This window comes from Bacillota bacterium (assembly GCA_023511835.1).
In the GTDB taxonomy this organism is placed as follows: Bacteria; Bacillota; Sulfobacillia; order JAIMAT01; family JAIMAT01; genus JAIMAT01.
The window spans coordinates 1-55,661 of sequence record JAIMAT010000004.1; the positions used below are offsets into that span (position 1 = coordinate 1).

Genomic DNA, 55,661 nt, shown 5'->3' on the forward strand with positions numbered 1-55,661 from the left:
CTCCGTTGACCGCCACCACCAGCAGGTCGCCCAGCGCGCGCGCCGCCTCCAGGTAGCGGACGTGGCCGGCGTGGAGCAGGTCGAAACAGCCGTTGGTGAAGACCAGCCGCCCTCGGCGCCGCCCCGGCCCCGCCGCCTCCACGAGCCAACGCTCGTCGACTACCCGCCCGATGGGGGCTCACCCCCCCGCGCCGGCGCCTCCCTCCGGGAGGCGCCCTTCGCCCGGAGCGCGGCCGCCACCGCCCGGAAGACCCGCTCCTCGTCCAGGTCACCCAGGCACCGGTTCCGCCCCAGCGGGCACTCCACCGCCCAGCACGGCCAGCAGGAGGGCCGCGTGGCCAGGGCGATGCCCCCCTCGCCCAGCGGCGCCAGGCGCGCCGGATCCGTGGGCCCGTAGAGGCCGACCACCGGCGTGCCCACGGCGCTGGCCAGGTAGAGGACGCCCGTGTCCGGGGCGACCACCAGGTCCGACTCGGCGGCCAGCGCCGCCGTCTCCAGGAGCGACGTCCGCCCGGCCAGGGGGAGGAGGCGGCCCCGCCGATCGTCCTTTTCGGCCTCCCCCTCGGCCAGCCGCCGCAGCAGCTCCGCCTGCATCTCTTCCTCGGCGGCCCCGCCGCTCAGGATCAGTCGGGCCCCCAGCCGCTCCAGGAGGAGGCGCGCCAGCCCCTCCCAGCGCTCGACGGGCCAGCGCTTGGAAGGCCAGTTGGCCCCCAGTTGCAGGAGGACCAGCGGGCCGCGCCCCCGGAGCCCGCCCGCGAGGCGGCGACGCGCCGCCTCGCGCTCCCCGGGCTCCAGCCGCAGGCTCAGCCGCCGCTCGCCGGGGGCGTACTCCGGCTCGGGGGGGAGCTCCTGCCAGCCCGGGGCGCGGCCGACCGTCAGCACCTCGGCCGCCACCTGCGCCGTCCCCGCCAGCAGGTCGACGATGGAGATCTCCTCCCGGTAGGGGACGCGGTGCGTGAGCAGTTCCCCTCCCCGTCCGGTGGAGAAGCCGACGCGCACCGGCGCCCCCGAGGCCCTGGCCAGGAAGTGCGCTTTCAGGTTGCCGTGGAGGTCGACCACCGCCCCGTACCCCTCGGCGCGCAGCTCGCGGACCAGGCGGAGGAGGCCGGCCGCGCCGCGGTGCCTGCCGCGCGGCTCGTAGGTGAGGACCCGGTCGACCCCGGGCAGCCGCCCGGCGACCGGCGCCGTCCAGCTCTGCACCAGGATGTCGAGGCGCGCCCCGGGCAGCCGGCGGCGCAGGAGGCTGAGCGCCGGTCCGGTGAAGAGGACGTCGCCGATGTAGTAGAGGCGGAGGACGAGGAGCCTCACGAGCCTCCCCGCCCCGGGGCGGCCGCCCTCGCGACCGGGGGCGCCACCGGCCGGCCCGGCCTCGCGCCCGGCGCCGGCTCGCCACCCGCCCCTTCCGCCGCCTCCGCCGCGCCCTCACCCGCCGCGGCGCGCAGCGCGCCGGCGGCGCCGGCGACGAGCCAGAAGAGCATGACCACGCGCGGGCTGTACCAGCTGGTGTCGACGAAGCCATGCACCATGTTGCCCAGCACCGCGCCCAGCACGCCCGCCGCCGCGCCGGCGCGCCAGGCGTCGCGGCCGCTCCAGGCCCGGAAGGCGTTCCACGCCACCTGCAGGGTGCGCAGCCCCAGCGCCAGGTAGGCCGCCAGGCCCACCACGCCCAGCTCGGCCAGCATCTCCAGGTACTGGTTGTGGCTGGAGAGGGCGACGACGCCGGTGATCATCCAGTGCGGGTAGACGTACTGGAAGGTGCGCAGCCCCAGCCCGGCGCCGAAGAGCCAGTAGGCGCGGATCATGGCCAGGACGCCCGTCCAGATGTAGAGCCGGAAGGAGTTGGAGGTGTCGGCCAGGGTGAAGGCGGAGAAGAAGCGGTCCCGGAGCGGCGTCACCGCCAGCAGGGCGAGGACGCCCGCGGCCAGGCCGTAGAGGAGCCAGCGCGGCTCCAGCAGGAGGAGCAGCGCGCCGGCCGCCGCGGCGAAGGAGAGCCATCCGCCGCGCGAAAAGCTGAGCACCAGCCCGGCCAGCATGAGGAGCGTCGCGCCGGCCAGGCGCCACCGGGGCGCGCCCCGCCAGACGGCGCCGAGCGGGCGCCAGATCAGGAGCGCCAGCGCCGGCAGGAGGAGGAGGACCAGGTACTGGGCGTAGACGTTGGGGTTCTCCAGCGCCCCGTAGACGCGGGCGCGGATGCCGGGCGAGGTCTCCACGTCGATCCAGGCCTTGGGCGTCCCGTGCAGGGTGAAGTACTGGTAGATCCCGTCCAGCCCGGCCAGCGCCCCGGAGGCGATGGCCGCCAGCCAGAAGGCGCGCACCGCCCGCTCCTCGCCCAGGAGCCGCGAGGCCAGCAGGTAGGCCGCGAAGTAGACCGCATACTGACCCAGCGTATAGAGGCTGCCGCTCCGGTCCACCGAGGTGAGCGCACCCACCGCGGCCACCCAGGCGAAGAGCAGCACCACCGTGTCCAGCGGCGTGCTCCGCAGGCGCAGGCGGCCCCGGGCGGCCTCCATGGCCAGGAGCAACAGGTCGAGGAGGAGGAGGCCCGCGTCCAGGAACTGGGGCGCCCAGGGCAGGAGCGCCACGGTGACCGCCAGGAGGCCGGCCGGGGCATTGCCGCCCGCGCGCGCCAGGAGGGCGAGAAGCCCGCCCCCGATGCGGCTCTCCTCCACCGCCCGGTCCAGCGCCGCCAGGGGGCCGCCCAGGCGCCGCCCCAGGCCGTGGCCGAGCGCCTCCAGGAGCCGCCCGCTGCGGCTCTCGCGCAGGGCGGGACGGCCATCGGCGTCCGTCGCCAGCAGGCGCAGGAGCAGGCTTCCCTGCCACCACGCGGAAGAGGAAGCCCTGCCGCTCATGCCCGCCCGCTTCCCCCAAGCCACCGCACCCGCCCTGCCTCCCCCGGGCCCCGGGCGCTCATCGCACCACCCGCACCGCCACCACGTAGCCGGTGCTCGCCCAATCCCGCGTCTCCATGCTCAGGCTCGAGCCGATGCGGACCTCCTGCCCCGCCAGCAGCATGCGTTGCGGGCTGACCGTACCCGGCCCGCGGATGACCAGGGTGACGTCGCTATAGAGCGGCGAGGGGGCGACCACCAGGCGCCCGTCGGGCAGCGCCACCTGCTGCGGTGTCGGCTGCACGCTCTTCTTCACCACCGTGCCCAGCGCCTGCACGCCCTGGGCGTCGTAGACCACCTGCCCGGTCTTCATGGCCTCCACCGAGGGCGGGCGCAGGTTGCTGACCAGCACCGTCACCTCCAGCGTCCGCGAGGCCACCGGGCGAGCCTGTCCCACGCCCTTCTGCCAGAAGAGGGCGACCAGGCCCGCGACCAGGACCACCACCACCAGCACGTCGAACCAGTTGAACGCGCGTCGCCTCTCCGTCGCCGCTCACTCCCCCCGCCCGAGGCCGTTCCAGGATGGGCCGGCGCCCTCCGGCGCCTTCCCCGGGGCGCCTTACTCCGCGAAGAAGGCCAGCGGGTCCTGCAGGCGGAGCGGGTCCCGCATCGCATACGCCTCGGCGTAGCGGGCGCCGATCATGCGCCCGTACTGCCTCGCCCGCGCCTCCATCGCCTCCAGGAAGCCGCCGTGCCCGAAGAAGCGGCGGTCGATCTCCAGCCCCGCCTCGCCCACCTGCGAGGCGTGCGCCTCGAGCGCCGCCACCTTCTCCTCCCAGACCTCGCCCACGTCGACGCAGAAGCTGGGCCGCTCCATCGCCTCGTTGATGGGGTAGAAGAGCAGCGCCCGCACCACGTGGTAGGGCGCCCCCAGCTCCAGGCGGCGCAGGCCCGCGTAGAGGACGGCCCGCTCCGCCAGCGCGCCGGCCGCGGCGTGGTCGGGATGGCGGTCGGACCGCCACGGCGCCAGCACCACCACGGGCCGCGCCTGCCGGATCCAGAGCGCCAGGCGGCGCGCCGCCTCCGGCTCGTCGCGGACGGCCGTGTCCGGGAGGCCGAGGTTGAGGCGGAAGCGGGCGCCCAGCCGGCGCGCCGCCTCCTCCGCCTCCCGCGCGCGGATCTCCGCGTCCCCCCGGCTCCCCATCTCGCCGCGGCTCAGGTCGACCAGCCCGATGCGATGCCCGCGCCGGCGCTCCAGCGCCAGAAGCCCGGCGCAGCCCAGCTCGATGTCGTCCGGGTGGGGACCGATGGCCAGGATCTCCACCGGTTCCGCCGCGGCCGCCGCACCGCCCGCCATCGTCGCCCTCGCCCCCCGCCGGCTTCCTCGCTCGCCGTCGCCCAGCATAGCGCAGGAAGCGCGCCTGGACCGAGCCCCGGCGCCCTCCTCACCCCAGCTCCAGCACGCGCGCCCCCGGCACCTCCCGCCGGGCGGCCTCGACCACGTGCGGATGGCAGGTGAAGAGGAGCACCTGCTGCCCCTCCGCGAACTCGCCCAGCGCCCGCAGAGCGGCGCCCAGCCGCGCCGGATCGAAGTCGACGAGGGCGTCGTCGATCACTACCGGAAGGCTGCCCCCGCTCCGCCGCACTTCCTCGATGTAGGCCAGGCGCATGGCCAGGTAGAGCTGCTCCTGGGTCGCGCGGCTCAGCTGCCAGGGCTCGAGCGGGGCCGCCCCGGGGGCGGCAGGGTGGAGGCGCGGCAGGCGCTCGCCGAGGCTGAGGCTCACCCCCTGGTAGCGGCCGCCCGTGAAGCGTTCGAAGAGGCGGGAGGCGCTGCGGATGACGCCAGGCTGGCGCTCGCGCTCGAAGCGCTCGCGACCGGCGGCCAGGAGTTCGGCGGCCAGGGTGAGGCGGCGCCAGGCCGCCGCCCGCTCCTCGACGTGCGCGCGCAGGCGGGCCTCCTCGTCCTCCAGCTCGGCCACGCGCCGGCTCCTCTCCAGCTGCTCGGCGCGCAGGCCCAGTTCGCCCAGCCGCCGCTGGGCCTGGGCGAGCCGGAGGCGGAGCGCCTCGGCGCGTCCGGCAGCGGCGGCCTGCCGGCTTTCCAGCTCGTCCCCGCCGGCGGCCAGCCGCTCGCCCAGCTCGGCCAGCGGGTCGCCGGCCGCCGGCCAGAGCTCCAGCGCGCCGGCGCGCAGCTCGCCCTCCAGCGTGGCCAGGCGGGCGGCCTCCTCCCGCCAGCGGGCCGCCCGCGCGGCCACCGCCGGCAGCTCCGCCTCGTCCGATACGCCGCCCCGCTCGAGCAGTGCCCGGACACCCGCCTCCACCTCGGCGGCCTCCGCCTCCAGCTGGCGTCGCTCCGCCTCCAGCCGCCGGAGCTCCGCCGCGGCCCGCTCGCGCCGCTGGAGCTGGCCGCGTGCCGCCTCCAGCCGCTGGCGCAGGGCCGCCGGCTCGGCCGCCGCGCCGACCCGCCCGGCCAGCGCGGCCAGTCGCCGCCGGAAGGCCTCAGCCTCCGCGCGCAACGCCTCCAGCCTCTCGCGCTGCCGCCGCCGGCGCGCCATCTCGTCGCGCGCCTCGCGCGCCTCCATCAGCCAGGCTTCCAGCTCTTCGGCAGGAAGCCCCCGCGGGATCCCGACGCGCCCGCACCACGCGGCGAGGCGCGCACGCGCCTGCTCCTCCTCCCGCACGGCCGCGGCCAGCGCCTCCGCCAGCCGCTCCCGCCGGCTCCGCCAGCGCAACCGCTCCGTCTCCAGCGAGCGGCGGAGCTCCGCCTCGCGCCAGCCGGCGGGCGCCAGGGCCACGGCCAGCGCCGCCGCGAGGGCCAGGAGGCCGAGCCAGCCCGCCCAGGCGGGTCCGCCCAGGAGCCTGGCCGCCAGGGCGACGAGCCCCGCCAGGCCGAGCCCGCCCGCGGCCGCGCGGGCCAGGAGGGCTCCCGTTCCGGCGCCCGCCGGCAGCGCCGCCGCCGCCTCGGCGCCGGCCAGCTCCAGCTGCTGCATCTGCCCGCGCAGCGCCTCCGCGCGCTCGCGCGCCTTGAGCGCCTCGCGCGCGTGGCGGCGACCCTCTTCCTCGTCCGCCTCCGGCCGGCGCTCGACCACTCCTTCCAGCGCCGCCGGATCGAGCCCGAGCCGCGCCGCGCGCTGCTCGAGCCGCCGCTCCGTCTCCGCCAGCTCCGCCTCCAGCTGCGCGGCGCCGGCGAGGCGCCGCTCCTGCTCGGGCCACTCGCCGAGGAGCGCCTCCACCTCGCCCGCCGCCTCCAGGACGGCGGCCGGAAGGGGCTCGGCCAGCACCGCCTCCTCCGCCGCCACCGCCTCCGCCAGCCGCCGGCGCCGTTCTTCCAGCCGCTCGCGCCGCCTGCGCAGCTCCTCGAGCCGCTCCACCGCATCGGCCGGGAGCGCGGCCAGCCCCCGCTCGCGCTCCACCTCCTGGGCTAGCCGCCGCCACTCGCGCCAGCGCGGGCGGAGATCGAGGAGCCGTGCCAGCTGCCGCGCCTCCGCCTCGGCTTCGGCCAGCTCCGGCTCCAGCCGGCGGAGCTCGGCCTCCGTCTCCGCCCGCTCCCGCCGGAGCGGCTCCAGCTGCTCCAGCTCGCCCCGCGCCGCCGCCAGCCGCCGCTCGATGTCGGCCAGCTCCAGGAGGAGGCGGTTCAGCTCCCGCCCCGTGCGGCCCTGCGGGCGCCAGATGGCGTTCCGCTCCTGCTCGAGGCGCTGCTCCACGGCGGGTATCTCGGCGGCGCCGAAGCCGGCGCTGTAGATCCGCCGCCCCACCTCGCCGGCGGCGAGCTGGCGCAAGTCGGCCAGCTCGGCCAACGAGAAGGCGAAGACGGCGGTGTAGTCGCTCCGCTCCATCCGGCCCAGCAGCCTGGCCAGCTCCGCCTCGGCCTCCGCGGCCTCCAGCGTGACGCCGTCGCGCTCCAGCCAGAGGCGCCCGCGCCCCCTCTTCTCGTGGAAGCGGCGGCCGAGGAGGAGCGGCCCCAGCGGGCTCTCCAGCTCCACCTCGCCGCCCCACCCGTCCGCCGGCTCGGGCCGGTAGAGGTTGACCGGCTCGCCCCCCCGGGAGAGCGGCGGCAGGTCGTAGAGCATCCCCACCCAGAAGGCGAGGAGCGTGCTCTTTCCCGCCTCGTTGGGACCCGCGAGGATCGTCAGCCCCGGCCCGAGGGGGCCGAGGCGGAGGTCGCGCAGGGCGCCGAAACGCGCCACGGAGAGCGCGCGCAGGCGGAGGCCCCAGGCGCCCCAGGCGCCCCGGTCCGCCGGGCCGGACCTCCCCTCCCCCGCCTCCGCCCTCACCTGGCCCCACCCCCGGCGCGCCGCGCCCGCTCCTCCTCCAGGAGGTCGAGGAGGAGGGCCAAGGCCTCCTGGAGCTCCTCGCCCGCGAGTCGCTCGTCCGGCGGCGCCAGGTGGCGGGCCAGCCCGCCGCGGGCGTAGAGCGGCTCCAGCGCGCGGCGGAAGCGTTCCGCGACCCCGCCCCCGGCCAGCGCCTCGCGCGTGATCCGCGCCAGCTCGCCCTCGAAGGAAGGCTCCTCGGCCAGCTGCTCCAGCGGCCGCGGCGGGCGCGTCTCCCGCTCCAGGCGACCGATCCAGACCGGCGGCCGGCGCCCGCCCGTCCTGCGCCGCAGCTCCTCCAGCAGCTCCCCGGCCAGGCCGGGCCGGCGCAGGCTGGCGTCCAGCGGGCCGCGGCCGGTCAGGCGCAGGAGGGCGATGAGGCCGCGCCCCTCGCCCGCCAGCTCCGCGGCCGCCTCCTCCACCGCCCAGAGGAGCGCCCGCTGGAGCGCTTCCTCGTCCTCCAGGCCGTCGATGGCCACCTCCAGCCGGCGCCACTCCACGCCGTGGGTGGGCACGAAACGCAGGCGGCTCTCGCGCCCCTCCACCTCCACCAGGTAGCAGCCGCGGGGGCCCAGCTCGCGGGGGTTGCGGCCCTGAGTGTTGCCGGGGTAGACGATCGCCGGCGCCGCCACCCTCAGCTCCAGGCGGTTGTGGACGTGGCCCAGCGCCCAGTAGTCGAAGCCGCCCGCCAGCAGGTCCTCCAGGCCGGCCGGCGCGTAGGCGTCGTGGCCCGGCTGGCCGCCCACGTTGGCGTGGAGCACGGCCACCGCGTAGGGCGTCTCGCGGTCGCGGCGGAGGAGGCGCGCGTAATTCTCGCGCACCTCGCGGCGCGGATAGCCGATGCCCCAGACGCGTGCCAGCTCGCGCCCCTCGCGCAGCACCGGGTAGGAGGCGGGGCTCCCCGGCGGGAAGAAGCGGACCGTCTCCGGCCACTCCAGGCGCGGCCGCCAGCCGCCCTCGTGGTCGTGGTTGCCCGAGGCGACGAAGGCGGGGATGCCGCGGCGGGCCAGCTCCGCCAGGGCGTCGCGCAGGCGGTTGGCCGCCACGAGGCTCCGGTCCGCCTCGTCCCAGACGTCGCCCGCCAGAACCAGGAAGCTCGCCTCCTCCTCGACGCAGAGGCGGACGATGCGCTCCAGCGCGCCCAGCGTCGCCTCGCGCACCGCCCGAGCCATCTCCGGCGCCGCTTCCTCCAGGCCGGTCAGGCCGCTGTCCAGGTGCAGGTCGGCGGCGTGCACGAACTTGAAACGGGACATGCACCTGCTCTTCGCCCCATCGGTCCTCTTCCCTCCGTCCCATGGGAAGCGACGCCCGGACACGCGCGGGGTGGAATTGCACAGATTTTCACTTTGTGCAACAATCGGGGAGGCCGGATCGCACGGGGTGAAAGGACGCCCCGCGACTCTCCGTGGAAGAGGGGATCCCCCATGCCCAGATCGCGCACGCGCCGCCCGGGCTCCAGCCACCGCGAGAGCCCGCACGTCCAGGTGCTGGACCGGGCGCTCACCCTTCTCGAGACGCTGGCCCGCGAGGAGAACGGGCTCGGGCTTGTGGAGGCGGCCAACCGGGCCCAGCTCCACCCCAGCACCACCTACCGCCTGCTGAGCACGCTGGTCAGCCACGGCTTCGTCACCCACGACGACGAGACGGGGCGCTACCGCATCGGCCTCAAGGCCTTCGAGGTGGGAAGCTCCTTCCGCCCGCCCAGCGAGCTCAGGAAGCTGGCACCGGGCGTCCTCCGCGCCCTCATGTCGCTGACCGGCGAGACGGCCAATCTGGCCATCCTGGAGCGGGGCGAGGCCACCTACATCGACCAGGTGGAGTCGCCCAGCCTCCTGGGCATGCACGCGCGCATCGGCCGGCGCGTCCCCGTCCACTGCACCGGGGCGGGCAAGGCCATCCTCAGCCACCTGAGCGAGGAGGAGGTGGACGCCATCCTCGCCGAGCACGGCCTCCCCGCCTTCACGCCCAACACCATCACCGACCGCGACCGGCTGATGGAGGAGCTGCGGAGGACGCGCGAGCGCGGTTACGCCCTGGACAACGAGGAGATCGAGCTGGGCGTCCGCTGTGTGGCCGCGCCCGTCCTGGACCAGAAGGGCCGTCCGGTGGCGGCGCTGAGCGTCACCGGCCCGGTGACGCGCTTCCACGACGACCGCCTGCCCATGCTGGTCAACGCCATCCGCGCCGCCGCGGCCGACCTCTCCTCCAAGCTCGGCTACCGTCCCTCCTGAGGCGAGAGCCGCCCGCACCCCGGGGGAGCGCGCATCCGGCCCCCGGCCGCGCCGGCCGGGGGCTTGACGCACCTGCTACGATACCCACCGGGGTATATTTCCCGGGGGAGGTGGGCTCTTCATGCTGGGACCCCTGTTCCGCCAGGCCGACCTGGTGGTGGTGGGCGGCGGCCCGGCCGGGGCCACGGCGGCGCTCTATGCGGCGCGGGCCGACCTGGACGTCGTCGTCGTGGACAAGGGGCTGACCAGCGGCGCCCTGGGCATGACGGGCCGCGTGGAGAACTATCCCGGCCTGCCCGGAGCCACGGGGGCGGAGATCGTCGAGTCGATCCGCAGGCAGGCGGCCGCCTTCGGGGCCGACTTCGTCCAGGCCCAGGCCATCGGCGTCGACTTCGCCGGCGAGATGAAGACCGTCTACACCTCGCAGGGCGACTACCGCGCGCGGGCGGTCATCCTGGCCACCGGCGCCATGGCGCGGGCGCGCCGGGTGCCCGGCGAAGAGGAGCACGTGGGGCGCGGCGTCTCCTACTGCGCCACCTGCGACGCCGCCTTCTTCCGCGACCGGCGCGTGGCGGTGGTGGGGGGGAGCGACGAGGCGGTGGAGGAGGCGCTCTTCGCCGCCACCTTCGCCTCGGAGCTGCTCCTCCTCGTCCCCGAACGCGAGCCCAAGGCCCGGCCGGAGCTCCTGGGCCGGCTGGAGCAGCTGCCCCACGTCCGGCTGCTTCCGGGCCACCGCCTGCTGGCGGTGGTGGGGGACGGGCGGCAGATGGAAGGGATCCGCGTCCGCACTCCGAGCGGCGAGGAGAAAATGCTGGAGGTGGCGGCCGTCTTCGTCTACCTGCAGGGCAACCGCCCGGAGACCGGCTTCCTGGGCGAGGCGGTCCGGTTGACGCCGGCCGGCTGCGTCGAGGTGGACGAGAACCTGGAGACCAGCGTGGCGGGCGTCTACGCCGCCGGCGACCTGCTCTGCGGCGGCGTCAAGCAGGCGGTGCTGGCCGCCGCCCAGGGCGCCCGCGCCGCCATCGAGGCGGAGCGGCGGCTGCGCGGCCGCGCGCTCGCCCGCGTCGACTGGAAGTAGGAAGCCCCGCCGGCGCTCCGGAGCGGCTGCCCGACGGGCGGGGGGCATACCCTTCCGGGTATGCCCCCCGCCTTTTCCCCGTCTCCGTGACGCGTGCGGGACGGCGAGGCTCTCGCCGTCCCCCGCCGCCTCCCCGCTCAGCGTCCCGTCAGGCTGAAGCCCTCCAGGACCGCCCGCCGCTCCTCCTCCGAGAGCGGCCGGGGCGCGCCGGCGACCACCTCTGGCTTGTACTGCGGCAGCAGCTGGTCATAGGGGACGCGCTCGGGATCCTCGAAGAGGATGCCCTCCACCAGACCGCCGGTCTCGGCGAGCTTGCGCAGGGCGGCCATGCGGTCCAGGCGGGAGTACGCGGCATCGGCGTCGATGTCCACCAGGCGCTGGCGCAGGTAGTCGTAGCCGTACTCCTCGTTGAACGTGACGCAGGGGCTGAAGACGTTGACCAGCGAGAAGCCGCGGTGCTGGATGGCCGCGCGCAGGATGGTTGCCAGGTGGTCGATGTGGCCCGAGAAGCCCTGGGCCACGAAGCTGGCGCCCAGCCCCAGCGCCAGACCCAGCGGCGAGAGCGGGTTGTCCGAGCTCCCGTAGGGAGCGGAGCGCGTCACCCGGCCCAGCGGCGTCGTGGGCGCCGTCTGGCCGACGGTCAGGCCGTAGACGTCGTTGTTCATGACCACGTAGGTGATGTCCACGTTCCTGCGGATGGCGTGGACCAGATGGCCGACGCCGATGCCGTAGCCGTCGCCGTCGCCGCCCACGGCCAGGACGGTCAGTTCCGGGTTGGCCAGTTTGGCCGCCTGGGCGACGGGCAGCGTCCGGCCGTGCAGGCCGTGGAAGCCGTAGGTGCCGATGTAGCTGGAGAGCTTGCCCGAGCAGCCGATGCCGCTGACCACCAGTACCCGGTGGGGCTCGATCTGGAGGTCCACCAGCGCCCGCTGCAGTCCGCGCAGGACGCCGAAGTCGCCGCAGCCGGGGCACCAGGTGGGCGTCTCCGCGCGGTAGTCGTTGAGGGTCACCTTGCGCGTCTCGATCACGCTCATCGTCCGAGCACCTCCCGGGCCGAGGCGAGCACCTCGGCGGTGGTGAAGGGGTTGCCGTCGAACTTCAGGCAGGAGCGGAAGTCGCCGCCTCCCAGCTGGCGCCGAAGCTCGCCGGCCAGCTGGCCGCCGGCGTTCTGCTCCACCACCAGCACCCGCTTCCCCCGCAGCTCGGCGGCCAGCGCCTCGGCGGGGAAGGGGCGCAGGACGCGCAGGTGCACGTGGCGGGCGCGCACCCCTTCCTCCTCCAGCGCACGGCGCGCCTCCTCGATGGGCCCGTAGGTGCCGGCGAAACCGACCAGCACCAGCTCCGCCTCCTCCGGCCCGCTGGTCCAGAGCGCCTCGCCCATCAGCTCGGGGTCGGCCGCCGCGGCCTCCATCTTGCGCAGGCGCTTGGTCATCTGCGCCACGCGCGGTTCGGCGTCTTCGGTGATGTGGCCCTCCACGGTGTGCTCGTCGCCCACCACGGTGGTCGTCTTGCCCGGTACCCCGGGCAGCACCCGCGGCGAGACGCCGCTCTCGGTCAGCTGGAAACGCGGGTAGGTGTGGGGCGCGTAGGCGCCCGGCTCGAGGTCGAGCAGGCCGCGCTCGATGGGGAGGCGCCGGAGCTCCTCCAGGTCGACGTTGCGCACGTCCAGGGCCAGGTTCAGGTCGGAGGCGACGATCACGGGGCACTGGTACTTCTCGGCCGCGTTGAAGGCCGCCTGGATGGCCCAGAAGGCGTCGGCGGTGGTGGCCGGGCTGAGGACGATGCGCGGCTGGTCACCATGCGAGCCGTAGAGGATCTCGTTCAGGTCGCTCTGCTCGGGGCGCGTGGGCAGCCCGGTGGCCGGCCCGCCGCGCTGGGCGTCGACGATGACCAGCGGCGTCTCGGTCATGGCGGCGATGCTGATGCCCTCCTGCATCAGCGAGAGGCCGGGACCGGAGGTGGCCGTCCAGGCCCGCTGACCCGCCAGGCTGGCGCCGACGGCGTAGTTGACCGCGGCCACCTCGTCCTCCGCCTGGACGACCGCGCCGCCCACCTGCGGCAGCCACTTGGCCAGCCACTGCAGGATCTCGCTGGCCGGCGTGATGGGATAGGCGAAGAAGAGCCGGCTACCCGCCTCCAGCGCGCCCCAGCCCATGGCCTCGTCGCCCTGGAGCAGGACGCGCCGACCCGGTGCCGGCTTCTCGGGCATGGCGAGCGGTTCCACGCCCAGCCGGTGGACGGCCTCCCAGCCGAGCCGGTAGGCCTGCCGGTTCTGCTCGACCACTTCCTCGCCCTTGCGGCCGAAGCGCGAGGCGAAGTATTCGTCCAGCGCCTCCTCGCCCCAGCCCAGGAGCGCTCCCGTGGCACCCAGCGCCACCGTGTTGGCCATGATGGCGCCGCCCGCCTGCTTGGCCAGCGCCAGGAAGTCGACCGGAACCAGGCGCGCCGGGCTGCCCTCCGGCAGCTCGGGCTTCTTGGCGGCGTTGGCCAGGACGAGCGAGCCCGCGTGCAGTCTCCCCGCGTCGTGGTCGATGGAGGCCTGGTCGAAGGCGACCAGGATGTCCACCTGGTCGCCGGGCGTCAGGAGCGGTTCCGACCCGACGCGAACCTGGTAGTGGGTGTGCCCGCCCTTGATCAGGCTCATGAAGTGCCGGTGCGAGGCCACGTAGTAGCCCTCTTCGTGCATGATCTGCAGGAAGAGCGCCCCGGCGGACTCGATGCCCTCGCCTTGGGCGCCGCCCACCTGCCAGACCAGATCGCGGCGCTTCACGTCCCATCCCCCCCGCCGGGTCCGCACGCCTCCCGACGGGTGGGACCCGGTTCGCGAAAATTTCACTGCTCACAATCGCGTTTTGCGTACCAGCAAAACACGATCATTTCGAAATCATTGTAGCAAGGCGCCCTGAGCAATGTAAATCCGAATCTGGCAAAAGGCGCTTGCGGGTCGTGGAATTTTCACGTGGCGGGCAAGCTGCGTACCCAGTTGGCCAGCAGCTTCATCCCCTCCGGGGTCAGTACCGACTCCGGGTGGAACTGCACCCCCTCGCAGGGAAACTTCCTGTGGCGGACGCCCATCACCAGGTGACCGCCCCCGGGCGCCTCCGTCACCGCCGTCACCTCCAGCTCCGGCGCGGGCCGGCCGCCCGCGCCCTCCTCCACCACCAGCGAGTGGTAGCGCGTCGCCTCGAAGGGGACGGGGAGCCCCTCGTAGAGGGGCGAACCGGTGCCGGGCAGCGGCCGGACAGGCGACGTCTTGCCGTGGACCGGCTCGGGGGCGCGGACCACGCGCGCCCCGAAGGCGACGGCGACGGCCTGGTGCCCCAGGCAGACGCCCAGGATGGGCAGGCGCGGCGCCAGCGCGCGCACCAGCTCCACCGAGATGCCGGCCTCCTCGGGTCGCCCCGGGCCGGGCGAGAGCAGGAGCCCGCGCGGCCGCATCCGCTCCACCTGCTCGACGCTGGTGGTGTCGTTGCGGACCACCTCCACCGCCTCGCCGGCGGCCGCCACCTCCAGCGCCTGGACCAGGTTGTAGGTGAAGGAGTCGTAGTTGTCGACGACCAGGATCACGCCCGCTCCACCTCCCTGCGGGCCGGGGCGGGGAGGAGGGGCCCGCCGCCCGCCTCCTCGAGGGCGCGGATGAGGGCGGCGGCCTTGTTCCGGCTCTCCTCCCACTCGCGCTCGGCCACCGAGTCGTAGACGATGCCGGCGCCGGCCTGCACCTCCGCCCGGCCCGGCTCGCAGAGAATGGTGCGGATGGCGATGCAGGTGTCCATGTCTCCGTCGAAGCCGAACCAGCCCACCGCGCCCGCGTAGGGTCCGCGCCGCTCTCCCTCCTCCGCCGCCAGCAGCTCGATGGCGCGCACCTTGGGGGCGCCCGAGACCGTGCCCGCGGGGAAGCAGGAGGCGAGCGCGTCGATCGCGTCCAGCCCGGGCCGCAGGCGGCCGCGCACGGAGCTGACCAGGTGCATGACGTGCGAGTAGCGCTCCACCCCCATCAGCTCCTCCACGCGGACGCTGCCCCGCTCGGCCACGCGGCCCACGTCGTTGCGCGCCAGGTCGACCAGCATGACGTGCTCGGCGCGCTCCTTGGGATCGGCCAGCAGCTCGACGGCCAGGCGCTCGTCCTCCTCGCGCGTCGCCCCCCGCGGCCGCGTCCCGGCGATGGGCCGGGTGCTCACCTCGCCCGCCTCGACGCGGACCAGGAGCTCGGGCGAGGAGCCCACCAGCTGGCGCTCGCCGAAGTCGATCAGGAAGAGATAGGGCGAGGGGTTGATGGCGCGCAGGGCGCGGTAGATCTCCAGCGCGCCCGGGGCGCCTTCCAGTACCCAGCGCTGGGAGAGCACCGCCTGGAAGATCTCGCCGGCTGCGATGGCCGCGCGCAACCGTTCCACCCGCTCCAGGAACTCCTCCCGCGAGCTCCCCTGGCGCACCTGCAGCTCCCCCGGCGCGGCGGCCGGGAAGGCCGCCGCCGGAAGCGGCCCGTGGATGGCGGCCAGCACCTCCTCCACCGCCGCCAGCGCGGCGTGGTAGGCGGCCAGCGGCGCCGGGCCGGCCGGCGCCAGGTGGAGGACGCCGATACGGTGGAGCAGGTGGTCGAGAAAGACCACCGTCTCGGCGAACTGGAACTCCGCCTCCGGCCAGCCGGCGGCGGGACTATCCGGCTCGCGCAGGCGGCCCGGCCCCAGCGCCGCCTCCAGGCGGGGCTCCAGGTGGCGGACCGCCTCGTAGGCCAGGTAGCCCACCGCGCCACCGCGGAAGCGGACCTCCGCCGCGACCGGCGCCACCCGCTCGCGGCGGAGCTCGCTGCGCAGCGCCTCCCAGGGGGTGCCCGGCAGCCAGGAGCGCTCCCGGCGCCCGCCCAGCCGCCGCTCCACCTCCGTCCCGCCCGGACGCGAGCGGAGGCGCACGTAGGGGCGCAGGCCGATGAAGGAGTAGCGCCCCACGGCCTGGCCGCCCTCCACGCTCTCGAGCAGGAAGGTGGCGCCCAGGGGGCGCAGCTTTAGAAAGAGACTGATGGGCGTCTCCAGGTCGTTGGCCTCCAGCCTGAGGAGCGGCACGCGGTCGAAACGGGCCGCCTTCTCCAGGAAGTCCGCCTGCTCGCGGTCCAGCAACCGCCTCACCTCCGTCCCACCCGCACCGGCGGCTCCCCGCGAGGCCGGGGGCGCCCGCGCGGGGCGGCCCGGAAACGGACGAGGCCTTCCGCCCCGCATGGGGCGGAAGGCCTCGTCTCCGCTGTGCCACCCATCTTCGGAAGCGGCCGGCCCGCCGGCCGCTTCCCTCTGCCCGGTACGCGGAGCCTCCCGGCCGCGCCGGGCGCTCTTGAATACCGGCCCCCTTCTAACGGTGGGGTTCCGGGTCCGCCTACCCGACCGCCGGCTCGCGGCGCGCTCGAGGCACCGCCGGCGGCCGCTCGGGGACCGGCTCGGGGCTCCATTCGCCGGGCGCCCGGCCGCCGGCTCGCACCTTCCGCCGGCTCTCTGCCTGGGCTGGCCGCCCGGGTACTCTTCCCCTCCTCGCCGTTCGCTGCCGATCCGGATGTTGCTCGCATTCTAGGAGCCGCCGCGCGGCGCCGTCAAGGCGGCCGGGTCTGAATACTTATGCAAACCGGTTCTACGCCGCGAGCATTGCCACCGCTTGGCGAACCCGGCGATACGCCGCGGCGGCTTGCTATGTATAATTACACGGTCGTCCGGCGGCCTCGCGCTCCGGCGGACTTCGGCCTTGCCGACCGGCAGGGCGAGGCCGGGTTCCCGTCGAACTGCGGAGCCGTCAGACGGACGGTTGAACGTCTTACCTTGACAGCAAGGAGCGATGCGCACATGATTCGTAGAACCCGTCGCCTCCGCTCGCTCTCGTTCGCCCTTCTGGCGGGCCTGCTGCTCGCCGCGGCGGGCTGCGGCGGCCAGGCGCCCGCCTCGGGGGGCGCTGCCTCCTCGGGGACGGCTTCCTCCTCCTCGTCCTCCTCCGGCGCCACCGGCAAGAGCTATCTCCAGGTGGGCACCGAGGCCGCCTACGCTCCCTTCGAGTCGGTGGACCCTGCCACCGGGAAGTACGTCGGCTTCGACATGGAGCTGATCGACGCCGTCGCCAAGGCCGCCGGCTTCGCCGGCGCCCAGATCCACAACATCAAGTGGGACGGCCTCATCCCGGCGCTCAATGACCACGAGGTGGACGCGGTCATCTCGGCCATGACCATCACCGACGACCGCGCCAAGAGCGTCACCTTCTCCGACCCGTACTTCACCGCCGGCCAGGTGATCGGCGTCAAGCAGGGCAGCTCCATCAAGACGCCCGACGACCTGGCGGGCAAGAAGGTGGGCGTACAGGCCAACACCACCGGCGACTACGCGGCCCAGAAGGTGAAGGGAGCCATCGTAGTCCGCTACCCGCAGACGCCCGACGCCATCAACGCGCTGCTCAACGGCGACGTAGAGGCGGTGGTGATCGATGCGCCGGTCCTCTACAACTTCATCAAGGAGAACCCCGACCGCGGCGTCGTCGCCGCCGGCGAGCCCTTCACGGTGGAGTACTACGGCATCGCCATGCGCAAGGGAGACACCGAGCTGGCGGCCAAGATCAACCAGGCGCTGGCCAAGGTGAAGGCGGACGGCACCTACCAGAAGCTCTACGACAAGTACTTCGCGGCGAAGTGAGCTCGCGCGGCGATGGACATCCGCTGGGACGTCGTCGCCCGTTTCCTGCCCTTTCTGCTCGAGGGCGTGCCGACCACCCTGCTGCTCTCGGTGGCCGGGATCGGCATCGCCCTCGTCTGGGGCCTGCTCCTGGCGCTGGGCCGGCTCTCGCCCAACGCCTGGTTCCAGCGGCCGGCGGCCGCCTACATCACGTTCTTCCGCGGGACGCCGCTGCTGGTGCAGATCATGCTGATCCACTACGCGGCGCCGCAGCTCTTCGGCTACCACCCGCTGCCGCCGCTGACCGACGGCATCCTTGCCCTGGGCCTCAACTCCTCGGCCTACGTGGCGGAGATCTATCGCGCCGGCATCCTCTCGGTGCCGCGGGGGCAGATGGAGGCGGCGCGCTCGCTGGGCATGAGCTACCGGCTGGCCATGCGCCTGGTCATCCTGCCGCAGGCCTTCCGCGTGGCCGTGCCGCCGCTCTTCAACGAGTTCATCGCCCTGACCAAAGACTCGTCGCTGGTCTTCGTCCTGGGCGTCCTGGAGCTGATGAGCCGCGGCAGCGTGGCCGCGGGCACCGTCTACCGCTATCTGGAGATCTGGGTGCCGGTGGCGCTCCTCTACCTCGCCCTGACGTCCGTCTTCTCCCTGCTGGCGGGCGCGGTGGAGAGGAGGCTGGGCCTGCATGATCAGCGTCCGCAACTTGCGTAAGCGCTTCGGCTCGCTGGAGGTGCTGCGCGGCATCGACCTGGAGGTGGCGCCGCGCGAGGTGATCGTGGTGGTGGGACCGAGCGGCTCGGGCAAGTCCACCTTCCTCCGCTGCCTCAACGGGCTGGAGCGGCCCACCTCCGGCGAGGTGCGCATCGACGGCCTCTCGCTGACCGAGCCGGGCGTCGACCTGGACCGCCTCCGCCAGAAGGTGGGCATGGTCTTCCAGTCCTTCAACCTCTTCCCGCACCTGACGGCGCTCCAGAACGTGACGCTGGCGCCGATCCGCGTGCGCGGGCTGCGGCCTGCGGAGGCGCGCGACCTGGGGCTGGCCATGCTGGCCCGGGTCGGCCTGGCCGAGAAGGCCTCCGCCTACCCCTCCCAGCTCTCCGGAGGCCAGCAGCAGCGCGTGGCCATCGCCCGCGCGCTGGCCATGCAGCCCGAGGTGATGCTCTTCGACGAGCCCACCTCGGCGCTCGACCCGGAGATGATCAAGGAAGTGCTGGACGTGATGGAGGGGCTGGCGCGCGACGGCATGACCATGCTGGTGGTCAGCCACGAGATGGGCTTCGCGCGCCACGTGGGCACGCGCCTCCTCTTCATGGACCAGGGGACCATCCTGGAGGAGGCCGAGCCCGGGCGCTTTTTCGAGGACCCCCAGCACCCGCGTGCCCGGGCCTTCCTCTCCAAGATCCTGCGCTGAGCGGCCGGGGGGCGGCCGGCCCAGGCCCGGCCTAGGCGGCGGCCGCCTCCCGCTCCAGGAAGCCCGCCACCATGGGCCCCAGCTCCTCCAGGTCGATCAGGAAGGCGTCGTGTCCGTCGTCCGCCCGCATCTCGCGGTAGCTGGCGCGCACCCCCGCGCGCCGGGCCGCCTGGTAGAGCGCGCGCACCTCCTCCGGCGGGTAGAGCCGGTCGCTGGCGATGCCGACCAGCAGCAGCTCGCCGCGAATCCGCCCCAGCGCCGCCTCCAGCCCGCCCCAGGCTCCGCCCAGGTCGTAGAGGTCCATGGCGCGGGTCAGGTAGAGGTAGGAGTTGGCGTCGAAGCGGTCGACCAGCTTCTCCCCCTGGTAGGCGAGATAGCTCTCCACGGCCAGCTGGTCGCTCCATCCGCCCTGCGGCGGGAGCTGCCAGCGGCGGCCGAACTTCCGCTCCATGGAGCCCCACGAGTGGTAGGTGATCATGGCCACCTGGCGGGCCACGGAGAGGCCGCGGACCGGCCCCGGCGTGCCGTAGTAGTCGCCCCCGCGCCAGGCGGGATCGGCCAGGATGGCCGCCCGCTGCGCCGCTCCCCAGGCGATGGCCGTGGCCGAGTGGGCGGCCGGCGCCCCGATGGCCACCACCCGCCCCACCCGCTCGGGCGCCTCCACGGCCCAGGTGAGGGCGCGCATGCCGCCCAGCGAGCCGCCCACCACGCAGTGGAGGCGGTCGATGCCCAGCCGGTCCAGCAGGCGGATCTCCGCCCGCACCATGTCCCGCACCGTGATCAGCGGGAAGCGCAGCCCCCAGGGACGGCCGTCGGGCGCCGGAGAGGAGGGGCCGGTGGAGCCCTGGCAACCGCCCAGCACGTTCGCCGCCAGGATGAACCAGCGCTCCGTGTCGATGGGAGCGCCCGGGCCCACCATCCCCTCCCACCAGCCCGGCAGGTCGTTCTCGTCATGCGAGGCGACGTGCGCGTCGCCCGTCAGGGCGTGCTCCACCAGCACTACGTTGCCCCCGTCCGGATCGAGGCGGCCCCAACTCTCGAAGCGGAGACGGAAGGGGCCCAGCCGGCCGCCCAGCTCCAGCTCCAGGGGCGGGTCGCCCGGCTCGCCCGTTCCCAGGACGGCGAAGCCCTTCGTCGCCACGGCCACGGTGCCCGCCATGCCGCTCACCGTCTTCTCAGGCGGCGCCGGCTGCCCGCCGCGCCGCCGCTTCCAGCGCCTGCTCCAGGTCGGCGATCAGGTCGCGCACGTCCTCGATGCCGATGGAGGCCCGCACCAGCTCCGGGGTCACCCCTGTGGCCCGCTGCTCCTCCTCGCTCAGCTGCTGGTGGGTGGTGGTGGCGGGGTGGATGATGAGTGAGCGCGCGTCGCCCACGTTGGCCACGTGGCGGAAGAGGCGGAGGGCGTCGATGAAGGCCCGGCCGGCCTCCCGCCCCCCCTCCAGGCCGAAGGCGAGGATGGCGCCCGCCCCCCGGGGCAGGTACTTCTCCGCCAGGGCGTGGTAAGGATCGCCGGGCAGGCCCGGGTAGCGGACCCAGGAGACGTCGGGCCGCCGGCTCAGCCACTCCGCCACCGCCTGGGCGTTCCGCACGTGACGCTCCATGCGCAGCGGCAGCGTCTCCACCCCCTGCAGGATGAGAAAGGCGTTGAAGGGGCTGAGCGCCGGACCCAGGTCCCGGAGCAGTTGGGTGCGGGCCTTGGTCACGTAGGCCGCGGCCCCGAACTGGCGCGTGTAGCGGACGCCGTGATAGGTGGGGTCGGGCTCGGTCAGCTCGGGGAACTTCCCGTTCTCCCAGTCGAAGCGCCCTCCGTCCACCAGGATGCCGCCGATGGAGTTGCCGTGGCCCCCCAGGAACTTGGTCATGGAGTGGACGACCACGTCGGCGCCCCATTCGATGGGGCGGCAAAGATAGGGCGTGGCGAAGGTGTTGTCCACGATCAGCGGCAGCCCCGCCTCGTGCGCGACCGCGGCCACCGCCTCGATGTCCAGCACGTCCAGGCGGGGGTTGCCCAGCGTCTCGGCGTAGAGGGCGCGCGTCCGCGGCCCGATGGCACGCCGGAAGTTCTCGGGCTCCGAGGGGTCGACGAAGCGGACGGTGATGCCGTAACGCGGCAGCGTGGCGGCGAAGAGGTTGTAGCTGCCGCCGTACAGGTTGGAGCTGGCCACGATCTCGTCGCCCGCCCGGGCGATGTTGAGGATGGCCAGCGTCTCGGCCGCCTGGCCCGAGGCGACGGCCAGCGCCCCCACGCCGCCCTCCAGTGCCGCCACGCGCTCCTCCAGCACGGCGACCGTCGGGTTCATGATGCGGGTGTAGATGTTCCCCGGCTCCTCCAGCGCGAAGAGCCGCGCCGCATGGGCGGTGTCCTGGAACAGGTAGGATGTCGTCTGGTAGATGGGCACCGCCAGCGCGCCGGTGGCGGGATCCGCCTGGAAGCCGCCGTGGACCGCCAGCGTGTCGAAATGGAGCGCCGAGCGCTCGTTCACCGGTTCTCACCTCGCCTCGGCCGCCGCACTCTCGAGGGGCATGAAAAAGCCCCTTCTCAGGCTGAGAAGAGGCGCGTGACGGGCGCTCTCCTCTCATCTCTCAGGCCATGCCTGCAGGAGTTGGCACCCTGCCGGGTCGCCCCCGCGGCCGCCGTGACGACGGCCGCCGGGAGGCCACCCCGGGTTGCCGGGCTTCATCGGGCCAGTCCCTCCGCCACTCTGGATAAGAGGCTGCGGCACGTATTCGGTTGGGCGACACTTTAGCATCGCGGTCGCGCAGCCGTCAACCCGTATAATTCGGCTGGACGGGGCGGCACGCGGCGGCGGAGGCGCCCGCTGCCGGCCCCGCACGGAGGTGGAGACGGCATGGGTGTACTGTCCCGGTTCTCGACCGTGGTCAAGGCCAAGATCAACAAGCTGCTGGACGCCGCCGAGGACCCGCGGGAGACGCTCGACTACTCCTACGAGAAGCAGCTGGAGCAGTTGCGCCAAGTGAAACGGGGGCTGGCCGAGGTCGTCACCTCGAAGAAGCGCATCGAGCTGGAGGCGGCCCAGCTTCGCCAGGCCGCGCAGAAGCTGGAGGACCAGGCCCGCCAGGCGCTGGCCGCCGGCCGCGAGGACCTGGCGCGGACGGCGCTGGAGCGGAAGGCGGCCATCACGGGCCAGCTGGAGGGGCTCGACCAGCAGATCGCCTCGCTGGAGGCCGAGCAGCAGAAGCTGACCGACCTGGAGGTGAAGCTCCGCACCAAGGTCGAGTCCTTCCGCTCCCAGAAGGAAGTGATCAAGGCCCAGTACTCGGCCGCCGAGGCGCAGGTGCGCATCGGCGAGGCGCTCAGCGGTCTCTCCGAGGAGATGAGCGACGTCGGCCTGGCCGTGGAGCGGGCGCGCGAGAAGACGGAGAAGATGAGGGCGCGCGCCTCCGCCATCGACGAGCTCTCCCAGAGCGGCGTGCTGGAGGATCCCACCGCCTCGGACGACATCGATCGCGAACTGCGCAAGATCGCCGCCGGCAGCCAGGTGGAGAGCGACCTGGAGCGGCTCAAGAAGGAGGTGGGCCGCCCGTGATCGTCCGCATTCAGACCGAGCACCAGTACCGCCTGGAGGGCGAGGCGCTGCGGCGCCTCGACGAGGAGGACAACCGGCTCCTGGAGGCGGTGCGGAGCGGCGACGAGGCGGCCTTCCGCGAGGCTTTCAGCCGCGTCCTGACGCTGGTCCGGACGGAGGGAGAGCCGCTGCCGGCCACCTTCCTGGGGCCCTCCGACGTGATCCTGCCGCCGCCGGAGACGAGCCTGGAGGAGGCGCGCCAGATCCTGGCCAACTACCCGGACGACCTGCCCGAGCGGTAGCCGGGCCGAAGCGAAGCGGGGGCCGGCCCCGGCCGGCCCCCGCCCCTTCCCGGCCGCTTGCGCCGGACCGTCAGACGGGGCAGTCCCAGAGGGCGTACCAGCGCGTCGGATCCTCCTCCCAGGGCAGCTCCCTCTGCAGCACCGCACCCGCGCGCAGCTCCAACGCGTTGTTCCGCTTCTTGGTGCCCTCGGCGGGGACGAAGGGGTAGAAGTTGCCCCGCTTGTAGTTATAGACGAGATAGGCGCCCCGCCCCTCCTCGGTCAGGAAGCGCCAGGCGGCGGAGAGGAGCTGGCTTCCGTAACCCTTCTCCCGGAGCGTCTCCGCCGTCATGTGCACCATGGTCACCAGGTCGTCGAAGTCGGGGTCGGCCAGGATGGCCCAGCGGTAGCCGTACTCGTCGGTGCGGAAGTCCACCTGGGTGCCGCTCTCGCGCGCGCTGAAGCGGAGCAGCTCCTCCAGCTCCCCCTCCGCCCCGGCGAAATCGCCCGACTCCACCGGCTTGTAGCAGACGCCGGCCCGGCCCGCGCTCTTCCAGCGCAGCTCCGTCTCCAGCGTCACCTGGGCCGTGGAGAGGGCGAAGAAGGCGTCGGTCTTGGGCCGTACCGGCCGGTCCCGGCCGAAGAGCGCGTCCAGGAACCCCATGCTCCCCCCTCCTCGGACGGCCAGGCGGTCCGGCCCGCCCCTCAGCGCGGCCGCCCCTCCAGCTCGCGCTGCAGCCGCTCCAGCTGCTCCAGACGCCTCCGCAGCGAGGGATGCGTGGAGAAGAGCTCCATCAGGCTCTCCCCGCTCAGGGCGGGGACGATGAAGAAGGCGTTGAGCGCCTCCGCCTGGCGCAGGTCGCGCGTCGGGATGGCCTGCATGCGGCCGCTGATCTTCTGCAGCGCGCTGGCGAGGTGGGAGGGCGCCCCCGTCAGGATGGCCGATCCGCGGTCGGCGGCCAGCTCGCGATAGCGGGAGAGCGCCCGGATCAGGAAGAAGCTGATCACCCAGACCACCAGCGACGCCAGATAGATGACGATCCAGGCGACGCCCGAGTTGTTGTTCCGCTCGTTCCGGCCGCCCGCCATCCAGCCGATCAGGTAGAAGCGCTGCACGATGAAGGATGCGATGGTGGCGAAGAAGCTGGCCCAGGTGATGACCGCCACGTCGCGGTTGCGCACGTGGGTCAGCTCGTGGCCCAGGACCGCCTCCACCTCCTCCGGCTCCAGCCGGTTGAGCAGCCCGGTGGTGACGGTGACCACGGCGTTCCGCGGGTTGCGCCCGGTGGCGAAGGCGTTGGGCAGATCGGTCCGCGCCACGGCCACCCGCGGCTTGGGCAGGTCGGCCGCGGCCGCCAGCCGCTCCACCATGGCGTGGAGCTCCGGCGCCTCGGCCTCCGAGACCTCGCGCGCCCCCATGGACCAGAGCACCAGCCGGTCCGAGAAGTAGTACTGCAGCGCCAGCATGCCGCCCACGATCACGACCAGCGAGAAGAGGTCGACGCCCGAGTTCCAGAGCAGCAGGGCGAACGCCAGGTAGAGCGCCGCCAGGAGAAAGAGCGTCAGGAACATGCGGGCGGAGAGTCCCCAATCGTGACTGAGCCGGCGTTCCATCGCGAATCCCTCCGCAGGCGGAAGACCGCCAGCACCACCATACCATAGCGCCGCGGGCTCACCGAGGCGCGCCGTCCTCCTCCCGCGCCCGCTCCAGGCCGCGGCGCTGGCGCTCCACCGCCACCACGAAGCGGGGCAGCGCCAGCTGCCGGCGCCAGCGGGAGGGCTCCCGTGCCAGGCGGTAGAGCCACTCCAGCCGGGCGCGGATCATCCACGCCGGCGCCCGCGGCTTCAGGCCGGCCAGCACGTCCAGCGCCCCGCCCACCCCCAGGCCGACCGCGGCACCGGTCTCCTCGCGGTGAGCCACCAGCCAGCGGGGATCCCGCCCCATGCCCATGCCGGTGACGAGAAGGTGCGGCCGGAGCGCGCGCACATGGTCCAGCACGTAACTTTCCTCGTCCGGCGCGAAGTAGCCGTGGTAGGTACCCGCCACGCGCAGGCCCGGATGGCGTCGCTCGATGGCGCGCTGCGCCAGCTCCGCCACCTGCGGCGCGCCTCCCAGGAGGAAGAGCCGCAGCCCCCGGGAGGCCGCCTCCGCCAGGAGGCGTTCCAGCAGGTCGATGCCCGCCACCCGCTCCGGAAGGAGGTACCCCAGGCGCCTCGCCGCCCAGAGGACGCCCACGCCGTCCGGCGTCAGCAGGTCCGCCCGCTCGAGCCAGGTGCGCAGGTGGGCGTCCGCCTGCGCCGCCATGATCATTTCCGGATTGGGCGTCAGCACCACGCGCATGCGCGGGCCGGGCCGCTCGCACCAGGCGACGATCCGCTCGACCGCCTCCTCCAGGCCGACCGCGTCCACGGGCACGCCCAGGATCCGGATGCGTTCCCCGGTTTCCGCCTGCCCCTGCAACGTCTTCCCGACCGCCCTCTCCATCCGCAACTTCACCGCGCTTGGCGCCGCTCGCGGAGCGGCGCGAGCCGCCGGCCGGCCGACCCTCCGCGGCTGGTATAATTCAGCCATAGCGGGACAAGGCTGACCAGCGCCCGGTCCCGGGCCGGAGGAGGTGTCGCCGGCCTCGATCGGGCCAAGGAGGGTGGGAGATGGCCCGTGAAAGCACGCTCACCACGGTGGCGGCGCTCCTGCTGGGAGCGGCGGCTGGCTTCGTGGCCGGCGTCCTGCTGGCTCCGGCGCCGGGGGCGGCAACCCGCGAGACGCTCCGTCAGCGCGCCTCCGAAAGTCTGGCCCGCGCGGGCAGCACCATCGCCGACTCCTCGCAGGGGCTCACCTCGGCCGCCGGTCACTGGGTGGAGCGCGCCCAGGGCGGTCTCGGCTCCGCCTGGGAGAGCGCCCGTAACCGGCTCGGGCTGGCGCGCGAGGCCGGCGCCGAAGAGGCCGGCGGCAGCGAGCTGCCCGGTGCGCCCGACCCGGACCCGGAGGCCGGAGGCTCGTACTAGATGGCCGCGTTGACCGTCATCGCCGTCGCCACCTCCGTGATGGCGCTTGTTCTGTTCCTGGCGCTGGTGGCGATGGCGATCCTGCTGGTCCGGCTGGCGTCGGCGGTCCGCGCACTCCAGGGCGAGCTGCTCCAGCTCCGCCAGGACCTCCTGGCCACGGTCCACGACGTACGGCAGATGACCGACGACGCGGCCGCCGTGGTGCACGGCGGCCGCCGGCTGGCCGAAAAGGCGGGGAGCGCCCTCACCCTCCTCGCCCTCGGGCGCGCCTTCGGCGGCGGCGGAGGCAGCGGCCTCTGGGCCGTGCTCGGGCAGGCGGCCGCCGGCGCCCTGGCTCCGCTGGTCGGCCGTCTCGTCAGCCGACGCCTGGGCGGCGACGAGGCCGGCTCGCCCGCCCCGGGCCGGCCGGGCGAGCCCCGGCCCTGAGGCGCGCGGGGCGGGCGCGGCGACCGGCGTCAGCGGGAGCCGCGCACGTTGCGCTGCGCCTCCCGTTCGAGAAAGGCCTCGATGAACGGGTCGATCTCCCCGTCCATCACCGCCTGCACATTGCCCACCTCGGTCCCCGTGCGGTGATCCTTGACCAGCGTGTAGGGCTGGAAGACATAGGAGCGGATCTGGTTCCCCCAGGCGATCTCGCCCTGCTCGCCCCGGGCGGCCGCCTTCTCGCGCTCCTTCTCCTCCAGCCGCATCTCCAGGAGCCGCGCGCGCAAGATGCGCATCGCGTTCTCCCGGTTGGCGTGCTGCGAGCGCTCCGTCTGGCAGGTGACCACGATGCCCGTGGGGATGTGGACGATGCGGACCGCCGTCTCCACCTTGTTGACGTTCTGCCCGCCGTGGCCGCCGGAGCGGTAGGTGTCGATGCGCAGCTCCTCGGGCCGGATCTCGATCTCCCCCTCCTCCTCCACCTGCGGCGCCACGTCCACCGAGGCGAACGAGGTGTGCCGGCGCGCCGCGGCGTCGAAGGGCGAGATGCGGACCAGGCGGTGGACGCCGCGCTCGCCGCGCAGGTAGCCGTAGGCGTAGGGGCCGCGGACGGAGAGGGTGGCGCTCTTGATGCCCGCCTCCTCGCCTTCCTGGTAGTCCAGGAGCTCCGCCTGGAAGCCGTGGGCCTCGGCCCAGCGCATGTACATGCGCAGCAGCATCTCGGCCCAGTCCTGCGCCTCCGTCCCGCCCGCCCCCGGGTGGAGCGAGAGCAGGGCGTCGCGGGCGTCGTACTCGCCGGCGAAGAGCATCTGCATGCGCAACCCCGCGAGACGGCCCTCCGCGTCGCGCAGGCGCTCCTCGGCCTCGCGCTCGGAGTCGGCCGCCAGCTCCGGCGCCTCGCGTTCCGCCTCCCCGGCCATCTCCAGGAAGCCCTCCGCCTCGCCCAGCGCCTCCTCCACCGCGCGCATCGCCTCCACCGGCTGGCGGAGGCGGCTCAGCTGCTTCATCACCTGCTGCCCGCGGGCGGGGTCGCTCCAGACCTCCGGCTTGGCGCTCTCGGCCTCCAGGCGTTCGATCTCCTCGCCGATGCCGGCGAGGTCAAAGAGACCTCCCGATGCGCTCCGCCTCGCGGCGGGCGTTTTCCAGGCGTTCCCGCAACTCCTCGATCAACGCTTGCGACCTCCCTCTCCTCGCTCCCCCGGCCCCGGTGCGGCGGCCGGAGCTCTCCCCCGCCGCGCCGGGCTCAGCCGGCGGCGCGGCCGTGGCAGTGCTTGTACTTCTTGCCGCTGCCGCAGGGGCAGGGATCGTTCCGCCCCACCTTCTGCACGCGGACGGGTTCCAGGCGCGGCGCGGCCTCCGGCGCGACGCCCTCCTCGCCGCCCATGCGCGCCGCGCGCCGGCGCTCGGCGCGCGAGAGGACCGCCGGCGCGGTCGCCCGGCTTCCCGCCGTGCCCTCCGCGGCCCCGGCGGCCGCCACGCCGCCGGGGACCTCGCTGGCGCCGTAGGTGCCCGTGGCCACCGCCACGGCGCGCCGCTGCACGGGCTGGGCCTGGGCCGGCTGGATCTGCACCCGGTAGACATAGCGGACGATGTCGTCGCGGATGGCGCGGACCATCTCCTCGAACATGCGGTGGCCCTCCATCCGGTACTCCACCAGCGGGTCGGACTGGCCGTAGGCGCGCAGCCCGATGCCCTCGCGCAGATCGTCCATGGCGTCCAGATGGTCGATCCACTTGGAGTCGACGACGCGCAGCATGACGAAGCGCTCCAGCTCGCCCATCAGCTCGCGCCCGTAGAGCTCCTCGCGCCGGTCGTAGACGCGCCGGCAGGCCTCGAGGATCTCCTCGCGCAGCGCCGCCGGTCCCAGGCCGCGCAGCTCCTCCGCCGCCAGGGTGCCCGGCGGGAGGAAGTGCTCCTCCAGCTCCCGCACCAGCCCCTCCAGATCCCACTCCTCGGGATCCTCCCGCTCCGGCGCGTGGCGCTCCAGCGCCTCCCCGACGACATCCTCCACCATGCGCTCGACGACGGGCCGCAGCTCCTCGGCCTCCAGCACCTGCCGGCGCTGCTCGTAGATCACCTCGCGCTGCTGGTTGAGGACGTCGTCGTACTCCAGCAGCTGCTTGCGCGCCTCGAAGTTCTTGGCCTCCACCTTCCGCTGCGCGTTCTCGATGGCCCGGGTCACCAGCCCGTGCTCGATGGGCTCGTCCTCGTCGACACCCAGCCGGTCCATCAGCCCGGCTACCGTCTCGCCGCCGAAGAGCCGCATCAGGTCGTCCTCCAGCGAGACGAAAAAGCGCGACGAGCCGGGGTCGCCCTGTCGCCCGGCACGCCCGCGCAGCTGGTTGTCGATGCGCCGCGCCTCGTGGCGCTCGGTGCCGATGACGTGGAGGCCGCCCAGCGCCACCACCTTCTCGTGCTCCGCGTCGGTCTCCCGTTTCTTCTCCTCGTAGATCTTGCGGTAGAGCTGCCGCGCCTCGGCCACCTCCGGCGAGGTGACGGGGCCGTGCTCCGCCGCCTCGGCGATCACCTCGGGCGGGTAGCCGAGCCGGGTCAGCTCCTCGCGCGCCATGTAGTCGGGGTTGCCGCCCAGCAAGATGTCGGTGCCGCGGCCGGCCATGTTGGTGGAGACGGTGACCGCGCCCAGACGGCCCGCCTGCGCCACGATCTGGGCTTCCTTCTCGTGGTACTTGGCGTTGAGGACCTGGTGCGGGATGCCCTCCCGCTTCAGCATCTGCGAGAGCCGCTCCGACTTCTCCACCGAGGTGGTGCCCACCAGCACGGGCCGGCCCTGGCCGTGCATCTCCTTGATCTCCCGCACGACGGCGCGCCACTTGGCCGCCTCGGTCTTGTAGACCTGGTCCGGGTATTCCTGGCGGATGAGCGGCAGGTTGGTCGGAATGACCACCACGTCCAGCTTGTAGATCTTGGCGAACTCGTCGGCCTCCGTGGCGGCGGTGCCGGTCATGCCCGCCAGTTTCTCGTACATGCGGAAATAGTTCTGGAAGGTGATGGTGGCCAGGGTCTGGCTCTCGCGCTGGATCGTCACGCCTTCCTTGGCCTCGATGGCCTGGTGGAGGCCGTCGGAGTAGCGCCGGCCGAACATGAGCCGGCCGGTGAACTCGTCGACGATGATCACCTCGCCGTCCTTGACCACGTAGTCGCGGTCGCGGAGCATCAGCTCCTTGGCCTTCAGGGCGTTGATCAGATAGTGGGAGAGGTCCATGTTCGAGGTGTCGTAGAGGTTCTCCACCCCGAGCACGCGCTCCACCTTGGCCACGCCCTGCTCGGTCGGCGCGATCGTCTTGTTCTTCTCGTCGAACGTGTAATCTTCGTCCCGCTTCAGCTTCTTGACGATCTCGGCGAACTTGTAGTAGAGCTCCGCGGAGTCCTCGCCCACGCCCGAGATGATCAGCGGCGTCCGCGCCTCGTCGATCAGGATGGAGTCCACCTCGTCGACGATGGCGTAATGGAGTCCGCGCTGCACCCGCTCCTGCGGGTAGAGCACCATGTTGTCGCGCAGGTAGTCGAAGCCGAACTCGTTGTTGGTGCCGTAGGTGATGTCGGCCGCGTACGCCCGCTGGCGCTGGGCGGCGTCCATGTCGTGCAGGATGACGCCCACCTCGAGTCCCAGGAAGCGGTGCACCTGCCCCATCCACTGCGCGTCCCGGCGGGCCAGGTAGTCGTTGACCGTCACCACGTGCACGCCCTTCCCCGCCAGGGCGTTCAGGTAGGAGGGGAGCGTCGCCACCAGCGTCTTGCCCTCGCCGGTGGCCATCTCTGCGATCTTGCCCTGGTGCAGGACGATCCCGCCCATCAGCTGCACGTCGAAGGGGCGCATGCCCAGCACCCGGCGGGCCGCCTCGCGGACGGTGGCGAAGGCCTCCACCAGCAGGTCGTCCAGCGACTCTCCGCGCTCCAGGCGCTCCTGGAAGCGGGCCGTCTGCCGCGCCAGCTCCTCGTCGGAGAGCCTCTCCATCTGCGGCTCCAGGGCGTTGATCGCCCGCACCGGCCCCTCGAGCCGCCGCAGCTCGCGCTCGTTGTAGTTGAAGACCCGCTTGAGCAGGCCGAACACGGCCATCCCCTCCGGTACCGCGCGGCATGGGTCGCACGCCTCGGTGCGACATCAAAGCCGGGTGCCGGCCGCTCCCCCTGGACCAGCCGGACCCGGTGCATGCCGCGGGCATCCACTCCCCGTATTATACCGGCCGCCGTCGCCGGACCGGGAAAGCCGCCGCCATCCGCACGGTCCCCCGTGCGCCCGGCGCCGCCGGTCGGGCCGCGGGCCGGCCAGGCTCCCCGCGCGGGGCCGGACGTTAGAATGGGTGGGCGAGGAGGCCGAGCGATGCCCGTCTCACCGCAGCTGCAACGGCGCGCCATGGGGCAGTTCGTCACCGGCGTCGCCGTCCTGACCCTGCCTTCGAGCGTGGAGGCGCCGCGCGGGATCACCGTCAACTCGCTCACGTCGCTCTCGCTGGAGCCGCCGCTCGTCCTCGTCGCCATCGACCTGCGCAGCCCCGTCAACGCCGCGCTGGCCGCCAGCGAGCGCTTCGCCCTCAGCATCTTGCGCGCCGACCAGGAAGCGATCTCGCGCCACTTCGCCTCCCAGCCCGGCGGCCTCCTGCGGCCCGGCGACCTGGAGCCGGGCCCCCACGGCCTGCCGCTGGTCAGCGGCGCCCTGGCCACCCTGGTCTGCCGGCGGGAGGAGAGCTTCCCCGGCGGCGACCACACCATCTTCGTCGGCCGGCTGGAGGAGGCCCGCCTGGCGTCCGAGGAGGCCGACCCCCTCCTCTACTTCCGCGGCCGCTACCTGGTCCTTCCGGCCTCGGCACCCTGCCCGGGCGCCTGAGCCTCCGGGCTCGCGCCCTCTCAGGCCAGCAGGAGCTGCCCGTGAACGGCGGCCGCCTCGGGCAGCGCGAGCCAGCCGATGAGCGCGGCCAGCTCCTCGGGCGAGCGCCAGCCGCGCCGCGAGGCCTCCGGCATCGCCTCGCGGTTGGCGGGCGTGTCGAGGACGGAGGGCGCGACCACGTTGACCCGCACCCCGCTCCCTTCCAGCTCCTCGGCCAGCGCCTCGCCCAGCCGGATCAGCGCCGACTTGGCCGCCGCGTAGGCGCCCATCTCGCGCCCCGCGCGCGCCGCGGCGCGGGCCGCCACCAGCACCAGCGATCCGCCCCCGGCCTCGCGCATGGGCGGCACGGCCGCCTGCGCCAGTTCGAAGGCGGTGCGCACGTTGTTCTCCATCATGGCCTCCCAGGTCGACCAGGAGCCGCCTACCACGGGTTCCAGACCGAAGAGGCCCGCCGTCTGGACGGCCGCGTCAATCCGCCCCTGCCAGCGCAGGCAGGCGGCCACCGCTCGCCCGGCCCCCGCCGCCCGCGCCAGGTCGGCCTTCAGCCAGCGCAGCCGCCGACCCGCGAGGCCGCCGGTACGCGCATCGAGGAGCGCCGCCGCTTGCTGGCGCCGCGCCTCGTTCCGGTAGGTGCCCACCACCGCCCAGCCGCGCTCCACGAACCAGGCGGCGACGGCCCGCCCCAGGGCGCCGTCGCCGCCCACCACCAGCACCGTCGAAAGGCGGGGCTGCCGGGAGCCTGCCGGCTCCCCAGCCCCGCCTCGCTCGCGCGTCGCCATGAGCCCTCACCCCGTTCCCGCGCCGCCCCGCCGGCCCGGGGGCCGCGCCGGCGCGCGGTCTACGTGCGGAGGGCTTTCCTCAGGGAGTGCTCGGGATCCTTCAGCCACTCCGCGATGGCCCTGGCGGCCAGGCGGCCGTCGCGCACCGCCTCGACCACGGTGGCCGGTCCCAGGACGGCGTCGCCGCCCGCGAAGATGCCCTCCACGGGGGTCCGCCCGGAGGCGTCCAGCACCGCGATGCGCCCGTTCTTTCCCACCAGCCGCGGCTCGCCCAGAAGCGCGGCGTCCACCTCGTAGCCGACCGCCAGAACCACCGTCTCGCACTCCAGCTCGAACTCGCTGCCCGGCACCGGCTCCGGCCGCGGCCGCCCGCTCCGGTCCGGCTGGCCGAGCCGCATGCGCACCAGGCGCGCCGCCCGCACACGGGCGTCCTCGTCTCCCAGGAAGGCGACCGGGTTGACCAGGTAGTCGAATTCGACGCCCTCCTCCTGGGCATGCTGGATCTCCACCGGCCGCGACGGGCTCTCGGCCTGGGTGCGCCGGTAGACCACGCGCACCTCCTCGGCGCCCAGCCTGAGCGCCGTCCGCGCCGCGTCCATGGCCGTGTTGCCCGCGCCCACCACGAGGACGCGGCGGCCCACGCGCGGCGCCTCGACCCCGCTCCCCGGCTGGAGCGCCAGCTTGGCCCGGTGCAGGAACTCCTGCGCGCTCCAGACGCCGGCCAGATCCTCGCCCGGCACGCCCAGCCCCCGCGCCTGCTGCGCCCCGACGCCGAGGAAGACGGCGTCGTACTCGCCGGCCAGCTCCTCCAGGCTGACGTCGCGCCCCACGCGGACGCCGAAGCGGAATTCGACGCCCTCCTCGCGCAGCCGCGCGACCTCTTCCTCCACCGTACCCATGGGCAGGACGAACTGCGGGATGCCGTCGGCCAGAAGCCCTCCGGCCTGGGCCTGCGCCTCGAAGACGGTCACCTCCACGCCCTCGCGGACAAGGAAGTGCGCCGCCGAAAGGCCGGCGGGCCCGGCGCCGACCACGGCCACCCGGCGCCGGCCCGACGCCGCTTCCGCCTCCTCCGCCTGCCGCCTCTGGCGCTCGGCCCGCAGCGCCTCGAACTCCTCGCGGTGCCGGAGCGCATAGTCGGCGATGAACCGTTCGATGGCGCCGATGCGCACGCCCTCCCCGCGGGCGTTGAGCACGCACCAGCCTTCGCACTGGGTTTCCCAGGCGCAGACGCGCCCGGTGCAGGAGGGGAGGGCGTTGTTCGTGTAGTCGACCAGGGCAGCTTCGAGGAAGCGACCTTCCTGGACCAGAGCGATGAAGTCCGGAATGGGGTTGTGATTAGGACATCCGTCGATGCAGAGTGGATTCAGGCACTGAATGCAGCGGTAGGACTCGTCGAGGACTTCTTTTTCGTCATATCCCAGGGCGACTTCGTCGAAGGAACGGCGGCTCTCCTGCGGTGGCAAGGTGCGCATCGGGGTTCGGATCCAACGATTCTCGCCCAAGATTCGCCCTCCCTCCCCGCCGCCCGGAATCTAGCATCGGGCCCGGAGAGGGTCGATCACCCGATCGGGCTACGCTGCCTGCCCGCCTGGCGCGGCAGCCCGCCGCCCGACGTTCCGCATGCCGCCCTCCAGAAGAAGGAAGGCTCCCACCGCGATGAGGAGGTCCCCCGGGCTGAAGACCGGCGAGGGGATGCCCGGGATGAGCAGGTAGTCCGCCAGCCAGGGCAGGCGCGTCGAGGCGCCCGCCAGCACGTGGAGCGGGTCGTGGCCCGCCCGCAGGCTGGCCAGCAACTCCGGGCGGAAGTGCACCCAGGCCCACATCACCACCGGCATCTTGCCGCCGTTGAGCGCGATGACCAGGAGGTTGAGCCCGGCCCCCGCCAGGATCCAGGGGAGACCGGGAAGGCGGCGGTTGAACCAGGCGAAGGCCACGTAAAGCGCAAAGCTCAGCACGTTGCCGAGGCCGACCCAGACCGCGCCCGGCTCGCGTCCGCCCGCCGTCGTCGTGGCCAGCTGGACCGCGAAGCCGGCCACGAGAAGCCAGAGCCACTGGAAGCGGACGGCTTCCAGGTTCCGCAGCCGGCCTCCGCGGAGCCGGCCCGCCAGCATGCCCAGGAGCGCACCCGTCAGGCCGAGCAGCCCCATCAGGCCCGCTCTCCGCCCGGCGCGTCGTCAGGCGTCCGCCCGCCCGCCTCGAGCTGCGCCTGGACCTTGCCGGCGGCCTCGACCATGGCCATCACCTGCTCCGGTCCGGGCATCTTGAAGTAGGGCAGCTCCCGCTCCACCCACTCCTTGAAGCCCGGCTTCTCCAGGACGCGCAGAAAGGCGTCCAGTACCTTCGGATCAAACTGGCTGCCCCTGTGCTCCAGGAGCTCGTTGAGGATCTCTTCGAAGGGGATCGAGGGCTTGTAGACGCGCCGCGACGCCATGGCGTCGAAGGCGTCCGCCACGGCCAGGATGCGCGCGCCCAGGGGGATCTCCTCGCCCCGCAGGCCGTCCGGGTAGCCGGAGCCGTCGTAGCGCTCGTGATGGTGCTTGGCCCAGTCGTTGACGAGCTCGAACCCCTTGACGCCCTCCAGGATGGAGCCGGTAAGGCTGGCGTGGACCTGGATCTCCTCGTACTCCCTGGGGGTGAAGCGGGCCGGCTTCTTCAGGAGCCGGTCCTCCACGCCGATCTTGCCCACGTCGTGCAGCAGGCCCGCGTAACGAACCGTCTGGATCTCCGTCTGGCCCATGCCCATCTCCTCGCCGATCCGGACGGCGATCTCGGAGACCCGCCGGGAGTGCCCGGCCGTGTAGGCGTCGCGGGCCTCCAGGGCGACGGAGAGCGCCGCGATGGTGTCCGCGTAGGCTTGCTTCATCTCCGTGTACATCACGATGGCGTGGCGGGCGACGAGGAGAGGGACGAAGAGCAGGATAATGCCGAGGATGCCAGCCTCGAAGTAAATTGCAGCCATCAAGATGGCCAAGGTCGTCATGGCCGCATAGTCCGATGCGATGCCCTTAATTTGATAATCGAAGGTGTCTCGGATTCGCTTTCCAGAAGAAACAGAGATAATCATGGCGACCAACGACATGTTGACCAGCCAGGCGACCAATCCGCCCAACCCCATTGCCGCGACATCCTGCGGGGACAGTGTGTCGGGTCTGGACCTCACAGCCATGTAAACCAATGCGCCAACGATGGTAGACAGCGCAAATTGCGCATGGTTGAAAACATAAGCCCGGGCATTCCACGCCTTGCTAACCTGGCTGAGAGCTTGCGGTGAAGTGAGGGCAATCACTCCACCCCAGAACGGCCCCAACACAATCGCGCCAGCGTAGAGGATAGGAAACGTAAGAGTCGCCGATATGTCCTTGGTCAGGTGAACTGATAAGCGCTGGGCGAGGGCGCTGAGCACCGCAAACGAGAGGATAGCGGTCCACTGCGGTGGGCTTCCCAATTTATAGCATGCGGCCAAAGTCCCCACAGCGGCCGCAACCGTTGTCGCGATCACCAAATCACGTTTTGTGGTCTGTCGCACAGGGCCCACTCCCACAAATTAGCCGGGCAGCCGGCCTTTTACCCGTTCCACGCCAGGTAGGCCTGGGCCGTAACAGCCAACAGCGCAAGGCCTGTCAACAGCTGGATGAGCCGGTTGAGGTTCATGTCTGACATCCCTTCATACTCCTCGCCGGCCGCTCCGCTATCCGGCCGCAAGGAACCGCTCGGGAGTGTTCAGCGTCCGGCTGCCCGGCAAACCTGAAGACCTGAAGCACGTCAAAGACTCGCCAAGGAACGGCTTCTACCGGAAGATCCTGTTCGCCGCGTCCAGCGTGGCGCGCGCCGCGGCCTCCGCCGGGTCGCCCGCCTCCGAGGAGACGCCGTAGAGCATCAGGATCTCCCGCTCCTGCCCCCTCCGGATCCGCGCCCGCAGCGCCGCCAGCGTCACCGTGGCGTCGGCCAGCGGCGCGGTCCCGATCGCCTCGAGGTCGAAGGTATGACCCATGTACTCGTTGATCAGGTCGACGACGATCTCGCCGGCCGCCCGCAGCAGCCCCGCCTCCACGGGACGGGCCACCCGCTCCGTCGCCACCTGCTGGTTCAGGAAGGGCATGGTGAGGCGCAGCCGGATCCGCTGCTCGCCCCGCTCGGAGCGCAGTTCGAGGCCGTCGAGACGAAAGCGGCTACGCTCCGGCGTAGCCGCCACGGGCAGGAGCAGGATCCGTTCTTCGGGCAGGTCCCTGGCGAAGCGAACCGAGAAGAGCGTCCGGACCGCGTCGACCAGCCGCTGGCCGCCCCCCTCTTCCTCCGCCAGCAGGCGGACCACCTGCGGCACCGGGGAGCCCTCCGGCCAGAGGCAACGCGCCGCGATCACGCCGGGGAGCAGTCTCAGCTCGGCCTCGGCGGTCTCGGCCCTGGAGAGCGCACTTACCGCCATCCGCTCCCACCCGCCCGTCGCGCGACGGAGGCCGGAAGCCCCCGCCGGACTGCCTCGAGTCGCCTTCCAAAGTTCCACATCTTCCTCCAACGTCCTTCCAGCAACCGGGAAAAAGCGACGAAGTCGCTGGCCCCCGGATGCGCGAGACCCCCTTCCGATCCCGTCGAGCGGCGCGGGCGGAACGGAAGGGGGCGTGCCTCGACCTGCTGCGACCGCGGCTTAGGACTCCGGCTCGATCAGTCCGTAGCTCCCGTCCTGGCGCCGGTAGACCACGTTGATCTCCTCGCTCTCGGCGTTCCGGAAGACGAAGAAGTCGTGGCCCAGCAGGTTCATCTGCAGGATCGCCTCGTCCACGGGGAGCGGCTTGACCGCGAACCGCTTCCTGCGGACCACGGGAAACTCCTCGCCGCCGCGGATCCCCTCGTGCCCGGAAGGCTCCGCGGCGGGAGCCTCCGGGGCGCCCTCCGCCCCCTCGGGCGAAGCCGCCAGGCTGGCCGCGGCACCGGCCGTGGCCAGCAGCGTGCTGTCCTTGCGCAGCTTCCGGTTGAGGCGGGTCTTGAACTTGTGAATCTGCCGCTCCAGCTTGTCCACCACGAGGTCGATGGAGGCGTACATGTCCGCGCTGGCCACCTCGCCGCGCAGCAGCATGCCGCCCAGGGGAATCGTCACCTCGACCACGTGCCGCTTGCGTTCCACGCTCATGCGCACCTCGGCGTCCACCGGCCGCTCGCCGAAGTACTTGTCGAGCTTGCTCAGACGCTTGGCCGCGTACTGCCGCAGGGGCCGGGTCACTTCGACATTCCGTCCCGTGAACGTGATCTCCAACCGCTGCACCTCCAACGTCCGCCCGCTGGCGGGACGGCGGACCGCCTCGGCGGACGTCACCGCGGCCCGCCCGGGGCCGAGCCGGCTCGGCCCCGGACTCCCTATTCCCGGGCGGCCGGAGGATATCCTTCGTCGGCGGGCAGGAGCACCTGGGCGGACGGCGGCAGGAAGTGTGGAAAACGGGATCCGACAGCCTGTGGATACTGTGGGTATCCCTGTGAATAAGCGTGCGCAACAGGCCCGCGGCTGTGGACAGGCCTGTGGGCAACCGTCGGGGTCGACAGGGGTCGACGAATTCCTACGAACTGCGCGCCGCCGCTGCGCTGGGATGGGCGGAGGCGCCGCCCCGGGCCTGGCCGGTGCCGGCCGCCAGCCGCTCCCATGCCTCGCGCAGGGGTGCGATGACGTCCAGGAGGCCGTCCAGCGCGTCCGATGCCGGCCGCAGTTCGGCGCGCACCAGCCGTTCGTAGAGGAAGGCGTAGAGGGCCTCGAGCCGCGCCGCCACCTCGCCCCCCCGGCGGAAGTCGAGGCTCTGGCGGAGAAGCTGTAGCGCCTCCTTGGCCTTGCCCGTATGCTGCCGCATCTCCTCCGCCTCTTGGCGCTCCCGGCAGAGGCGCGCGGCCGTCACCTCGCGTTCCAGGATGCGGAAGACGATGGCCACCAGCTGGACGGGCGAGGCGGTCAGCACCTCCGCCCGCTCGTAGGCGCGGCTCCGCCCGGCGCCCGCCTGCCCGTAACCGGCGGGCGAGAGGCCCCCGTTCATGCGACCACGCTCCTTCCGGTGGATCGGGCTGCCCCCGGGAAGACCGGGCGGGCTCTCACCAGAACGCGTCCAGGAGGAGGCCGACCACCTGGTCCATCAGGCGCGCCGCCTCCACCACCCGCTCGGGAGGAAGCTCGCCCAGCAGGCGGCCCTGCGCGTCTCGAACCTGGACGCGACCGCTCCCGGGATCGAGGGCGATGGAGAGCCGGGCGGCGTCCGCCAGCTTTTGCCGGATGCGCAGCACGGCCTCGTCGACCAGCGACTGGGCGGTGGCCAGGTCGTGCTGGCCGCGCCCGCGGCCTTCCTGGCCGCCCCCGCGCGCGTCGCTGGAGGCCTCGACCGCCTCGCCCGGCCGGACGGCGCCCGCGGGGGCCTGAAGTTCCACCGGCGGAGCGGGAAGGCTCGCCGGCGTGGCGTTCAAGCGCACCTCGCCCGGCACGGCCGCCCCTCCTTCCCTGCCTTTCTCGCCCACGGGTATCGGTCCCGGGCGCCCGGGCTTGAGGCGGGGGGCCGCCGTCCGCCCCGGTCCCCGGGAGGCGCAGGCTCAGGAAGTCGGCCGGCGCAGCGAGAGCTCGCCGGCGAAGAAGCGCCGGAGACGGCCGTCCTCCAGGCGGAGGAGAAGCGCGGCCTCCTCGTCGACGCCCGCGAAGGTGCCCGCCACCTCCGTCTGCGCCGCCTCCACCGCCTCCGGGGGCGCTCCCCGCAGCCGCACCGCCTCGCCCAGCCAGACGGCCCGCTCGAGCCAGGCGGTGCGCAGAGGCGCGAATCCGCCCACCTGCCAGACCGTCCAGATGCGTTCGGTCGCCTCGAGGAGCCGCCGCCGCAGCTCGGTCAGCGGCACCGGACCACCCCCGAGCCGGCGCAGGCTGGTGGCCTGCCCGCGGAGCTCCGCGGGCAGGCGCTCCACCTCGAAATCCGCGTTGATGCCGAAGCCGGCGATGACGGCGGCGCCCGGCCGCCCCCCCTCGCCGGCCGGGATCGCCTCGCAGAGGACGCCCGCGAGCTTCCTCCAGCCGCCCATGGCTTCGGCCCCGCGGCCGCTCGCCTCTCCGCCTGCTTCCTCCAGGGCCACCACGTCGTTGGGCCACTTCAAGCCCAGGCGGTGGCCACCCGCCCAGGGCCCGACCGCCTCCAGCACGGCCAGGCCCAGCGCCGGCGCCAGCGAGCCGAGCCGCTCCGGGGGCGGCGGCGCCGGCGGCCGCAGCAGCAGAGAGAGCCAGAGACCCCCGCGCGGAGAGCTCCAACGGCGACCGAGGCGGCCGCGCCCGGCCTCCTGCTCGGCCGCCACCACCACCGTCCCCTCGGGCGCGCCGCGGGCCGCCATGGCGCGCAGGAGCTCGTTGGTGGAGTCCACCCGCTCCAGCTCGAAGAGGCGGAACCGCACCTCTCTGCCTCCCGGGCTCCGCCGTCAACGGCGGTGGCGGAAGGCGATGCGCGCCGCCTGCCAGAGCTCGTCGCTCCGCTTGCGCAGCGCCTCCACCTCGGCCCGCAGCTCCACCAGCTCCGGGCCGTCGCGCAGCCCGGCCAGGTTGATCTCCACGTTGAGCAGCGCCGCCTGACAGGCGGCCCAGAGGAGGGCGCCGGCCGAGGCCCCGTCGGAGATGGCCTGGACGTTGCCGGTCTCGGTCACCTCGCGCGCCAGCTCCATCACCTCGACCGCCCGCCGCGCCACCTCCAGAGGTACCTGGCAGGCCTCGCGCAGCGCCTCCTGGATGGCCTCCTCGCGCGCCTCCCGCTCCGCCTCGCTCTCCCGGGGAAGGCGCCGCGCGGCGATGACGGCGTCGAAGGCGTGTGCGTCCCGGTCGGCCAGCGACAGGAACGCCTGCCGGGCAGCCTCCGCCTCCCGCTCGACGGCGGCCATGCGCGGCTCGAGCTCGGCGTACCTCCGGCGGCCGCGGGTAAGGGCCGCCACCATGCCCACCAGCGCCGCTCCCAGCGCCCCGCTCAGACCGGCGGCCGCACCGCCGCCGGGCGCCGGCGCGTCGGAGGCCAGCGCCTCGAGGAAGTCCCCCACACGGCGGGCTGCGACGGCGCCGCGACGCTCCGCTTCCTCGTGCTCGCGCGCCCGCCGCTGCGCCTCCTCCTCGTCCGCCCGGGCGACGGCGCGCTCCAGCACCTGGCGCCCGGGGTCGAACCCCTCGAGCCGGAGGTAGTAGGAGGCGCTCTCCTCCAGCACCGAGGCGGGCACCAGGCCCACGATCTCGCTGGAGGCGATGTCCAGACCGTAGCGCCGAGCCTCAAGGCCGAGCAGCTCGAACGCCCGGTAGAGCGGGGTGGCCTCGGGATCGGTCAGGTCCATGGAGACCTCCACCAGACCGCCTTCGGGCAGGGCGAAGCCGATGGCGCGCACGTTCTGCAGCCCGCCCGAGGAGGCCCGGATGCGGCGCGCCAGCCTCCGCGCCAGGCGCTCGTCGCCCCCGCGCAGGAAGGCGTTGAAGGCGACGATGGGTCCGCGCGCGCCCACCGCCGTCGCGCCCGCCCGGCCGATCTCGTGCGGGCCGAAGTCCGGCAGGCGGCGCCCCTCGGCCACCTCCTGGCGCAGGCCCTCGTACTGGCCCCGGCGCACCTCGGAGAGCTCCCGGTACTCGGGGCGGATCGCCGCCCGGTCGTACAGGTAGACCGGCAGGCCCATCTCGCCCAGGGCGCGCCCCACGTCGCGCGCCAGGCGGACGCACTCCTCCAGCGGGAGGCCGCGGACCGGGACGAAGGGCGCCACGTCCAGCGCCCCGATGCGGGGATGGCTGCCGCGGTGGCTCTCCATGTCGATGAGGCGCATGGCGGCGCGCGCGCCCTCCAGGGCGCTCCGCCGCACCGCCTCGGGCTCGCCCACCAGGGTCAGCACGAGGCGGTTGTGGTCGGCGTCGGCGTGGCGGTCGAGGAGCTGCACGCCCGGCACCAGGCAGGCGGCGACCAGCTCCTCCATGACTTCCTCGCGACGACCTTCGCTGAAGTTGGGCACGAAGGCGACCAGCGGCCGCCTGTACGCGTCGCCCGGCGCCGGCATCCGTCCAGCCCCCCTTACTGGGGCGCCGCCCCTCCTGGCAGGCCGCGGTCGAGCAGGCGCAGCACCGCCTCGGAGGAAGCGCGCTTCGCTTCCTGGTTCGTCTCCGCCACCTGGCGGGCGACCTCCTCGCGCCAGACCGCCACCTCGCGCGGCGCCTCGACGCCCAGCGCCACCGCCGAGCCCGCCTCGCTGACCACGATCCGGATCTGGCGGCCCTGGCCGATGTCGATGAGGATCGCCTCGCCCTGCCGGCGGCGGATGATCAGCATCTTGCCTCGCCCAACCCGGCGGCACCCGCCGCCAGCGGCGCGAAGAGCGGCTGGCGGAGCGGCCAGCGCTCGTCCTCCAGGATCACCTGCCGGCCGACGCGCCGGACCGGGTCGATGAGGAGCGGTGCCCGCAGGTTGACCGTCGTCTCCAGCGGCCGCTCCGGCGGCACCACCGCCACGCAGAGGAGGAGCGGCCGGCCGGCCGGCACCTCCTCGCCCGGGGCCGGCGCCTCCTTCGGGGCGGGCGCCTCGTCCAGAACCCGCGCATAGGCCGGCCAGAAGGCCAGCGGGTCGACCACCACGAGCGCCACGTCGCCGTGGTCGAGGCTCTGCAGCCAGCGGAGAGGTGCGCTACCGGCCCCCGTCCCCTGTCGCGGCCCATGCGGGGCGGCCTCCAGGAGCGTCCAGCGCCGCTCCTCGGGCATGCCCACCAGGCCGGAGGCGAAGCGGATCACCCGCTCCTCGTCGACCTCCACCGTGCCGAAGCGACTCGTCTCGACGCGCATCGCCGGCGCGTACCCCCCGCCCGCCGGATCCTCCGCCCCGCCTGCCGGCGGGCTAGGTGCCCAGCGCCACCTTCCGGCCCGCCTCCAGGACGGCCTCGAGCCTCTCCGGATCGTCCAGCTCGGCGTAGACGCGGACGATGGGCTCGGTGCCCGAGGGGCGGATCAGGATCCAGCCGTGCTCGCCCAGCTCGTACTTGTACCCGTCCAGCGGGTCCACGCCCGTGACCGCCAGCCCGGCGAACTCCCGCGGCGGCCTCCCCGCCAGCTCCTCCATCAGCGCCTCCCGCCGGCCGGGTGGCAGGTGGAGGTCGACGCGGTCGTAGACGTGGTAGCCGACGGCGCTCATCAGCTCCTCCACGATGCGGCCGAGCGGCTTCCCGCGCTGCGCCACCATCTCGGCCAGCATCAACCCGGAGAGGAGGCCGTCCCGCTCGGGGATGTGGACCGCCGGGAAGCCGACGCCGCCGCTCTCCTCGCCGCCGATGAGGACCGGCTCCTCCAGCGCCAGCTCGCAGACGTACTTGAAGCCCACCGGCCGCTTGTGAAAGCGGAGGCCGTACCTCTCTGCCAGGCGGTCGACCATGCGCGTGACGGCAAAGGTCTTGACCACCGAGCCCTGCCAGCCCTTCTCCTCCACCGCGTGCTGCAGCAGGAGGGCGAAGCAGCGCTGGGCGTCGACCATCTCGCCCTTCTCGTCCACCGCGCCCACCCGGTCGGCGTCGCCGTCGGTGGCCACGCCCAGATCCCAGCCGCCGGCGGGCACCGCCGCCATCAGCTCGCCCAGGTTGCGCCGGATCGGTTCGGGCGCGATCCCGCCGAAACCGGGGTTGAGCTCCCCGTGGAGCTCCAGCACCTCCAGCCCCAGCTCCTCGAGGAGCCCGCGCAGGATGCCCCGCCCCGCCCCGTGCATGGGGTCGACGGCAAGGCGCAGCCCGGCCCGGCGGATTGCCTCCAGGTCGACCAGGCGCCGGAGCTGGCCCGCGTAGGGCGCCAGGAGGTCGACCCGCTCCAGGCGCCCCGCGCCGCCGGCGGCGGCCGGCTCGCGCCCGCGGGCCTCGTTCTCGGCGAGGCGCCGCTCCACCTGCGCCGTCAGTTCGGGCAGCGCCGAGCCGGCATAGTCGGCCTTGATCTTGAAGCCGTTGTACTCGGGCGGGTTGTGGCTGGCGGTGATCATGACCGCGCCCGCGGTGCCCATGGCCCGTACCGCCCAGGAGACGGCGGGCGTGGGCACGGGCGCCTCCGCCAGGAGGACGCGCAGGCCGTTGGCGGCCAGCACCTCGGCCGCGGCCAGGGCGAAGCGCCCGGAGAGGAAGCGCGTATCGTAGCCGACCACGACGCCCCTCCCCGCCTCGCCCCTTTCCTGCAGGACGTCCGCGTAGGCCTGCGCCACCCGGCGCACGTTGGTGAAGGTGTACTCGTCGGCGATGACGGCGCGCCAGCCGTCCGTACCGAAGCGGATCGCCAACTGCGACTCCTCCCGTCTCGCAAAGGTCGCCGGCTCGACCGAACCGGCGATGAGAGACAGGAAGAGGGTTCCCTCCCGCGCGGCCCCTCTCCTTCCCCGGCGCCCGCCGCGCTCAGCGCAGGTAGTCGACCAGCGAGGGCTGGACGACGCGCGCGCCCACGGCCAGCGCCGCCTGGTAGGCGTACTGGGCCACGTTGAACTCGACCGCCGCCTGCGTCATGTCCACGTCGGTCGCCTTGGCCTTCTCCTGCTGGAGCAGCAGCTGGTCGCTGCCCAGCCGGCTCTGCACGTCCTGGATCCGGTTGAGGCGCGAGCCGACCGTGGCGCGCAGCTCCAGCACGTTGTTGACGGCCCCGTCGAGGGCGGGGATGAGCCCGGCCACGGCGGCGGCGCCGGCACCCTGCAGCTGGCTCTCCAGCTGCTGGAGCACGGCGACCGCCGAGGTGTACGTGAGATCGCCGGTCCGCATCAGCTGGTCCCCGGTGACGCTGAGCGTGAAGGCGGCCGCCGGCACGGCGCCGCTCGGGTCGAGGCCGGAGCCGGTCAGGTCGACGGCGATGGCTGTGGTGGAACCCCGGTAGGTGCCACTGGCGGTGAAGGGCGCCACGTTCCCGCTGGCCTGGACGCCGCCGAAGAGGTAGCGGCCGGCGAACTGGCTGTTGCCCACCTGGATCAGCTGCTGGCGCAGCTGGTCGACTTCCTTGGCCAGCGCCTGCCGGCTCTCGGGGGGAAGCGAGTCGCTGGCGCCCTCGAGCGCCAGCTCGCGCGCGCGCAGGAGGATGTCGCCGACGGAGGCGAGCGCCGTGTCCGTGGCCTGGAGCCAGCCGCCGGCGGCCTGGGCCGTGCGCGCGACGCGTTGGTCCCGCGCCAGCTCGGCCCCGAGCCGCATCCCCTCCGCGGCCGCCACCGGGTCGTCCTCGGGAAGCGAGACCCGCTTCCCCGAGGCGATCTGGTTCTGCGATCGGATCAGGCGTTGCTCCGCCTGCTGCAAGTCGAGGAGCAGCTGGCTGCCCCGGAGCGACTCGGTGACGCGCATGCTGGAGAATCCCCCGCTTCCCGGCATGGCTTGCTGCTTCCGGGGATGCCATCGGACCGGCGCCGGCCGACTTTACGGGGGCGGCACGGGCGCCGCCCCCCTCCGTCCCCGGCCGTACGGGAGCCGCCGCCCCTACGCGCCCGGGCCGGCCGTCCCGGAGCCGGCGGCGGCCTCCGCCCGGGCGGCGAACCTCGCCACCTCCGGCGCCCAGGTGTAGACGGAGGTGGCAGAGGCCCGGAAGCCACGGCCGCGGTAGAGGCTGCCGCCCGCCAGGATGCCGGCCAGCCGCCCCGACGCGTCCAAGAGCGGACCGCCGCTCTCGCCGGGCTGGACCGCCAGATCGGTCACCGTCACGTCGGGTACCTCCGACCCGCTGACGGGCACCTGCGCCGCGTGGGCGAGGAGGACCTGACCGACCCGTACCTGCGGCCTCGCGCGGCCGCCTGGGTAGCCGACATCGTAGACGGTCTCGCCCGCGGCGGGCGCATCCGAGCGGAGCGTCACCGGCGCGACGGGCGGCTCGGCGTCGAGGACCAGCGCCGCCAGGTCATGGGGCGCGTCGGTGAAGAGCAGGTGCGCCGGCAGGGGCCCCTCCCCCGCCACCGGGAAGGCGACCTGGTAGGCGGCCTCGCCGGGCGCGCTCAGCCAGTCGACGCAGTGGCCGGCGGTCAGCACCACGGCGGGCGAGGAAGAGACCAGCACGCCCGAGCAGGCCGCCTCCGACCCGTCGCCGCGGATGTCCAGCCGGACCGTCGCCGCCACCGCCGCCTGGAGCGCGCCCGCGTCGACGTAGGTGAAGCGGTTGCCCGGAGCGGGCGCGCTCCCGCCCGCCGGGCTGCTCACCACCACGTCGACGGTGCCGCTTCCCCGGGGCACGCGGGCCAGGATCCAGCGGTCGGAGAGCACCCGGAAGGCGGCCGGCGCGCCGCCGAACTGGACGCCGGTGGCGCCGAGGAAGCCGCTCCCGCGGACCAGCACCGTCTGGCCGGCCGAGCCGCTGGCCGGGCTGACCGCCACCACCGCCGGCACGCCCGCCGGCGCCTGCGTCGCCGGAGCGGTGGCCGCCGGCAGGGCCGCGCCCGGCACGCCGCTGCCGCCCAGGTACCAGCCGGCCAGCGCTTCCTCGCGCTCCAGGAGGACGACGAGCTGGCGAATCAGCGCCTGGAGCTCCGCCGCGCCCCCCGGCGTCGCCACCGGGGGAGGGAGACCGAGATCCCGGAACCACGCCGCGGCCGTCCCGGCCGGAAGCCGTACCCGGGCCAGAGCCGGACCGCCGTCCGCGCCGAGGACCACGAGCGCGCCGGCCAGCACGGCGACGAGAGCCGAGAGCACGCGCCTGCGCATGTCGACCACCTCGCAGTAGGCGACGGAAGGTAGGGGGCGGAAGAGCCGGGGCCGGGCGGGCCCGGGCTCCCCGCCCGACAGCGGCGGGATCTCCCACCGCCTTCCAGGGTACGACCGGCGGAGAGGGAGACCAAAACGGGGGGATCAGTGGCCGGCCGAGCCCACCTCGTTGATCAGCACGCCCAACATGGCGTCGATGCTGGAGACCATCTTGGCGGCGGCGGCGTAGGCGCTCTGGTACTGGACCATGCGTACCATCTCCTCGTCCAGCGAGACGCCGGAGACCGACTGTCGCTGGCTGTCCAGCTGCTGGACCAGCGCCTGCGCGCCCTGCAGCTCCTGCTGCGCCGCCTGCGCCTGGTTCCCCAGCGTCGCCACCGTCGCCCCCAGGAAGCCGTCCGGCGTTACGTCCAGCGTACCCCCGCCCGGGAGGGAGAAGCCCATCTGGGTGCTGGCCAGCGCGGCGATGCTGGCCGCGTTGCCGCCGTCGTCCACGGCCGTTGGGCTTCCCGACCAACTGCTGGAGGAGGCGGCGATCGCGTTGGGGTCGGTGATGTTCACCGACAGGCTGGAGAGATCGAAGGTCGTTCCCGTACCGGCGCCCAGGGTGAAAAAGGCGACGCCGGGGTTGCCGCTGGCGTCGAAGCCCTGCTGGTGCTGGTTGTTGACCGCCGTGGCCAGCTGGTAGGCGAAGGAAGCCAGGCGTCCCTGGAGAGCCGGCAGGCCCTGGCTCGTGTCGGTCAGCATGGCCAGGTAGCCGGCGATCTCGCCCGAATCCGGGTTGAGGGTCTGGGTGCCGGAGGCGTCCGTGGCGGTCAACTGCGCCGCCTGCGTCGCCGGGTCGACCTGGAAGGCGAGAACGGCGGGCTGGGGAGTGGCCTGGCCCGCGGTCGCCAGCACGGCGACGCCGCCGATCTCGACGGTCAGGTCGCCGTTGCTCTGGACGGAGGCCGTCGCCCCGGTCAGCTGGCTGAGCCGGTCCAAGAGCCGGTCCCGCTGATCGAGCAGGTCGTTGGGCGAGAGGCCGCGCGCCTGGAGCAGCCGGATCTGCGGGACCAGCTGCGCCAGCTGGCCGAGCAGCCCGTTGGCCTCCTCCACCCGGCTCTGGATGGCGGAGACCATGCCGCTACCCACGTCCGCGAGGCGGGACGCGGTCTGCTGGAGCGACTGGACCAAGTTGTTGGCGGCGTCGAGGACCGCCTGGCGCGTCGCGCCGTCCGAGGGGTGGTTGGCCAGGTCGTTCCAGGCGCTCCAGAAGGCGTCCAGCGGAGCCGAGAGCCCCTGGCCCCCCGGCTCGTTGAGCGCCACCTCCATCTCCTGGTAGACCTGCTGGCGCACCTGCCAGTCGGCCTGGCTGGCGTTGCTCTGGCGCCACTGCTCGTCCAGGTAGAAGTCCCGCTGGCGGGTGATCTCGGCCACGTCGACGCCGCCCCCCACCACCCCGGGGCGGACCGGCACGCCCGCTACGTCGACCAGGTCGGCACGCTGCACGCTGTAACCGGGGGTGGTGGCGTTGGCGACATTGTGCCCCGTCAGCTCCAGGGCCAGGCGTTCGGCCGCCAGCGCCCTTTTCATGATCTCCAGCCCGTAGAAGCTCGAGGACACGTCCTGCCTCCTCCTTCTCTCCGCCCCACCCGGGGATCGCTCCCGCTCCGGCCTGCCCGCCGCCTGGGGCGCTCAGCGGTAGCGGGAGAGCGTCCTTGCCTGGGAAGAGCCCGGCGAACGCGCAGGCCGGCCGTCGGCGGTATAGACTCCCGCCCGCTCGTGACGCTGGACCAGGTCGCGCAGGAAGTCCACGTACCGCCCGAAGGCCTCCACCAGGCGCATGGTCTCCTGGTTGACCCGGCTGACCTGACGGACCTCCTCCTCCAGCGCCCGCCGCAGGTCGGCAAGACGGGCGCCCTCTTCGGGCGGCATCCGCTCCAGAAGCTTCCCGAGCGGGCTCGTGGCCTCCAGGCCCAGCTCGCCGGCGACGAGCTCCTGGGCCTCGCGCCGCCGGCGCCGGGCCCGCTCCAGCCGTCGCAGGGCGGCGTCCTGTTCGGCCAGCGCCGCCCGGACGCCGGCGGTCCTTCCCGCGGCCAGCGCAGCCTGGACTTTTCGCCCGCCCTCGCGCAGCCGGCGGCAGGCGTCGCGCTCCTCCTCCAGCGCCCTGGCCAGCTCCGCCGCGGCCGCGCGGCGGGCCGCCCCGGCCCTCATGGCCGGGGAGCGGCATCGCCCCCGCCGGAACCGGACGAGCCGCTCTGCGCGGAGGAAGTCTCCAGGCGCTGCGCCACCTGGTCGGCGACCAGCCTGCGCAGCCAGGCCCGGGCGACTTCCTCTCCGGATACCCGGTAGGTGCCCGCCTGAAGCCGGCGGCGGATGGCCTCGATCTGGGCGGCCCGCTGCGGGTCGACGCCGGCCTCGCGGCTGCGCAAGAGCTGTTGTGCGGCCGGCGAGAAGTCGACGGTGTCCCGCCCTCCCCCGGCCGCGGCGCCCCCCGCCGACCCCGTACGGGCGCCCTGGCCCGGCTCGACCGCACCCGCTCCCCCGGCCGCAGCCTGGCCGCCCGCCTTCGCCTGTTGGCTCCGGTACTCGCGCAGAAGCCGCTCGAGCTGCTGGCTGGAGATGCGCACCTCAACCACCTCGCCCTTCCTCGCCGGGCGCCGCCCCGACGGTGCGGGCACGCTCCCGCCGGCACGTCGGGGCGGCCGCCGGCCCTCTCCCTGGCGTCGCTAGCCCTCCGGTCCCCGGCGCGTGTGGAACCGGAGACGTTCCGCCCGCCGCTCGGCCTTGCCCGGACCGGAGGCGGGAGGAGCGGCGCGGCGGCCTGCGCCCTCCACCGCGCGTTCCAAATCCTCCGCACAGCGGGTGCAGAGGTGCCCGCTGGTGATCAACGTACCGCAGCGCTCGCAGCGCAGTTCGCCGCTGCCCAGGCGGAGGCGTCCCTCGCGGATGAAGCCGGTCACCTCGGCCAGCGGCACGCCGGTCGCCTCGGCGGCCTGGGCGGCCGACCCTTGTGGATGGCGGTCCAGCCAGTCGCGAACCCGCTCGAATTCCGCCTCGCGCTCCTCGATGCACTCGGGGCAGAGGCCGGCGCCGGCCGAAGCGAAAAGGCGGTGACAGCGCCTGCAGTTGACGAGTTGCGTCATCCCGCCCGCCCCCTACCGCCCTATCGCTCAGCGGCTGCCCGTGTAAAGGGGTGCGGCCGCCACCAGGGCCTCCACCCGCGCCGCCCCGGCCGCGTAGAGCGCCTCGGCGGCCGCGTCCAGGGTGGCGCGGGTGGCGTAGAGGTCGTCAATGAGAAGGAGGCGCGCGCCGGCCACTTCGACGTCGACCGCGAAACGCCCCGCCCGGGCGAAGCGCCGCATCTCCCGGGCGCGACCCTCCTGCCCGGAGGGGTCGACACCCCGGAGCAGGGGCTGTACGGGCAGACGCCAGGGCGCCGCCGCCTCGCGGGCCAGGAGCGCCGCTTGGTTGTAGCCTCGCCGGCGCAGGCCGTTGCGGCTGGGCGGCATGGGGACCAGCAGGTCGGGCGCGGCGAGCCCCTCGCGCAGGCGGAGCGCCATGAGGCGGCCCAGGACGCGGGCCAGGTCCGTGCGCCCGCCGTGCTTCAAGGCCAGGACCGCCTCGCGGAGCGCCCCCTGGTAGACGCCGACACAGCGGAGCCGGGCGGCCACGGGCGGATGGGCCACACATTCCGGGCAGGCCTGGACGGGCCCCGCCGGCGATCCGGGGGCCGGGGGCGCCGGGCGACCGCAGCGAGGGCAGACGCCGGACTCCTCGGCTACCGAGGCCAGGCAGTCGCGGCAGAGGCTCGGCGGATCCGGCAGGAAGCGGGCGAGTCGTCTCGCCGCTTCCGCTCCCGGCTCGCGCCCCGCCAGTGGCTGCCCGCAGAGCTGGCAGAGGCCCTGCTCGGGGTAGAGCAGGGCGAGAAGCGCGCCGGCCGCCGCCCGCCACTCCCCCGTCATGACGGGAGCGCGTCGCCGGCCTGGGGGCCCTTCTCGCGATACATCTTGCTGTCCGCGGCACGCAGGAGCTCGTCCACCGAGCGCCCGTCCTGCGGGCTGACCGCCACGCCGATGCTGGCGGAGACGCGGACCAGGGTGCGCCCCCCGACCGGGAAGGCGAAGTTCGCCAGGGCGCGCTGGATGCGTTCCGCCGCCTCCCTGGCGGCCCGCTCATCCGCGCCGGGAAGGATGACGGCGAACTCGTCCCCGGCGTAGCGGGCGGGCACGTCGCTCTCGCGGACCGAGGAACGGATGAGGCGGGCCACGGCCCGGAGCAGGTCGTCGCCCACCAGGTGGCCGAAGTTGTCGTTGTACGTCTTGAAGCGGTCCATGTCGATGAAGAGGAGCGCCAGCGGCTGGCCGGAGCGGCTCGACCGTTCCAGCTCCTCGCGCAGGCGCTCGGCGAAGTGGCGGTAATTGTAAAGGCCGGTCATGGCGTCCGTCTGGGCCGCTTCCAGTAACTGGTGATAGAGGATGGCGTTCTGGACGGCTCCCGCCGCCTGGCTGGCCAGCACTTCCAGCTGGTGACTCTGGTGCGGGTGGAAGCGAGCCGGCGAGCCCTCCGGGACGCCGCCCAGCATGACGAAGCCGAAGACGGTGTCGCCCGCCGTCAGCGGGGCGACCAGCGCCCCGGGGACGGCTGCGCCCTCGTCGGCGACCGGCAGGATGGCCCGCAGCTCTTCGCGCTGGAGGGGCAGTGCACGCCGGGTGGCCAGCAACCGCTGGACCCAGGGCAGCCCGGAGTCCAGGGTGCGGCCCTCCAGCCGGCTGCCGGTCGCCACCGCACAGATGAAGCGGCCCTGGCGCGCATCGTCCAACAGCCAGAGGGCCAGCCAGTCGGCCGGGATGAGGCGCCGGACGGAGGCCGCCAGGTGCCGGAAGACGGCGCCCATGTCCAGCGCCCGGGAGAGCTCCAGGGCCGTCTGGTGGTACAGGTCCAGCTCGTCGTGCGCCTGGCGGAGCACCATGTAGAAGCGCGCCAGCCCCAGGAGCGGGAAGAGGGTGGTGAGAGAGGCCAGCAGGAGACCTCCCAGGCCTCCGTCGACGTACATCTGGATGAGGAGAAGGCCGAAGATGGCGTTGACCAGCGTGAGGGCGGTGTCGAAGAGGATCTGCCGCCGGTCGGCGAGCAGGTCCTCGCCACGTTCCAGCCAGAGGATCGTCCCCACCAGCGCGTAGTTGGCCAGGAGGTAGCCCAGGGCGAAGGCGGCCAGGTAGCCGGCCACGCGCGGATTGGCCCAGAAGTGCCCCCCATCGACGCCACGAGGCAGCCAGGCGGCGGCCACCAGCGCGCCCACGGCGACGTCGATCGTCGCCTGCCCGGCGTTGAAGGCGACCGCGTACCAGGGCCGCCTGCGCGTCCGCCACGTGTCGAAGGCGCTCCAGAGCGCCATGCTGGTCCCGTCGATCAGCATGGCGGGACCCACGCCCAGGAGGAGGAGCGAGGTGACCGAGATGGCGAAGCCGAGCCAGAGCGTCCCGGTGTCGGGCAGTGGCACCGAGAAGGCGTCGCTCACCAGGGCCAGGCCGAAGAGCCCTGCCCCCAACGCCATGGCGCCCGGCCCCGGGCGCCAGCCATGAACAGCCAGGAGGGTCGCCCCTGCGCCGGCGGCGCAGACGGCCCCCGCCAAGACGCGAGCCCACGTCGGTCGGCTCATGCGGCTGCTCCCCCCGGCCTCCGGTCTGGACGTGCCGTCACGACGGCCTTGCTCGCCCGTCCAGCCCCCTTCCGCCGGGTTACGCCTCGGTCTCCGCTCGCGCTCCCCGGGTGGCTTCCGTTTTCGACGTCCGCCATCGGTTTCCTTCCAGGACTCCCCAGATCCTGGCAGCATCCGGGTCGAGCCGTGTCGACGTCCGTCTAGCGGGAGCCGTTCCGGGCGGACCGGCGCGAGGCGGGCCGGGCTGCGCCGAGGCTCAGCGGACGGCGGCGCGCACCTCCGCCACCCGGTCCGCCCGCTCCCAGGGCAGGTCGAGGTCCTTCCTCCCGAAGGCACCGTAGGCGGCGGTGGGCCGGTAGATGGGCCGCCGCAGGTCGAGGTCGCGAATGATGGCGGCCGGCCGCAGGTCGAAGACGCGGCGCACCACCTCGCTCAGCTCGGCGTCCGGGAGAAGGCCCGTGCCGAAGGTGTCCACGCGGATGGAGACGGGACGGGCGACGCCGATGGCGTAGGCCACCTGGATCTCGCAACGCCGGGCCACGCCGGCCGCCACCAGGTTGCGGGCCACCCAGCGCGCGGCGTACGAGGCGGAGCGGTCGACCTTGCTGGGGTCCTTGCCCGAGAAGGAGCCGCCTCCGTGGTGGGCGGCGCCGCCGTAGGTGTCGACGATGATCTTCCTGCCCGAGAGGCCGGAGTCGGCCTGCGGCCCGCCCACCACGAAACGGCCCGTCGGATTGACGAGGAGGCGGCTCTCGCCGTCGAGGAGCTCGGCGGGGACCACGGGCGCCACCACGTGCCGGCGCAAGTCCTCCTCCAGCGTGCGCAGGTCCACGTCGGGGTGGTGCTGGGCGGAGATCAGCAGGGTGTGGACGCGCACCGGGCGGTCTTCCTCGTACTCGATCGTCACCTGGGTCTTGCCGTCGGGGCGCAGGTAGGGCAAGAGGCCGCTCTTGCGCACCTGGGCCAGGCGTCGCGCCAGCCCGTGGGCCAGCTGGATGGGGAGCGGCATGGCCTCGGGCGTCTCGTCCGTAGCGTAGCCGAAAACCATGCCCTGGTCGCCGGCGCCCTCGGCGTCCAACGGGTCCTGGCCGACGCCCAGGCGCACTTCCAGCGACTGGTTGACGCCCGCGGCGATGTCGGGAGACTGTTCGTGGATGGAGGTGACCACGGCGCAGGTGTCGCCGTCGAAGCCGTACTTGGCGCGCGTGTAGCCGATCTCGCGCACCGTGCGGCGGACCAGCGAGGGGATGTCGACGTAGCAGTCGGTGCTGATTTCGCCGGTGACGAAGACCAGCCCGGTGGTGACCAGGGTCTCGGCCGCGACGCGCGCTTCCGGGTCCTGTTCCAGGATGGCGTCCAGGATGGCGTCGGAGATCTGGTCCGCCACCTTGTCGGGGTGTCCCTCGGTGACCGACTCGGACGTGAAGAGGCGCCCGGACATGGGCATCCACCTCCCAAGCGGGAGTTGCGGCGCTCGGGCTCGCGCCGGCAGGTCCCGGGCCGGCCGCTCCGCCTGCGGCGCCGCGCCTGGGCCTGTCCGCGAGGCGGCGCAAAAAAATCCCCCCTCCTTCGAGAGGGGTTCCCCGTCGCCCGCGGGCTGGTCCAGGCCATGACCGGTTCGAGCGCCGGCCGCCAAAGATCGCGCTCATGCTACCATCCCGGCCCGCCGGCCGTCAAACCCGGTCTGCGTGGCGGGAGTCTCCCCGCGGTCGGCCGCTCAGGCCGATCCCGGCAGCTGGAAAAGCCGCCCGAGCAGCTGATCCTCGGTCCTCAGGGTAGAGGCGCTCAGCTGGTAGGCGCGCTGCGCGCGGATCAGGTCCACCATCGAAGCGGCCAGATCGACGTTGGACCCCTCCAGGAGCCCGCTCTCCACCAGCCCGGGCGGTACCGCCCCGCCGGTCCCGGCCCCGGCGACGGGCTGTCCGTCGTAGGTCCCGTCCGCCGCCGGCGTGATCGGGCCGTTCAGTTGGACCAGCGCCAACTGGCCGACGGTGCGGCCCGCCGCCTGCACGCGGCCCTCGCCGTCCACGCCCACCTGGCCGGCCGTCGTACCGGCGGGCAGTTGCACCGGCTTCCCGTCGCTCCCCAGGACGGGGAGTCCGTCGGGCGTCACCAGCCGACCGTCGGCGTCGACCTCCAGCGCCAGGGTGCGTACGTAGCCCGTGCTGCCGTCGCGCCGTTCCACGGCGAACCACCAGCCGGGCTGGCCGAGCGCCAAGTCGAGGGAGCGGCCGGTCGCCACGGCCGGGCCCTGGCGGTCCACCGCACCCTCCGTCAGGAAGGCGGTGCCGTACGAGACGTTTCCCAGGTAGGCGGCCACCAGCCCGTCCTGGCTCCGCGTCAGCGGGGGCTCCAGGTAGCTGGCGAACGAGTCGGCGATCCTCCGGTAGCCCGGCGTGTTCAGGTTGGCCAGGTCGCCCGCCAGGGCGTCCAGCCACTCCTGCTGGGCCACCATGCCTGAACCGGCCATGTAGACGCCTCGCAGCACCGCACTCGCCTCCGCCGGGCCCCGCCGCCGGCCGGGGCCCGTCCCACGCTGCCACGTGGTTCGCCGGGGAGGGCTCGTTTCCTGCCGAATCCTGCCGTCGGCCGCCTCCGTCCGGGCGGTCGCTCATGTGCCGCGCTCGCGGGCGGCAGGGGCGGCCGTGTTGCGGTGGCGCTCCGCGTACTTCCTGCGGGTGGCTTCGCCGCCGCGCAGGTGGCGTTCGGCCTTGTTGAATTCAAGCACCTGTTTCACCTGCTCGGAAAGTTTCTCGTTGATACGAGGAAGTCTGTCCGTCACATCTTTATGAATAGTGCTCTTGCTCACGCCGAAGACGCGGGCGGCGTCCCGGACGGTGGCCTTGGTCTCGGCGATATACAGGCCCACCTCGAGGACGCGCTTCCAGATGTGGTCCTTCATGAAATAGACCCCCCCGACCCGGCGGACTCGAGCCATCTATATGTGCCGGGCGAGGGGGAACATGACGCGCGGGCGCGCCCCAGGGGGACCGCCCGCCGCCGTGTTTCCTGTTCGTCTTTTCGATGTCGCCGGCAGGGTCGCGCGCCGTCGGGCGCGCCTCTCACCTCCGCCTCCCGCCGTCGCCCCGTTCGTTTCAGGGCAGCGGCGGCAGGAAGTTGATCGGATCGGTCGCCTGTCCCGACGCCAGGATGGCGAAGTGCAGATGCGGCGCCTCGGCGGCCTCGTCCAGCGGGCCGCCGCCCAGCGCTCCCAGCACCTGGCCTTTCTCGACCGTCTGACCCACCTTGACCAGCGGGCGCTCCAGGCCGCTGTAGACCGTCTGCACGTTGGCCACGTGCGCGATGCGGACGGTCCAGCCGTCCTGGTCGTCGCCGCTGACGGAGGTCACGCGGCCGGCCGCGGCGGCCCGCACCGGCGTGCCCACCTTGGCGGCCACGTCGATGCCGTCATGCCACCGCCAGTCGTGCATGGTGACCGAATACCCCCAGCCGAAGCCGGCGATGACGGGACCGCTGACCGGCCAGAGCAGCTTCCGCTCCGCCGGGTTGGCGGCCGCACCCGGCTGGGCCGTTGCCGCCGCTTCCTGCGCCGCCGGAGCTGCCGCGGCGGTTCCCTGGCCGGCGGAGGCCGGCGCACCGGCGCCCGGGGTGGCACCGCCCGCGGCCGCCGCGCGCGAGGAAGCGCCGCCCGTGGCCGTCCCCCGCTCCGGCAGCCCCTTCGCGCCCTTTTCCGCGGCCGTCGTCCGTCCGTTCACCCGCCCGCTCTGCGCCTGCGGACGCAGGTGCCGCAGCGCCGCGCCGCCGGCCTGCTCCACCCGCCGAAGCTCGCTGCCCAGGCTGGTGCGCAGCCCGGGATGGGCGAGGACCGCATAGTAGGCTCCGAAGGCGACGACGAAGACGAGAAAGGCCACTCCGATCAGGCGCCGCGCGGGCGCGGACGAAAGCGTCTCCAGGAGCCGGCCCCAGCGAGGCGGCCAGGCGCCCGCGCCTCCGGCCCGGTCCGGCCCGCCCGGGGTGGGACTCTGCTGCTCGTCCATGCCGAGAGGTTCACCTCCCGGCGGTAGGCTTTGCTATCGGTGGCGGTTCTATACAGGAGCCGGGGGAAGGTGGGCAAGTCGGGTCCCCGGGTAATAGTAGGCCAGGATGGCCTGGGCCGAGTCGCCCTGCTGGGCCATGGCGGCCGCCCCATACTGGCTGAGCCCCACCCCGTGGCCGTAACCCCGCGTCTCGACCACCAGCTCGCCTCCCCGGACGGCCAGCGATTCGATGAGCGTGGACGGGAGCCCCAGACGCTGCCGGAAGTCCGTGCCGCTGAAGGAGCGGTCGCCCACCCGCACCTCGGCGGCGCGCCCCGAGGGGGTGCGCGCCACCACCGTCGCCATCGGCGTCCCCGCCTGGCCGCCCGCCGGCTGCAGCTGGCCCGGGTCGATCCCCAGCGCGCGGGCCGCCTTCGCGATGGGAAGCCGGGTCGTGCGTGCGGGCGTCGGCCGGTCCGCGTCGGGTGAGGGCCGGCTGGGCAGGTAGGGAAGGTCGAGGCCGAAGACTTCCCGGGCGCTGGCCGTCCTCCCGCCCGCGGAGGCGCTGTAGAAGGCTTCGATGGGCTCGCCCCGCCAGAGGAGGACCTCCCCGGCGGTGGCCTGGACGGCCTGCTCGATCTTGGCCTCGTAGACCGGGGCCAGCACCCCCCAGAAGCGCCGGCGCTCGGCGGGTGAGGCCCACGCCTGACCGTGGCGGCCATCGGAGCAGAAGTCCGCCTCGGGCCGGAGGGGACAGCGCGCGGTGCCGGCGACCAGCTGGGCGACGGCGAAGGTGCGCGCCGCCACCGCCTGCGCCTCCAGGGCGGGGAGGGCGAAGCCGGCAGGCATCTCCGCCGCCACTACGCCGGCGACGTACGTCTCCAGCGGCATGCGAAGGAGCTGCCCCGCCTGCTCGTCGTAGACGCTGACGAGGCTCTCGGCGGAGGGCAGGGCTGCCGCCGGCCCCGCCCCGGGAGATGGGCCTTCTCCCGGCGCCGCGGCGGCGCCGGCTCGGCCGCCCGGCTGGCCGGGGACCGGCGGCGTCTCGAC

General features: G+C 73.6%; 54 protein-coding genes and 1 riboswitch (1 of these 55 running past the window's edge). Of the genes, 10 read left to right on the forward strand and 44 right to left on the reverse strand.

What is annotated here, in order from left to right; all coding sequences use genetic code 11:
- The 7 genes from K6U79_01430 to K6U79_01460 form a co-directional block, all read right to left on the reverse strand.
- Positions 1 to 142 (reverse strand): adenylyltransferase/cytidyltransferase family protein (locus tag K6U79_01430; GenBank protein ID MCL6521022.1); only part of this gene is annotated, 142 nt, incomplete at its 3' end.
- 17 nt (positions 143 to 159) lie between these two features.
- Positions 160 to 1,308: a glycosyltransferase family 9 protein gene (locus K6U79_01435; GenBank protein ID MCL6521023.1), complete on the reverse strand. Its 1,149-nt coding sequence runs from the start codon at positions 1,306 to 1,308 to the stop codon at positions 160 to 162.
- Complete coding sequence (locus tag K6U79_01440; GenBank protein MCL6521024.1) at positions 1,305 to 2,849, reverse strand: O-antigen ligase family protein; 1,545 nt, start codon at positions 2,847 to 2,849, stop codon at positions 1,305 to 1,307. Before K6U79_01440 ends, K6U79_01435 begins: the two co-directional genes overlap by 4 nt.
- Positions 2,850 to 2,907: 58 nt before the next feature.
- Complete coding sequence (locus K6U79_01445) at positions 2,908 to 3,342, reverse strand: DUF4330 domain-containing protein (GenBank protein ID MCL6521025.1); 435 nt, start codon at positions 3,340 to 3,342, stop codon at positions 2,908 to 2,910.
- 105 nt (positions 3,343 to 3,447) lie between these two features.
- On the reverse strand, positions 3,448 to 4,185 hold the full coding sequence (gene bshB1, locus K6U79_01450) for a bacillithiol biosynthesis deacetylase BshB1 (protein ID MCL6521026.1): 738 nt from the start codon (positions 4,183 to 4,185) through the stop codon (positions 3,448 to 3,450).
- 88 nt (positions 4,186 to 4,273) lie between these two features.
- Complete coding sequence (locus K6U79_01455) at positions 4,274 to 7,099, reverse strand: AAA family ATPase (GenBank protein MCL6521027.1); 2,826 nt, start codon at positions 7,097 to 7,099, stop codon at positions 4,274 to 4,276.
- Entirely contained in the window at positions 7,096 to 8,388 is a 1,293-nt protein-coding gene (locus K6U79_01460) for a DNA repair exonuclease (protein ID MCL6521028.1), read from the reverse strand. The genes K6U79_01455 and K6U79_01460 overlap by 4 nt, the downstream gene beginning before the upstream one ends.
- Before the next feature lie 171 nt (positions 8,389 to 8,559).
- On the opposite strand from K6U79_01460, the gene K6U79_01465 reads away from it, so the two are divergent.
- Both K6U79_01465 and K6U79_01470 read left to right on the forward strand, forming a co-directional pair.
- Positions 8,560 to 9,366: an IclR family transcriptional regulator gene (locus tag K6U79_01465; protein MCL6521029.1), complete on the forward strand. Its 807-nt coding sequence runs from the start codon at positions 8,560 to 8,562 to the stop codon at positions 9,364 to 9,366.
- Between the two features lie 121 nt (positions 9,367 to 9,487).
- Positions 9,488 to 10,444, forward strand: a complete 957-nt coding sequence (locus K6U79_01470; protein MCL6521030.1) for an FAD-dependent oxidoreductase — start codon at positions 9,488 to 9,490, stop codon at positions 10,442 to 10,444.
- Positions 10,445 to 10,581: 137 nt separating this feature from the next.
- Here K6U79_01470 and K6U79_01475 read toward each other — a convergent pair whose 3' ends face one another.
- The 4 genes from K6U79_01475 to K6U79_01490 all read right to left on the reverse strand — a co-directional run bounded on the left by K6U79_01475 (position 10,582) and on the right by K6U79_01490 (position 15,654).
- Positions 10,582 to 11,478: a 2-oxoacid:ferredoxin oxidoreductase subunit beta gene (locus tag K6U79_01475; GenBank protein MCL6521031.1), complete on the reverse strand. Its 897-nt coding sequence runs from the start codon at positions 11,476 to 11,478 to the stop codon at positions 10,582 to 10,584.
- Entirely contained in the window at positions 11,475 to 13,214 is a 1,740-nt protein-coding gene (locus K6U79_01480) for a 2-oxoacid:acceptor oxidoreductase subunit alpha (GenBank protein MCL6521032.1), read from the reverse strand. The genes K6U79_01475 and K6U79_01480 overlap by 4 nt, the downstream gene beginning before the upstream one ends.
- 185 nt (positions 13,215 to 13,399) lie before the next feature.
- Positions 13,400 to 14,011: an aminodeoxychorismate/anthranilate synthase component II gene (locus K6U79_01485; protein MCL6521033.1), complete on the reverse strand. Its 612-nt coding sequence runs from the start codon at positions 14,009 to 14,011 to the stop codon at positions 13,400 to 13,402.
- Positions 14,008 to 15,654 carry an anthranilate synthase component I family protein gene (locus K6U79_01490; GenBank protein ID MCL6521034.1) on the reverse strand — a complete coding sequence of 549 codons (1,647 nt, stop codon included), beginning with the start codon at positions 15,652 to 15,654 and terminating at the stop codon, positions 14,008 to 14,010. Before K6U79_01490 ends, K6U79_01485 begins: the two co-directional genes overlap by 4 nt.
- A gap of 609 nt (positions 15,655 to 16,263) precedes the next feature.
- Between K6U79_01490 and K6U79_01495 the strand changes: the two genes are divergently transcribed.
- The 3 genes from K6U79_01495 to K6U79_01505 are packed head-to-tail and all read left to right on the forward strand — an operon-like array spanning position 16,264 to position 18,490.
- On the forward strand, positions 16,264 to 17,097 hold the full coding sequence (locus K6U79_01495; protein ID MCL6521035.1) for a basic amino acid ABC transporter substrate-binding protein: 834 nt from the start codon (positions 16,264 to 16,266) through the stop codon (positions 17,095 to 17,097).
- A gap of 12 nt (positions 17,098 to 17,109) precedes the next feature.
- Positions 17,110 to 17,790 carry an amino acid ABC transporter permease gene (locus tag K6U79_01500; protein MCL6521036.1) on the forward strand — a complete coding sequence of 227 codons (681 nt, stop codon included), beginning with the start codon at positions 17,110 to 17,112 and terminating at the stop codon, positions 17,788 to 17,790.
- Positions 17,765 to 18,490 (forward strand): amino acid ABC transporter ATP-binding protein, encoded by a 726-nt coding sequence (locus K6U79_01505; protein ID MCL6521037.1) that lies wholly within the window; start codon positions 17,765 to 17,767, stop codon positions 18,488 to 18,490. The genes K6U79_01500 and K6U79_01505 overlap by 26 nt, the downstream gene beginning before the upstream one ends.
- Positions 18,491 to 18,521: 31 nt before the next feature.
- Here K6U79_01505 and K6U79_01510 read toward each other — a convergent pair whose 3' ends face one another.
- Together K6U79_01510 and K6U79_01515 are read right to left on the reverse strand one after the other, a co-directional pair.
- The gene (locus K6U79_01510) at positions 18,522 to 19,649 is read right to left on the reverse strand and encodes a homoserine O-acetyltransferase (protein MCL6521038.1); all 1,128 of its coding nucleotides are present in this window, start codon (positions 19,647 to 19,649) and stop codon (positions 18,522 to 18,524) included.
- 16 nt (positions 19,650 to 19,665) lie between these two features.
- Positions 19,666 to 20,973, reverse strand: a complete 1,308-nt coding sequence (locus K6U79_01515) for an O-acetylhomoserine aminocarboxypropyltransferase/cysteine synthase (protein MCL6521039.1) — start codon at positions 20,971 to 20,973, stop codon at positions 19,666 to 19,668.
- A gap of 90 nt (positions 20,974 to 21,063) precedes the next feature.
- A riboswitch (SAM riboswitch) is annotated at positions 21,064 to 21,203 on the reverse strand.
- Positions 21,204 to 21,339: 136 nt separating this feature from the next.
- Here K6U79_01515 and K6U79_01520 point away from each other — a divergent pair.
- Together K6U79_01520 and K6U79_01525 are read left to right on the forward strand one after the other, a co-directional pair.
- Complete coding sequence (locus K6U79_01520) at positions 21,340 to 22,038, forward strand: PspA/IM30 family protein (GenBank protein ID MCL6521040.1); 699 nt, start codon at positions 21,340 to 21,342, stop codon at positions 22,036 to 22,038.
- Positions 22,035 to 22,319 carry a hypothetical protein gene (locus K6U79_01525; protein ID MCL6521041.1) on the forward strand — a complete coding sequence of 95 codons (285 nt, stop codon included), beginning with the start codon at positions 22,035 to 22,037 and terminating at the stop codon, positions 22,317 to 22,319. Before K6U79_01520 ends, K6U79_01525 begins: the two co-directional genes overlap by 4 nt.
- Before the next feature lie 70 nt (positions 22,320 to 22,389).
- On the opposite strand, the gene K6U79_01530 is transcribed toward K6U79_01525, so the two are convergent.
- The 3 genes from K6U79_01530 to K6U79_01540 are packed head-to-tail and all read right to left on the reverse strand — an operon-like array spanning position 22,390 to position 24,783.
- Complete coding sequence (locus K6U79_01530) at positions 22,390 to 22,962, reverse strand: hypothetical protein (GenBank protein ID MCL6521042.1); 573 nt, start codon at positions 22,960 to 22,962, stop codon at positions 22,390 to 22,392.
- Between the two features lie 41 nt (positions 22,963 to 23,003).
- A complete protein-coding gene (htpX, locus tag K6U79_01535) occupies positions 23,004 to 23,912 on the reverse strand; it encodes a zinc metalloprotease HtpX (protein MCL6521043.1) in 909 nt (302 codons plus the stop codon).
- 58 nt (positions 23,913 to 23,970) lie between these two features.
- Positions 23,971 to 24,783 carry a WecB/TagA/CpsF family glycosyltransferase gene (locus K6U79_01540; protein ID MCL6521044.1) on the reverse strand — a complete coding sequence of 271 codons (813 nt, stop codon included), beginning with the start codon at positions 24,781 to 24,783 and terminating at the stop codon, positions 23,971 to 23,973.
- A 167-nt stretch (positions 24,784 to 24,950) separates the two neighbouring features.
- Between K6U79_01540 and K6U79_01545 the strand changes: the two genes are divergently transcribed.
- Together K6U79_01545 and K6U79_01550 are read left to right on the forward strand one after the other, a co-directional pair.
- A complete protein-coding gene (locus tag K6U79_01545) occupies positions 24,951 to 25,304 on the forward strand; it encodes a YtxH domain-containing protein (protein ID MCL6521045.1) in 354 nt (117 codons plus the stop codon).
- Positions 25,305 to 25,730 (forward strand): hypothetical protein, encoded by a 426-nt coding sequence (locus K6U79_01550; GenBank protein MCL6521046.1) that lies wholly within the window; start codon positions 25,305 to 25,307, stop codon positions 25,728 to 25,730. It begins immediately after the preceding gene.
- Positions 25,731 to 25,759: 29 nt separating this feature from the next.
- On the opposite strand, the gene prfB is transcribed toward K6U79_01550, so the two are convergent.
- Positions 25,760 to 26,815 carry a peptide chain release factor 2 gene (gene prfB / locus K6U79_01555; GenBank protein MCL6521047.1) on the reverse strand — a complete coding sequence of 352 codons (1,056 nt, stop codon included), beginning with the start codon at positions 26,813 to 26,815 and terminating at the stop codon, positions 25,760 to 25,762.
- A gap of 155 nt (positions 26,816 to 26,970) precedes the next feature.
- A complete protein-coding gene (gene secA, locus K6U79_01560; GenBank protein ID MCL6521048.1) occupies positions 26,971 to 29,805 on the reverse strand; it encodes a preprotein translocase subunit SecA in 2,835 nt (944 codons plus the stop codon).
- A 264-nt stretch (positions 29,806 to 30,069) separates the two neighbouring features.
- On the opposite strand from secA, the gene K6U79_01565 reads away from it, so the two are divergent.
- Complete coding sequence (locus tag K6U79_01565; GenBank protein MCL6521049.1) at positions 30,070 to 30,573, forward strand: flavin reductase family protein; 504 nt, start codon at positions 30,070 to 30,072, stop codon at positions 30,571 to 30,573.
- Between the two features lie 20 nt (positions 30,574 to 30,593).
- Here the strand turns inward: K6U79_01565 and K6U79_01570 are convergent, their stop codons facing one another.
- The 26 genes from K6U79_01570 to spoIID form a co-directional block, all read right to left on the reverse strand.
- A complete protein-coding gene (locus K6U79_01570; GenBank protein ID MCL6521050.1) occupies positions 30,594 to 31,352 on the reverse strand; it encodes an SDR family oxidoreductase in 759 nt (252 codons plus the stop codon).
- Positions 31,353 to 31,411: 59 nt separating this feature from the next.
- Positions 31,412 to 32,827 (reverse strand): NAD(P)-dependent oxidoreductase, encoded by a 1,416-nt coding sequence (locus tag K6U79_01575; protein MCL6521051.1) that lies wholly within the window; start codon positions 32,825 to 32,827, stop codon positions 31,412 to 31,414.
- 99 nt (positions 32,828 to 32,926) lie between these two features.
- Positions 32,927 to 33,502 (reverse strand): DUF5317 domain-containing protein, encoded by a 576-nt coding sequence (locus K6U79_01580; GenBank protein MCL6521052.1) that lies wholly within the window; start codon positions 33,500 to 33,502, stop codon positions 32,927 to 32,929.
- On the reverse strand, positions 33,502 to 34,464 hold the full coding sequence (locus K6U79_01585) for an HD-GYP domain-containing protein (GenBank protein MCL6521053.1): 963 nt from the start codon (positions 34,462 to 34,464) through the stop codon (positions 33,502 to 33,504). The genes K6U79_01580 and K6U79_01585 overlap by 1 nt, the downstream gene beginning before the upstream one ends.
- 678 nt (positions 34,465 to 35,142) lie before the next feature.
- Entirely contained in the window at positions 35,143 to 35,778 is a 636-nt protein-coding gene (locus K6U79_01590; GenBank protein ID MCL6521054.1) for a hypothetical protein, read from the reverse strand.
- 219 nt (positions 35,779 to 35,997) lie between these two features.
- Entirely contained in the window at positions 35,998 to 36,603 is a 606-nt protein-coding gene (gene raiA / locus K6U79_01595; protein MCL6521055.1) for a ribosome-associated translation inhibitor RaiA, read from the reverse strand.
- A 298-nt stretch (positions 36,604 to 36,901) separates the two neighbouring features.
- The gene (gene fliS, locus K6U79_01600; protein MCL6521056.1) at positions 36,902 to 37,366 is read right to left on the reverse strand and encodes a flagellar export chaperone FliS; all 465 of its coding nucleotides are present in this window, start codon (positions 37,364 to 37,366) and stop codon (positions 36,902 to 36,904) included.
- 55 nt (positions 37,367 to 37,421) lie between these two features.
- Positions 37,422 to 37,805, reverse strand: a complete 384-nt coding sequence (locus K6U79_01605; protein MCL6521057.1) for a flagellar protein FlaG — start codon at positions 37,803 to 37,805, stop codon at positions 37,422 to 37,424.
- 105 nt (positions 37,806 to 37,910) lie between these two features.
- Positions 37,911 to 38,750 carry a biotin--[acetyl-CoA-carboxylase] ligase gene (locus K6U79_01610; protein ID MCL6521058.1) on the reverse strand — a complete coding sequence of 280 codons (840 nt, stop codon included), beginning with the start codon at positions 38,748 to 38,750 and terminating at the stop codon, positions 37,911 to 37,913.
- Between the two features lie 24 nt (positions 38,751 to 38,774).
- Positions 38,775 to 40,370, reverse strand: a complete 1,596-nt coding sequence (gene ftcD, locus K6U79_01615) for a glutamate formimidoyltransferase (GenBank protein ID MCL6521059.1) — start codon at positions 40,368 to 40,370, stop codon at positions 38,775 to 38,777.
- A gap of 14 nt (positions 40,371 to 40,384) precedes the next feature.
- Positions 40,385 to 40,639, reverse strand: coding sequence for a carbon storage regulator (locus K6U79_01620; protein MCL6521060.1), 255 nt, complete (start codon positions 40,637 to 40,639; stop codon positions 40,385 to 40,387).
- Complete coding sequence (fliW, locus tag K6U79_01625; GenBank protein ID MCL6521061.1) at positions 40,633 to 41,145, reverse strand: flagellar assembly protein FliW; 513 nt, start codon at positions 41,143 to 41,145, stop codon at positions 40,633 to 40,635. The genes K6U79_01620 and fliW overlap by 7 nt, the downstream gene beginning before the upstream one ends.
- A 52-nt stretch (positions 41,146 to 41,197) precedes the next feature.
- Complete coding sequence (locus K6U79_01630) at positions 41,198 to 42,610, reverse strand: phosphoglucomutase/phosphomannomutase family protein (GenBank protein ID MCL6521062.1); 1,413 nt, start codon at positions 42,608 to 42,610, stop codon at positions 41,198 to 41,200.
- 112 nt (positions 42,611 to 42,722) lie between these two features.
- On the reverse strand, positions 42,723 to 43,673 hold the full coding sequence (flgL, locus tag K6U79_01635) for a flagellar hook-associated protein FlgL (protein MCL6521063.1): 951 nt from the start codon (positions 43,671 to 43,673) through the stop codon (positions 42,723 to 42,725).
- A gap of 105 nt (positions 43,674 to 43,778) precedes the next feature.
- Positions 43,779 to 44,990, reverse strand: coding sequence for a trypsin-like peptidase domain-containing protein (locus tag K6U79_01640; protein ID MCL6521064.1), 1,212 nt, complete (start codon positions 44,988 to 44,990; stop codon positions 43,779 to 43,781).
- A 144-nt stretch (positions 44,991 to 45,134) separates the two neighbouring features.
- Positions 45,135 to 46,595, reverse strand: a complete 1,461-nt coding sequence (gene flgK / locus K6U79_01645) for a flagellar hook-associated protein FlgK (GenBank protein MCL6521065.1) — start codon at positions 46,593 to 46,595, stop codon at positions 45,135 to 45,137.
- A gap of 72 nt (positions 46,596 to 46,667) precedes the next feature.
- Positions 46,668 to 47,186: a flagellar export chaperone FlgN gene (gene flgN / locus K6U79_01650; protein MCL6521066.1), complete on the reverse strand. Its 519-nt coding sequence runs from the start codon at positions 47,184 to 47,186 to the stop codon at positions 46,668 to 46,670.
- Positions 47,183 to 47,611, reverse strand: coding sequence for a flagellar biosynthesis anti-sigma factor FlgM (locus tag K6U79_01655; protein MCL6521067.1), 429 nt, complete (start codon positions 47,609 to 47,611; stop codon positions 47,183 to 47,185). Before K6U79_01655 ends, flgN begins: the two co-directional genes overlap by 4 nt.
- Positions 47,612 to 47,701: 90 nt before the next feature.
- Positions 47,702 to 48,118 carry a MerR family transcriptional regulator gene (locus tag K6U79_01660; GenBank protein MCL6521068.1) on the reverse strand — a complete coding sequence of 139 codons (417 nt, stop codon included), beginning with the start codon at positions 48,116 to 48,118 and terminating at the stop codon, positions 47,702 to 47,704.
- Positions 48,119 to 48,145: 27 nt separating this feature from the next.
- Entirely contained in the window at positions 48,146 to 48,937 is a 792-nt protein-coding gene (locus K6U79_01665; protein ID MCL6521069.1) for a ComF family protein, read from the reverse strand.
- Complete coding sequence (locus tag K6U79_01670) at positions 48,934 to 50,529, reverse strand: sensor domain-containing diguanylate cyclase (GenBank protein MCL6521070.1); 1,596 nt, start codon at positions 50,527 to 50,529, stop codon at positions 48,934 to 48,936. Before K6U79_01670 ends, K6U79_01665 begins: the two co-directional genes overlap by 4 nt.
- 361 nt (positions 50,530 to 50,890) lie before the next feature.
- Positions 50,891 to 52,075 carry a methionine adenosyltransferase gene (metK, locus tag K6U79_01675; GenBank protein ID MCL6521071.1) on the reverse strand — a complete coding sequence of 395 codons (1,185 nt, stop codon included), beginning with the start codon at positions 52,073 to 52,075 and terminating at the stop codon, positions 50,891 to 50,893.
- A 276-nt stretch (positions 52,076 to 52,351) separates the two neighbouring features.
- Entirely contained in the window at positions 52,352 to 53,122 is a 771-nt protein-coding gene (locus tag K6U79_01680; GenBank protein ID MCL6521072.1) for a flagellar hook-basal body protein, read from the reverse strand.
- 123 nt (positions 53,123 to 53,245) lie between these two features.
- Entirely contained in the window at positions 53,246 to 53,536 is a 291-nt protein-coding gene (gene spoIIID, locus K6U79_01685; protein ID MCL6521073.1) for a sporulation transcriptional regulator SpoIIID, read from the reverse strand.
- 193 nt (positions 53,537 to 53,729) lie between these two features.
- Positions 53,730 to 54,632 (reverse strand): M23 family metallopeptidase, encoded by a 903-nt coding sequence (locus K6U79_01690; GenBank protein ID MCL6521074.1) that lies wholly within the window; start codon positions 54,630 to 54,632, stop codon positions 53,730 to 53,732.
- Between the two features lie 48 nt (positions 54,633 to 54,680).
- On the reverse strand, positions 54,681 to 55,661 hold the 3' portion of the coding sequence (gene spoIID, locus K6U79_01695) for a stage II sporulation protein D (GenBank protein ID MCL6521075.1). 153 nt of this gene lie beyond the right edge of the window; only the last 981 of its 1,134 coding nucleotides appear in the window; its start codon lies off the right edge, out of view — the gene reads right to left on this strand; the stop codon is at positions 54,681 to 54,683.

Coding starts and splice junctions, on each gene's coding strand:
- K6U79_01440 (MCL6521024.1), bottom strand. CDS start 2,849: ATGAGCGGCAGGGCTTCCTCTTCCGCGTGGTGGCAGGGAAGCCTGCTC.
- bshB1 (MCL6521026.1), bottom strand. CDS start 4,185: ATGGCGGGCGGTGCGGCGGCCGCGGCGGAACCGGTGGAGATCCTGGCC.
- K6U79_01460 (MCL6521028.1), bottom strand. CDS start 8,388: ATGTCCCGTTTCAAGTTCGTGCACGCCGCCGACCTGCACCTGGACAGC.
- K6U79_01465 (MCL6521029.1), top strand. CDS start 8,560: ATGCCCAGATCGCGCACGCGCCGCCCGGGCTCCAGCCACCGCGAGAGC.
- K6U79_01470 (MCL6521030.1), top strand. CDS start 9,488: ATGCTGGGACCCCTGTTCCGCCAGGCCGACCTGGTGGTGGTGGGCGGC.
- K6U79_01475 (MCL6521031.1), bottom strand. CDS start 11,478: ATGAGCGTGATCGAGACGCGCAAGGTGACCCTCAACGACTACCGCGCG.
- K6U79_01490 (MCL6521034.1), bottom strand. CDS start 15,654: ATGCGGGGCGGAAGGCCTCGTCCGTTTCCGGGCCGCCCCGCGCGGGCG.
- K6U79_01495 (MCL6521035.1), top strand. CDS start 16,264: ATGATTCGTAGAACCCGTCGCCTCCGCTCGCTCTCGTTCGCCCTTCTG.
- K6U79_01500 (MCL6521036.1), top strand. CDS start 17,110: ATGGACATCCGCTGGGACGTCGTCGCCCGTTTCCTGCCCTTTCTGCTC.
- K6U79_01505 (MCL6521037.1), top strand. CDS start 17,765: ATGATCAGCGTCCGCAACTTGCGTAAGCGCTTCGGCTCGCTGGAGGTG.
- K6U79_01510 (MCL6521038.1), bottom strand. CDS start 19,649: ATGGCGGGCACCGTGGCCGTGGCGACGAAGGGCTTCGCCGTCCTGGGA.
- K6U79_01520 (MCL6521040.1), top strand. CDS start 21,340: ATGGGTGTACTGTCCCGGTTCTCGACCGTGGTCAAGGCCAAGATCAAC.
- K6U79_01530 (MCL6521042.1), bottom strand. CDS start 22,962: ATGGGGTTCCTGGACGCGCTCTTCGGCCGGGACCGGCCGGTACGGCCC.
- htpX (MCL6521043.1), bottom strand. CDS start 23,912: ATGGAACGCCGGCTCAGTCACGATTGGGGACTCTCCGCCCGCATGTTC.
- K6U79_01540 (MCL6521044.1), bottom strand. CDS start 24,783: ATGGAGAGGGCGGTCGGGAAGACGTTGCAGGGGCAGGCGGAAACCGGG.
- K6U79_01545 (MCL6521045.1), top strand. CDS start 24,951: ATGGCCCGTGAAAGCACGCTCACCACGGTGGCGGCGCTCCTGCTGGGA.
- K6U79_01550 (MCL6521046.1), top strand. CDS start 25,305: ATGGCCGCGTTGACCGTCATCGCCGTCGCCACCTCCGTGATGGCGCTT.
- secA (MCL6521048.1), bottom strand. CDS start 29,805: ATGGCCGTGTTCGGCCTGCTCAAGCGGGTCTTCAACTACAACGAGCGC.
- K6U79_01565 (MCL6521049.1), top strand. CDS start 30,070: ATGCCCGTCTCACCGCAGCTGCAACGGCGCGCCATGGGGCAGTTCGTC.
- K6U79_01570 (MCL6521050.1), bottom strand. CDS start 31,352: ATGGCGACGCGCGAGCGAGGCGGGGCTGGGGAGCCGGCAGGCTCCCGG.
- K6U79_01575 (MCL6521051.1), bottom strand. CDS start 32,827: ATGCGCACCTTGCCACCGCAGGAGAGCCGCCGTTCCTTCGACGAAGTC.
- K6U79_01580 (MCL6521052.1), bottom strand. CDS start 33,502: ATGGGGCTGCTCGGCCTGACGGGTGCGCTCCTGGGCATGCTGGCGGGC.
- K6U79_01590 (MCL6521054.1), bottom strand. CDS start 35,778: ATGGCGGTAAGTGCGCTCTCCAGGGCCGAGACCGCCGAGGCCGAGCTG.
- fliS (MCL6521056.1), bottom strand. CDS start 37,366: ATGAACGGGGGCCTCTCGCCCGCCGGTTACGGGCAGGCGGGCGCCGGG.
- ftcD (MCL6521059.1), bottom strand. CDS start 40,370: ATGCCGGCGCCGGGCGACGCGTACAGGCGGCCGCTGGTCGCCTTCGTG.
- K6U79_01620 (MCL6521060.1), bottom strand. CDS start 40,639: ATGCTGATCATCCGCCGCCGGCAGGGCGAGGCGATCCTCATCGACATC.
- fliW (MCL6521061.1), bottom strand. CDS start 41,145: ATGCGCGTCGAGACGAGTCGCTTCGGCACGGTGGAGGTCGACGAGGAG.
- flgL (MCL6521063.1), bottom strand. CDS start 43,673: ATGCCGGGAAGCGGGGGATTCTCCAGCATGCGCGTCACCGAGTCGCTC.
- K6U79_01640 (MCL6521064.1), bottom strand. CDS start 44,990: ATGCGCAGGCGCGTGCTCTCGGCTCTCGTCGCCGTGCTGGCCGGCGCG.
- flgN (MCL6521066.1), bottom strand. CDS start 47,186: ATGAGGGCCGGGGCGGCCCGCCGCGCGGCCGCGGCGGAGCTGGCCAGG.
- K6U79_01660 (MCL6521068.1), bottom strand. CDS start 48,118: ATGACGCAACTCGTCAACTGCAGGCGCTGTCACCGCCTTTTCGCTTCG.
- K6U79_01665 (MCL6521069.1), bottom strand. CDS start 48,937: ATGACGGGGGAGTGGCGGGCGGCGGCCGGCGCGCTTCTCGCCCTGCTC.
- K6U79_01670 (MCL6521070.1), bottom strand. CDS start 50,529: ATGGCGTTGGGGGCAGGGCTCTTCGGCCTGGCCCTGGTGAGCGACGCC.
- metK (MCL6521071.1), bottom strand. CDS start 52,075: ATGTCCGGGCGCCTCTTCACGTCCGAGTCGGTCACCGAGGGACACCCC.
- spoIIID (MCL6521073.1), bottom strand. CDS start 53,536: ATGAAGGACCACATCTGGAAGCGCGTCCTCGAGGTGGGCCTGTATATC.
- K6U79_01690 (MCL6521074.1), bottom strand. CDS start 54,632: ATGGACGAGCAGCAGAGTCCCACCCCGGGCGGGCCGGACCGGGCCGGA.